The organism is Bradyrhizobium sp. SEMIA (assembly GCF_014844175.1).
Taxonomy (GTDB): domain Bacteria; phylum Pseudomonadota; class Alphaproteobacteria; order Rhizobiales; family Xanthobacteraceae; genus Bradyrhizobium; species Bradyrhizobium arachidis.
The window spans coordinates 7,152,976-7,209,485 of the sequence record NZ_CP046601.1 but is presented as its reverse complement, the minus strand read 5'-3'; the positions used below and the strand labels follow the sequence as shown (position 1 = coordinate 7,209,485).

At 64.8% G+C, this 56,510-nt stretch carries 50 protein-coding genes and 4 pseudogenes (2 of these 54 only partly in view); 41 read left to right on the top strand and 13 right to left on the bottom strand.

Annotation, left to right across the window (positions count from 1 at the left end; translation table 11 throughout):
* From ggt to FOM02_RS34955, 5 genes and pseudogenes are all read left to right on the top strand, one after another.
* A protein-coding gene (ggt, locus tag FOM02_RS34980; protein ID WP_027564275.1) for a gamma-glutamyltransferase crosses the window boundary here: on the top strand, nucleotides 1-666 show its end. It extends 921 nt beyond the left edge of the window; the window shows 666 of its 1,587 coding nt (coding positions 922-1,587); its start codon lies off the left edge, out of view; the stop codon is at nucleotides 664-666.
* Between the two features lie 165 nt (nucleotides 667-831).
* A complete protein-coding gene (locus FOM02_RS34975; protein WP_265440661.1) occupies nucleotides 832-1,446 on the top strand; it encodes a (2Fe-2S)-binding protein in 615 nt (204 codons plus the stop codon).
* A gap of 4 nt (nucleotides 1,447-1,450) precedes the next feature.
* Nucleotides 1,451-2,466, top strand: a pseudogene (locus FOM02_RS34965) (FAD binding domain-containing protein).
* A gap of 2 nt (nucleotides 2,467-2,468) precedes the next feature.
* Nucleotides 2,469-4,760 (top strand): xanthine dehydrogenase family protein molybdopterin-binding subunit, encoded by a 2,292-nt coding sequence (locus tag FOM02_RS34960; protein ID WP_027564278.1) that lies wholly within the window; start codon nucleotides 2,469-2,471, stop codon nucleotides 4,758-4,760.
* 61 nt (nucleotides 4,761-4,821) lie between these two features.
* Nucleotides 4,822-5,286: an FKBP-type peptidyl-prolyl cis-trans isomerase gene (locus FOM02_RS34955; RefSeq protein ID WP_027564279.1), complete on the top strand. Its 465-nt coding sequence runs from the start codon at nucleotides 4,822-4,824 to the stop codon at nucleotides 5,284-5,286.
* Nucleotides 5,287-5,434: 148 nt separating this feature from the next.
* Here FOM02_RS34955 and FOM02_RS34950 read toward each other — a convergent pair whose 3' ends face one another.
* Nucleotides 5,435-5,653 (bottom strand): CsbD family protein, encoded by a 219-nt coding sequence (locus FOM02_RS34950; protein WP_027564280.1) that lies wholly within the window; start codon nucleotides 5,651-5,653, stop codon nucleotides 5,435-5,437.
* Between the two features lie 127 nt (nucleotides 5,654-5,780).
* Here FOM02_RS34950 and FOM02_RS34945 point away from each other — a divergent pair, with 127 nt between their 5' ends.
* The 3 genes from FOM02_RS34945 to FOM02_RS34935 all read left to right on the top strand — a co-directional run bounded on the left by FOM02_RS34945 (nucleotide 5,781) and on the right by FOM02_RS34935 (nucleotide 7,376).
* Entirely contained in the window at nucleotides 5,781-6,293 is a 513-nt protein-coding gene (locus FOM02_RS34945) for a cupin domain-containing protein (RefSeq protein ID WP_008568982.1), read from the top strand.
* A gap of 127 nt (nucleotides 6,294-6,420) precedes the next feature.
* Nucleotides 6,421-6,849 (top strand): VOC family protein, encoded by a 429-nt coding sequence (locus FOM02_RS34940; RefSeq protein WP_027564281.1) that lies wholly within the window; start codon nucleotides 6,421-6,423, stop codon nucleotides 6,847-6,849.
* Nucleotides 6,850-6,887: 38 nt separating this feature from the next.
* Nucleotides 6,888-7,376 carry a VOC family protein gene (locus tag FOM02_RS34935; RefSeq protein WP_027564282.1) on the top strand — a complete coding sequence of 163 codons (489 nt, stop codon included), beginning with the start codon at nucleotides 6,888-6,890 and terminating at the stop codon, nucleotides 7,374-7,376.
* A 124-nt stretch (nucleotides 7,377-7,500) separates the two neighbouring features.
* Here FOM02_RS34935 and FOM02_RS34930 read toward each other — a convergent pair whose 3' ends face one another.
* Both FOM02_RS34930 and FOM02_RS34925 read right to left on the bottom strand, forming a co-directional pair.
* Nucleotides 7,501-8,646, bottom strand: a complete 1,146-nt coding sequence (locus FOM02_RS34930; RefSeq protein ID WP_027564283.1) for a hypothetical protein — start codon at nucleotides 8,644-8,646, stop codon at nucleotides 7,501-7,503.
* Nucleotides 8,647-8,648: 2 nt separating this feature from the next.
* Complete coding sequence (locus tag FOM02_RS34925) at nucleotides 8,649-9,350, bottom strand: FecR family protein (protein WP_027564284.1); 702 nt, start codon at nucleotides 9,348-9,350, stop codon at nucleotides 8,649-8,651.
* 200 nt (nucleotides 9,351-9,550) lie between these two features.
* On the opposite strand from FOM02_RS34925, the gene FOM02_RS34920 reads away from it, so the two are divergent.
* On the top strand, nucleotides 9,551-10,831 hold the full coding sequence (locus FOM02_RS34920; RefSeq protein WP_027564285.1) for a phospholipid carrier-dependent glycosyltransferase: 1,281 nt from the start codon (nucleotides 9,551-9,553) through the stop codon (nucleotides 10,829-10,831).
* A gap of 54 nt (nucleotides 10,832-10,885) precedes the next feature.
* Here FOM02_RS34920 and FOM02_RS34915 read toward each other — a convergent pair whose 3' ends face one another.
* Nucleotides 10,886-11,527 (bottom strand): OmpA family protein, encoded by a 642-nt coding sequence (locus FOM02_RS34915; protein ID WP_027564286.1) that lies wholly within the window; start codon nucleotides 11,525-11,527, stop codon nucleotides 10,886-10,888.
* A 492-nt stretch (nucleotides 11,528-12,019) separates the two neighbouring features.
* Between FOM02_RS34915 and FOM02_RS34910 the strand changes: the two are divergent.
* The 5 genes and pseudogenes from FOM02_RS34910 to FOM02_RS34890 all read left to right on the top strand — a co-directional run.
* Nucleotides 12,020-12,179, top strand: a pseudogene (locus FOM02_RS34910) (peptidase); the annotation flags it as partial.
* Between the two features lie 162 nt (nucleotides 12,180-12,341).
* Nucleotides 12,342-13,541 (top strand): caspase family protein, encoded by a 1,200-nt coding sequence (locus tag FOM02_RS34905; RefSeq protein WP_416207794.1) that lies wholly within the window; start codon nucleotides 12,342-12,344, stop codon nucleotides 13,539-13,541.
* 260 nt (nucleotides 13,542-13,801) lie between these two features.
* Nucleotides 13,802-14,047 (top strand): hypothetical protein, encoded by a 246-nt coding sequence (locus FOM02_RS34900; RefSeq protein ID WP_027564288.1) that lies wholly within the window; start codon nucleotides 13,802-13,804, stop codon nucleotides 14,045-14,047.
* A 121-nt stretch (nucleotides 14,048-14,168) separates the two neighbouring features.
* Nucleotides 14,169-14,423 carry a hypothetical protein gene (locus tag FOM02_RS34895; RefSeq protein WP_027564289.1) on the top strand — a complete coding sequence of 85 codons (255 nt, stop codon included), beginning with the start codon at nucleotides 14,169-14,171 and terminating at the stop codon, nucleotides 14,421-14,423.
* 128 nt (nucleotides 14,424-14,551) lie between these two features.
* A pseudogene (locus tag FOM02_RS34890) lies at nucleotides 14,552-15,714 on the top strand (winged helix-turn-helix domain-containing protein).
* Between the two features lie 18 nt (nucleotides 15,715-15,732).
* Here FOM02_RS34890 and FOM02_RS34885 read toward each other — a convergent pair.
* Nucleotides 15,733-16,752, bottom strand: coding sequence for an NAD(P)-dependent oxidoreductase (locus tag FOM02_RS34885; RefSeq protein ID WP_265440657.1), 1,020 nt, complete (start codon nucleotides 16,750-16,752; stop codon nucleotides 15,733-15,735).
* Nucleotides 16,753-16,888: 136 nt separating this feature from the next.
* Between FOM02_RS34885 and FOM02_RS34880 the strand changes: the two genes are divergently transcribed.
* A complete protein-coding gene (locus FOM02_RS34880) occupies nucleotides 16,889-17,893 on the top strand; it encodes a LacI family DNA-binding transcriptional regulator (protein ID WP_028146375.1) in 1,005 nt (334 codons plus the stop codon).
* On the opposite strand, the gene FOM02_RS34875 is transcribed toward FOM02_RS34880, so the two are convergent.
* Entirely contained in the window at nucleotides 17,859-18,317 is a 459-nt protein-coding gene (locus FOM02_RS34875; RefSeq protein ID WP_027564293.1) for a DUF2809 domain-containing protein, read from the bottom strand. The two genes, FOM02_RS34880 and FOM02_RS34875, sit on opposite strands and share 35 nt — an antisense overlap.
* Nucleotides 18,318-18,486: 169 nt before the next feature.
* Here FOM02_RS34875 and FOM02_RS34870 point away from each other — a divergent pair, with 169 nt between their 5' ends.
* The 10 genes and pseudogenes from FOM02_RS34870 to FOM02_RS34825 all read left to right on the top strand — a co-directional run bounded on the left by FOM02_RS34870 (nucleotide 18,487) and on the right by FOM02_RS34825 (nucleotide 32,613).
* Nucleotides 18,487-19,818, top strand: coding sequence for an MFS transporter (locus FOM02_RS34870; RefSeq protein WP_027564294.1), 1,332 nt, complete (start codon nucleotides 18,487-18,489; stop codon nucleotides 19,816-19,818).
* 253 nt (nucleotides 19,819-20,071) lie between these two features.
* Nucleotides 20,072-21,178 carry an efflux RND transporter periplasmic adaptor subunit gene (locus FOM02_RS34865; RefSeq protein WP_027564295.1) on the top strand — a complete coding sequence of 369 codons (1,107 nt, stop codon included), beginning with the start codon at nucleotides 20,072-20,074 and terminating at the stop codon, nucleotides 21,176-21,178.
* Nucleotides 21,179-21,348: 170 nt separating this feature from the next.
* Nucleotides 21,349-24,485: pseudogene (locus FOM02_RS34860) on the top strand (efflux RND transporter permease subunit).
* Nucleotides 24,486-24,520: 35 nt separating this feature from the next.
* A complete protein-coding gene (locus FOM02_RS34855) occupies nucleotides 24,521-25,120 on the top strand; it encodes a TetR/AcrR family transcriptional regulator (RefSeq protein WP_027564297.1) in 600 nt (199 codons plus the stop codon).
* A 120-nt stretch (nucleotides 25,121-25,240) separates the two neighbouring features.
* On the top strand, nucleotides 25,241-25,864 hold the full coding sequence (locus FOM02_RS34850; protein ID WP_027564298.1) for a flavin reductase family protein: 624 nt from the start codon (nucleotides 25,241-25,243) through the stop codon (nucleotides 25,862-25,864).
* Between the two features lie 298 nt (nucleotides 25,865-26,162).
* Entirely contained in the window at nucleotides 26,163-28,430 is a 2,268-nt protein-coding gene (locus FOM02_RS34845; protein WP_027564299.1) for an acyl-CoA dehydrogenase, read from the top strand.
* Complete coding sequence (locus tag FOM02_RS34840; RefSeq protein ID WP_027564300.1) at nucleotides 28,430-29,713, top strand: acetyl-CoA C-acetyltransferase; 1,284 nt, start codon at nucleotides 28,430-28,432, stop codon at nucleotides 29,711-29,713. Before FOM02_RS34845 ends, FOM02_RS34840 begins: the two co-directional genes overlap by 1 nt.
* A gap of 2 nt (nucleotides 29,714-29,715) precedes the next feature.
* On the top strand, nucleotides 29,716-31,812 hold the full coding sequence (locus FOM02_RS34835; protein WP_027564301.1) for a 3-hydroxyacyl-CoA dehydrogenase NAD-binding domain-containing protein: 2,097 nt from the start codon (nucleotides 29,716-29,718) through the stop codon (nucleotides 31,810-31,812).
* A 7-nt stretch (nucleotides 31,813-31,819) separates the two neighbouring features.
* A complete protein-coding gene (locus tag FOM02_RS34830; RefSeq protein WP_027564302.1) occupies nucleotides 31,820-32,230 on the top strand; it encodes an acyl-CoA thioesterase in 411 nt (136 codons plus the stop codon).
* Between the two features lie 191 nt (nucleotides 32,231-32,421).
* Nucleotides 32,422-32,613 (top strand): hypothetical protein, encoded by a 192-nt coding sequence (locus tag FOM02_RS34825; protein WP_024341426.1) that lies wholly within the window; start codon nucleotides 32,422-32,424, stop codon nucleotides 32,611-32,613.
* Nucleotides 32,614-32,757: 144 nt separating this feature from the next.
* Here FOM02_RS34825 and FOM02_RS34820 read toward each other — a convergent pair whose 3' ends face one another.
* Nucleotides 32,758-33,150: a nuclear transport factor 2 family protein gene (locus FOM02_RS34820; protein ID WP_027564303.1), complete on the bottom strand. Its 393-nt coding sequence runs from the start codon at nucleotides 33,148-33,150 to the stop codon at nucleotides 32,758-32,760.
* A gap of 371 nt (nucleotides 33,151-33,521) precedes the next feature.
* A complete protein-coding gene (locus FOM02_RS34815) occupies nucleotides 33,522-33,974 on the bottom strand; it encodes a nuclear transport factor 2 family protein (RefSeq protein ID WP_027564304.1) in 453 nt (150 codons plus the stop codon).
* 154 nt (nucleotides 33,975-34,128) lie between these two features.
* On the opposite strand from FOM02_RS34815, the gene FOM02_RS34810 reads away from it, so the two are divergent.
* Both FOM02_RS34810 and FOM02_RS34805 read left to right on the top strand, forming a co-directional pair.
* Nucleotides 34,129-34,815: an HAD family hydrolase gene (locus FOM02_RS34810; RefSeq protein WP_027564305.1), complete on the top strand. Its 687-nt coding sequence runs from the start codon at nucleotides 34,129-34,131 to the stop codon at nucleotides 34,813-34,815.
* A gap of 103 nt (nucleotides 34,816-34,918) precedes the next feature.
* Nucleotides 34,919-35,764 carry a DeoR/GlpR family DNA-binding transcription regulator gene (locus FOM02_RS34805; protein WP_027564306.1) on the top strand — a complete coding sequence of 282 codons (846 nt, stop codon included), beginning with the start codon at nucleotides 34,919-34,921 and terminating at the stop codon, nucleotides 35,762-35,764.
* Nucleotides 35,765-35,768: 4 nt separating this feature from the next.
* Here the strand turns inward: FOM02_RS34805 and FOM02_RS34800 are convergent, their stop codons facing one another.
* Together FOM02_RS34800 and FOM02_RS34795 are read right to left on the bottom strand one after the other, a co-directional pair.
* Nucleotides 35,769-36,191, bottom strand: coding sequence for a type II toxin-antitoxin system VapC family toxin (locus tag FOM02_RS34800; RefSeq protein ID WP_027564307.1), 423 nt, complete (start codon nucleotides 36,189-36,191; stop codon nucleotides 35,769-35,771).
* The gene (locus FOM02_RS34795; RefSeq protein ID WP_027564308.1) at nucleotides 36,188-36,472 is read right to left on the bottom strand and encodes a type II toxin-antitoxin system Phd/YefM family antitoxin; all 285 of its coding nucleotides are present in this window, start codon (nucleotides 36,470-36,472) and stop codon (nucleotides 36,188-36,190) included. The genes FOM02_RS34800 and FOM02_RS34795 overlap by 4 nt, the downstream gene beginning before the upstream one ends.
* 231 nt (nucleotides 36,473-36,703) lie before the next feature.
* Between FOM02_RS34795 and glpD the strand changes: the two genes are divergently transcribed.
* The 13 genes from glpD (at nucleotide 36,704) to FOM02_RS34730 (ending at nucleotide 52,132) form a co-directional block, all read left to right on the top strand.
* Nucleotides 36,704-38,254, top strand: a complete 1,551-nt coding sequence (gene glpD, locus FOM02_RS34790; RefSeq protein ID WP_027564309.1) for a glycerol-3-phosphate dehydrogenase — start codon at nucleotides 36,704-36,706, stop codon at nucleotides 38,252-38,254.
* A complete protein-coding gene (locus FOM02_RS34785) occupies nucleotides 38,251-39,330 on the top strand; it encodes an ABC transporter ATP-binding protein (RefSeq protein WP_027564310.1) in 1,080 nt (359 codons plus the stop codon). Before glpD ends, FOM02_RS34785 begins: the two co-directional genes overlap by 4 nt.
* 11 nt (nucleotides 39,331-39,341) lie before the next feature.
* Entirely contained in the window at nucleotides 39,342-40,427 is a 1,086-nt protein-coding gene (locus FOM02_RS34780) for an ABC transporter ATP-binding protein (RefSeq protein WP_027564311.1), read from the top strand.
* A complete protein-coding gene (locus tag FOM02_RS34775) occupies nucleotides 40,427-41,401 on the top strand; it encodes a carbohydrate ABC transporter permease (RefSeq protein ID WP_027564312.1) in 975 nt (324 codons plus the stop codon). The genes FOM02_RS34780 and FOM02_RS34775 overlap by 1 nt, the downstream gene beginning before the upstream one ends.
* Nucleotides 41,401-42,207, top strand: a complete 807-nt coding sequence (locus tag FOM02_RS34770) for a carbohydrate ABC transporter permease (protein WP_027564313.1) — start codon at nucleotides 41,401-41,403, stop codon at nucleotides 42,205-42,207. The genes FOM02_RS34775 and FOM02_RS34770 overlap by 1 nt, the downstream gene beginning before the upstream one ends.
* A gap of 10 nt (nucleotides 42,208-42,217) precedes the next feature.
* Nucleotides 42,218-42,547, top strand: a complete 330-nt coding sequence (locus FOM02_RS34765) for a DUF2160 domain-containing protein (protein ID WP_027564314.1) — start codon at nucleotides 42,218-42,220, stop codon at nucleotides 42,545-42,547.
* A 129-nt stretch (nucleotides 42,548-42,676) separates the two neighbouring features.
* Entirely contained in the window at nucleotides 42,677-44,419 is a 1,743-nt protein-coding gene (locus FOM02_RS34760; protein WP_027564315.1) for an ABC transporter substrate-binding protein, read from the top strand.
* A gap of 422 nt (nucleotides 44,420-44,841) precedes the next feature.
* Complete coding sequence (locus FOM02_RS34755) at nucleotides 44,842-46,308, top strand: FAD-binding oxidoreductase (RefSeq protein WP_035730092.1); 1,467 nt, start codon at nucleotides 44,842-44,844, stop codon at nucleotides 46,306-46,308.
* Nucleotides 46,309-46,321: 13 nt separating this feature from the next.
* Nucleotides 46,322-47,407 (top strand): ABC transporter substrate-binding protein, encoded by a 1,086-nt coding sequence (locus tag FOM02_RS34750; RefSeq protein WP_027564316.1) that lies wholly within the window; start codon nucleotides 46,322-46,324, stop codon nucleotides 47,405-47,407.
* Between the two features lie 35 nt (nucleotides 47,408-47,442).
* The gene (locus FOM02_RS34745; RefSeq protein WP_027564317.1) at nucleotides 47,443-48,534 is read left to right on the top strand and encodes an ABC transporter ATP-binding protein; all 1,092 of its coding nucleotides are present in this window, start codon (nucleotides 47,443-47,445) and stop codon (nucleotides 48,532-48,534) included.
* A 2-nt stretch (nucleotides 48,535-48,536) separates the two neighbouring features.
* Complete coding sequence (locus FOM02_RS34740) at nucleotides 48,537-50,303, top strand: ABC transporter permease subunit (RefSeq protein ID WP_035730090.1); 1,767 nt, start codon at nucleotides 48,537-48,539, stop codon at nucleotides 50,301-50,303.
* 32 nt (nucleotides 50,304-50,335) lie between these two features.
* A complete protein-coding gene (dapA, locus tag FOM02_RS34735) occupies nucleotides 50,336-51,241 on the top strand; it encodes a 4-hydroxy-tetrahydrodipicolinate synthase (RefSeq protein ID WP_027564319.1) in 906 nt (301 codons plus the stop codon).
* A 12-nt stretch (nucleotides 51,242-51,253) separates the two neighbouring features.
* On the top strand, nucleotides 51,254-52,132 hold the full coding sequence (locus FOM02_RS34730) for an IclR family transcriptional regulator (RefSeq protein WP_027564320.1): 879 nt from the start codon (nucleotides 51,254-51,256) through the stop codon (nucleotides 52,130-52,132).
* A 214-nt stretch (nucleotides 52,133-52,346) separates the two neighbouring features.
* On the opposite strand, the gene FOM02_RS34725 is transcribed toward FOM02_RS34730, so the two are convergent.
* From FOM02_RS34725 to FOM02_RS34715, 3 genes are all read right to left on the bottom strand, one after another.
* Nucleotides 52,347-53,447 (bottom strand): alkene reductase, encoded by a 1,101-nt coding sequence (locus tag FOM02_RS34725; RefSeq protein WP_027564321.1) that lies wholly within the window; start codon nucleotides 53,445-53,447, stop codon nucleotides 52,347-52,349.
* Nucleotides 53,448-53,626: 179 nt separating this feature from the next.
* Nucleotides 53,627-54,130, bottom strand: a complete 504-nt coding sequence (locus FOM02_RS34720; protein ID WP_027564322.1) for a DUF1993 domain-containing protein — start codon at nucleotides 54,128-54,130, stop codon at nucleotides 53,627-53,629.
* 268 nt (nucleotides 54,131-54,398) lie between these two features.
* Nucleotides 54,399-55,700 (bottom strand): lytic murein transglycosylase, encoded by a 1,302-nt coding sequence (locus FOM02_RS34715; RefSeq protein ID WP_027564323.1) that lies wholly within the window; start codon nucleotides 55,698-55,700, stop codon nucleotides 54,399-54,401.
* Nucleotides 55,701-55,888: 188 nt separating this feature from the next.
* On the opposite strand from FOM02_RS34715, the gene htpX reads away from it, so the two are divergent.
* Nucleotides 55,889-56,510: the 5' portion of a zinc metalloprotease HtpX gene (htpX, locus tag FOM02_RS34710; protein WP_027564324.1), read on the top strand. Its footprint extends 338 nt past the window's final position; the window shows 622 of its 960 coding nt (coding positions 1-622); its start codon is at nucleotides 55,889-55,891; its stop codon lies off the right edge, out of view.

The window sequence follows — 56,510 nt, the reverse complement described above, 5'->3', positions numbered from 1 at the left end:
CCCGAGCACATGAAGATCAACGTCGCCGAGATGCTCGAGAAGGGCTTTGCCGACGAGTATATCAGCAAGATCCGTATGGACGGCATGCTCGACCTGCCGAATGTCGCGCCGCCGATGAACCCCTCGACCATCTACATCACCGTGGTGGACAAGGACCGCAACGTCTGCTCGTTCATCAACTCGGTCGCGCATTCGTTCGGCTCGGCGATCGTCTCCAACAAGACCGGCGTGCTGTTCCAGAACCGCGCCGGCGGCTTCCGCATCCAGCCCGGCCATCCCAACTGCATCGAAGGCGGCAAGCGCCCGCTGCACACGATCATGCCGGGGCTGCTCACCAAGGGCGGCCGTTCCACGATGTCGTTCGCGGTGATGGGCGGCCAGTACCAGCCGACCGGTCAGACTCATCTGCTGACTAACATCCTCGACTACGGCTGCGACGTACAGGAGGCGATCGACATGCCGCGCGGCCTGCATTACGAGGGCCACTATCAGCTCGAGGACAGCGTGCCGGCCGATATTGTCGAGGGCCTGAAGAAGCTCGGCCATAAGACCACCAGTGTCGTCGGCCCGCTCGGCGGCGCCCAGGCGATCTGGATCGACTGGGACAAGGGCACCCTCACCGGCGGTTCCGATCCGCGCAAGGACGGCTGCGCGCTGGGCTATTGATCGCGCGCGGTTCCTCGCGAAGACATCAGGAAAAATTGACGAAGGGCGGCACGGCATTGGCTGTGCCGCCCTTTCCCGTTCGGAACGGAGCTCATGGCCCCAAGTTGGTTGGCGGTGAGCGGTGCAGGCGTGCGCTGCTTTGTTTTGAAGCGGCGGAGGCCGTCAATGTCCGACAATTCAAGTTCCCGATCATCCGGATTCGATCGCCGCGCCTTCATGGCGGGCGCAGCCGGCAGTGCCCTCGTTCCGATCACCGCGCGCGCGGCCGCGCAGAGGCGGACGCGCCGTCCGCGCTGGACTCCGGCGCTTCCCGTCGATGTCACGCTGCACGTCAACGGCAAGGACAAGCGCCTGCACATCGACGCCCGCACCACGGTGCTCGATGCGTTGCGCGAACATCTCAAGCTCACAGGCAGCAAGAAGGGCTGCGATCACGGCCAGTGCGGCGCCTGCACCGTGCTGATCAACGACCGCCGCGTGGTGTCGTGCCTGACGCTCGCGCTCGCCGCCGAGGGGCAGGAGATCACCACGATCGAGGGCCTTGCCACCGACGATCACCTGCATCCGATGCAGCAGGCCTTCGTCGACAATGACGCGTTCCAGTGCGGCTATTGCACACCGGGGCAGATCATGTCGGCGATCGCCTGCGTGAAGGAGGGGCATGCCAACAACGAGGCCGACATCCGCGAATATATGAGCGGCAACATCTGCCGCTGCGCCGCCTATCCCAACATCGTCGCCGCCGTGAAGCAGGCCGCGCCCGAAATCATGAAAGGCTAGGCACATGCGACCTTTCTCGTATCAGAGGGCGAGCGACCCCGACATGGCCGTGCAGGCGCTCAGCGCCGCCGCGGCCGCCAACGATCCGCTGACGCAGGCCGCTGCGCAGCCGCTCGCCGGCGCACCACGTTGATCGATCTGATGAAGCTCGACGTGATGCGGCCCGCCGCGATCGTCGACATCAATCCGCTCGCGCGCGGCTGGTCGGCGATCGAGCCGGGCGGCGACAAGCTGCGGCTCGGCGCGCTCGCAAAGATGTCTGATGTCGCCGCGCATGACGGGATCCAGCGGGACTATCCGGTGATCGCGAACTCGCTGAAGCTTGCCGCCAGCGCCCAGCTGCGCAACATGGCAACGCTCGGCGGCAACGTGATGCAGCGGACGCGGTGCAGCTATTTCCGCGATGTCTCCTACGAGAATTGCAACAAGCGCAATCCCGGTTCCGGCTGTGCCGCAATGGACGGCGTCAACCGCATGCATGCCGTGCTCGGCACGTCCGACCACTGTATCGCCACCTATCCTGGCGATTTCGCCCAGGCGCTGATCGCGCTGGACGCCACGGTCGAGATCACCGGCAGGTCCGGCACGCGCAACATGCCGTTCGCGGAGTTGCACAAGGCGCCCGGCAGCACGCCCGATATCGAGACCACGCTTCAGCCCGGCGAGCTGATCTCGGCCTTTGTCATCACCGGCCGCTGGCCGCGTTCGGTGTACCTCAAGGCGCGCGACCGGCAATCCTATGAATTCGCGCTGTCCTCGGCGGCCGTCGCGCTCGACGTGCAGGACGGCACGATCAAGGATGCGCGCGTCGCGCTCGGCGGCGTCGCGACCGTGCCCTGGAGGGCACGCGAGGCGGAGGCGCTGCTCAAGGGCCAGAAGTTCGACGATGGGCTGGCGCAGCGTGTTGCGGATGCCGCTTTCGCCCATGCCAGAGGACGTCAGCACAACAATTTCAAGATCGCGCTCGGAAAGCGCGTGGTGGCGCGTGCGCTCCAGCAGGCCGTAACGATGGAGATCTGACCATGACCGCTGCTGCTCCCGAGCCGAAGGCCAATATGGGCCAGCCCGTGCCGCGCTACGATGCGACCGCAAAAGTCACGGGGCGCGCGACCTATGCGTCCGACATGCCGCTGGACAATCCGGCCCATGCCTACCTGGTCACCAGCGCCATCGCCAAGGGCCGCATCGACAGCTTCGACCTCGATAATGCCAGGCGCGTCCGCGGTGTGATCGACATCGTCACGCACGAGAACGCCCCGAAGCTGAAGGAGTCGAAACTTTTCAGCAATGGCGGCTATGCCGGCACGACGATCCAGCCGCTGAAATCGGCCGAGATCGCGCATGACGGCCAGATCATCGCTGTCGTGATCGCGGACACCTATGAGGCCGCGCGCGAGGCGGCCAACCGCATCAAGGTCAGCTATACGGCCGCTGCGCCCACCGCGACCTTCGATTCCCCGGGCACGACGACAGCCGCCGCGAAGGGGCAGAACTCGCAGTTCAAGGAAGACCCGAAGGTCGGCGATTTTGCCAAGGCGTTCGACGAGGCCGAGGTCAAGCTCACCGCCTCCTACGACACGCCGACCCAGCACCACAATCCGATGGAGCTGTTCACGACGAGCTGCGCCTGGATGGGCGAGGACCTCGTCATCTATGAGGGCAGCCAGTATGTATACGGCCTGAAGAACGGCGTCGCCGAGCAGCTCGGCATCGACGCCGACAAGGTGCGCGTGGTCAATCCCTATGTCGGCGGCGGCTTCGGCTCGCGCGGCTCGATGACGCCGCGCACCGCCATCATCGCCGGCATTGCGAAGCGCCTGAACCGGCCCATCAAGCTCGTCGCCACCCGCGACCAGGGCTTTACCATCGCGACCTACCGCGCCGAGACGCGGCACGAGATCAAGCTTGGCGCCAGCCGTGACGGCAAGCTGACCGCGCTCAGGCACGAGGGCGCCGAGGTGTCCTCGCGTCCGGATCCCTATTGCGTCGGCGGCACCAAGACCACGACGCGGCTCTATGCCTGTCCGAACGTCGACAGCCTGGTGTCGATCGTGCGCGCCGACCGCAACACGCCGGGCTTCATGCGCTCGCCGCCGGAGGTGCCGTATCTGTTCGCGCTGGAGAGCGCGATGGACGAGCTCGCGGTCAAGCTCAACATGGATCCGGTCGAGCTCCGCCGCATCAACGACACGACCAACGAGCCGATCGACGGCAAGCCCTACACGTCGCGCTCGCTGATGGCGTGCTTCGACGAAGCCGCCAAGGCGTTCGGCTGGTCGCAGCGATCGCCGGAGCCGAAATCGATGGCGGAGGGCGACTGGCTGATCGGCTATGGCTGCGCCGCCACCTGCTATCCGACGCAGATGGCGCCCTCGGCCGCGCGCGTGCGCCTCCAGCGCGACGGCCGTACCCGCGTGGAGATCGCGGGCCACGAGATCGGCACCGGCGCCTACACGATCATCGCCCAGACCGCGTCCGAGCGGCTCGGCGTGCCGCTGGAGAAGGTCGCCGTCTTCATCGGCGATAGCGATCTGCCGCCAGCGCCGGTGGCCGGCGGCTCGAACTCGACCGCCAGCACCTGCTCGGCGGTGATGATGGTGTGCGACCAGATCCGCCAGCGGCTGTTCAAGGCGGTGATGCCGAATGCGAGCCTGACCGACAAGGCCAAGGAAACCATCGGCATGGGACAGACGCCGACGACGCAAGCCGCAAAGAGCGATCGTCCGCTCGATCTGGACAAGGCATTCGACGCGCTCGGTGTCGGCGTCGTCGAGGAATATGGCGAGTGGAAGCCGGAAGGCGCGCCGCTGGATTCCTTCAAGGCCATGCATAGCGGGCACGCGCGGCTCGTCGGCGGCCACCAGATGAAGGACAAGATTGCCTACGCCTTCGGTGCGGAGTTCGTCGAGGTCCGCGTCAACCGCTTCACGCACGAGATCCGCAGCCCCCGCCTGGTCGGCGCCTTCGCGGCCGGCCGCATCATGAATCCGCGCACGGCGCGCAGCCAGCTGATGGGCGGCCTGATCTGGGGCATGTCCTCGGCCCTGCTGGAGGCCACGGAGATCGACAAGCGCTATGCGCGCTACGTCAACGACAATCTCGCCGATTATCTTGTGCCCGTGAATGCGGACACACCAAGCGTCGAGGTGATCCTGCTCTCCGAGCAGGACGATCACATCAATCCCGCGGGCGCCAAGGGGCTCGGCGAGCTCGCCAATGTCGGTACCAACGCCGCGATCTGCAACGCGATCTATCACGCCACCGGCCAGCGCATCCGCAAGCTGCCGGTGCGGCTGGAAAATATCGAGGTCTAAAGGGGTGGAATCCCCACGCGCCTTGCGCTAGACACCTTCCGCCTCAAACCGAAGGTGCCTTATGCAGCGTTTTCAACGCGCACTCCTCGCCATCATGTCGGCACTCGCGATCACCGTGATCGCCGGCGTGTCGACATTCGTTTCCACCACGGCCTCGGCCCAGACCGCAGGAAAGACCATGACCACAGCTTCAGGCTTGCAAGTCACCGACAGCGTCGTCGGCACCGGCGCTTCGCCAAAACCCGGCCAGATCTGCGTGATGCATTACACCGGCTGGCTCTACGAGAACGGCCAGAAGGGCAAGAAATTCGACTCGTCCGTCGACCGCAACGAGCCGTTCGAATTCCCGATCGGCAAGGGCCGCGTCATCGCCGGCTGGGACGAGGGCGTTGCCACGATGAAGGTCGGCGGTAAGCGCACGCTGATCATTCCGCCGCAGCTCGGCTACGGCGCCCGCGGCGCCGGCGGCGTGATCCCGCCGAACGCGACGCTGATGTTCGACGTGGAATTGCTCGCGGTGAAGTGACGCGAAGCGTCATTCCGGGGCGGCTCGAAGAGCCGAACCCGGAATCTCGAGATTCCGGGTTCGCTTCGCGCCCCGGAATGACGGCGTGAATGGACCAACAAAAAGACCGGCCTTGCGGCCGGTCTTTTCGCTTTCAACGCTAGTCGCGCTACTCTGCCGCGCGACGAGCCGCCGCAGCGGCGCGATCCGCCGCGTCCTTTGCTGCGTCCTTGGCATCGCCCATGGCCTTCTGGCCCTTGCCCTTCACTTCCTGGACCGCGCCTTCGCCCTGCAGGCGCTCGGAACCGGTGGCTTCGCCGATGCCCTGCTTGGCCTTGCCGATCGTCTCGTTGGCGGTGCCCTTGATCTTGTCGGTGGTGCTACCCATGAAACTCTCCATCCAATTTGCTCATGAGGGCAACGTCCCGCAGCTACGAGAGTTCCGATTTTGGTATGGCTTGCGGATGCGGCTTTGGGGTAGTTTGCCGCGCACGGAACCAACAGAAAGAAGTCCCATGACCGGCCATGACCATTCGCATTCCCACCATGACCACGATCACGATGATCGCTGGAAACATGACGGCGTGCGCGTCATTCCCGGCAACCAGCTCGACACCAACGTGCCCTCGACGGCCGGCATGGACCGCGCGGCCGCGATCAATTTCGCGCGCGTCGGCGCGCAGAAATTGTGGGCGGGCACGGTCAGCATCAAGCCGGATGCCAAGACCGGCGCGCATCACCACGGCCATCTCGAAAGCGTCATCTACGTGGTCAAGGGCAAGGCGCGGATGCGCTGGGGCGAGAAGCTGCAATTCACCGCCGAGGCTGGCCCCGGCGATTTCATTTTCGTGCCGCCCTACGTGCCGCACCAGGAGATCAACGCCAGCCCGGACGAGGTGCTGGAATGCGTGCTGGTGCGCAGCGACGGCGAGGCGGTCGCGATCAACCTCGACATCGAGCCGGTCGAGAAGCCCGAGACCGTGCTGTGGATCGACCCGGTGCACCGGGATCCCAACGAGAAGAAGTAAGACCTCCCGAGACCGCCGCGGGGCAGTGCGGTCGCCTCCAGGGAGGCGGCAAAAAATATCCGGAAGCGATGTCGGATGGCCGTCGGGCCATCCGTCCTTGGGCAGAACCCCGCCCAAGGAGCTTCCGATGCCCAGGATGATCTTCATCAATCTGCCGGTGACCGACCTGAAGCGCGCCACGGCCTTTTACGAGGCGGTCGGCGCGACCAGGAACCCGCAATTCTGCGATGACACCGCGAGCTGCATGGTCTTCTCCGAGACCATCTACGCGATGCTGACGACCCACGACAAATTCCGCCAGTTCACGCCGAAGCCGATCGCGGATGCGAAGACCTCGAACCAGGCGCTGTTCTGCCTGTCCGCCGAGAGCCGGAGCGAGGTCGACGAGATCGTTGCCAGGGCCGAGGCTGCAGGCGGGGTCGCCGATCCCAGCCCGAAGGACGAATACAGCTTCATGTACGGCCGCAGCTTCGAGGATCCGGATGGCCATATGTGGGGTGTGAACTGGATGGACATGGCAGCGTTCGCCGCGCAGTCCGAGATGGCGAACGCCTGATCGAAGCCCGATCGAACAACCAAAGAGGAGTGCGCTTCATGTCCAAGCTCGTGCCCTGCATGTGGTTCAACGGCGATGCCGAGGAAGCCGCGAAGTTCTACACCTCGCTCGTTCCGAATTCGGAGATCACGCACGTTCAGCAGAACGTTTCGGACGGCCCGTCCGGCAAGACGGGCTCGGTGCTGGTCGTCGAGTTCACTGTCGCCGGGCAGCCCCTGGTCGCGCTCAACGGCGGCATGACGATGGAATACACCCACGCCATCTCGCTGATGATCCATTGCGACGACCAGGCCCAGGTCGATAGCGTCTGGAACGCGTTCCTGGCGCATGGCGGCAGGGAAGAGCAGTGCGGCTGGCTCAGGGACCGCTGGGGCGTGGCCTGGCAGGTGGTGCCGAAGGTGATGTTCGAATTCCTGTCGAGCCCCGACAGGGCCGCGGCCGCGCGCGCGATGCAGGCCATGATGAAGATGGTCAAGCTGGACGTGGAGGCGCTGCGGCGCGCGTTCGAGGGCAAGTCCGCGGCGTGACGTCGACACAGGTGCCGTAGGGTGGGCAAAGGCGCGAAGCGCCGTGCCACCATCCGTCCCTGATTGCGAGAAGTGGTGGGCACGCTTTCGCTTTGCCCACCCTACGGGACCGTCCCTGGGCGCTCTAATAATTGATCCGCAGCCCCACGCCGCCATGGATGGTGTTGCCCACCGGCTGCGGGCCCAGCGTGCCGTTCGCGAACAGGTCCACGATCCAGCCCTTCTGCACCCGGAAGCCTAGTCGGCCGCCATATTCGAACCAGCCCTGGTTGCCCATGGTCGGCACCACCGTGCCGTTGCCGGTGACCGTCGCAACGATGCCGCTATGGCCGGCGAACGACTGCACCCAGCCACCGTTGATGTTGGTCTCGATGTTGCCGCCGTAGAGATGCGTCCACTGGCCGCCGATCTTGACCAGGTTGGTGCGGTCGGTGCCGGTCGCGATGCTGGCGTCGAACGGGTTGAAAGCGACTGCGCTGTCGCTATAGCCGGACACGCGCTGCCAGAGCTGCCAGACCTCGATCGAGGCCGCGACCTCGTCGCGCGGCGAGACGCGGCTCATCCAGCCGGCGCGGCCGTAGACGGCATAGTTCGCCGCATTGGTCGAGCTCGTCACGCTCACCGGGCCGAGGTTGGTGTCGTAGCTGCGGGTGTAGCGGGCCTTCTCCCACGGCGTCAGGATGGTGCCGACGTCGAAGAACGGGCGCGACGAGCCCCAGTCGGTGAAGTCGTAGCGCAGCGCAAAGGCGCCGATCGGCGCGCTGGTGATCTTGTACCCGCCCTCGTTGTATTGCGTGTAGGCGATGCCGGCGAGGAGCGACAAATTGTTGGTGAGCTCCTTGCGGCCGTGAATGCCGGCCGAGAATGAGCCGGCCGACCCGAACGCGCTGATGCAATCACTGCAATTGACCTGCTCGTTGACGCCGAGCAGCACCGTGCCGAGCACCCGGTTGGTGATCATCTGGTTGAAGCGCTGGCCCGCGAGACCGCCGATCGAATTGCCGCTGGAATCCGCGCCGGTCGGGCTGGGACTCGGGCTCGGATAAGGTGACGGATAGGGGGACGGCCCGCTGGATGTCGGGGTCGTCGTGGGCGTACTCGTGGGCGTGGACGTCGGCGCGTAGCTGGGCGTTGGCGTGGGCCCGTAGCAATTCGACTCGCAGGAGGCCTGCGCCATGGCCGGACGCGCATGGAGCGCCGCCAGCGCGAACGTGGCGGCTGCGGCCAGCACCGCGGCAGGCAGGAAACGCCTCAAGCGGTGTTTCGCCATCATCAGCGCCCGCACAGCATGCCGTCGTCATGGACGGCGGGCGTGATGGTTGGCGTGGCGTCGGCATATTGGTTGACTGAGCACAGCCCCGCGCTTGCGGCGCAATTGGCGGCAAACGTCCAGGGCGGTGTATTGGTCTTGGTGATGCTGACCTTGCCGCCAGTGGAGGTGATCACTGCTGTGTCGCCCGGCTGGGCGAGCTGCACGCATTGGAAGCTCAGCGTGCAGACGCTGGCCGCGCCGTCCTGAAGCACGACGACCGAGCGGCCGCGCTGCGACAGGATGTCGAGCGTGGTGCCGCGTACGCCGATGGTCGCGAGCGGCGTCGTGATCTTGTAGGCGGTCTTCTCGGAATGGCCGGTGACGAAGCGGAACGCGCCCGTGGTCATGCGGATCGCGACATCGCGATAGCTGTGCTCGTCGTTGAAGACGGTACGATCGAGCTTGAGCGTGGCGCTCGGGCCGAGCGAGAGATTGGTGCTGTCGGCCATGACGAAGCGCGCGGCGCTGTCGGCGCCGGTGCGCACGGTCTCGTCGCGCAGCATGCTGTCGCCGACATTGATCGGAGTCGCGGTCGCGGCGACGCGCACCACTTCGTTCTGGATCACGACGGCTTCGCCGACGCGCGTCTGCGCTTGCGCGCCAGACGCCGCGCACAGCACGGCCGTCAGCAGTGTGGAGAAAAACGAGAAACGCAAATTCATTTCGCAACCGATCGATGTGTCCCTGATCGTACCGGATCGCGCGCGCTTCTGATGTGGCGAAATTATCACAAGCGGCGCGGGACCTGCGCTATGCTTAGTGACAGTTGCGGCGGAATGCGTTCAATGAAAACCGCCGTCCAGATTATTCTCCCGGTGAAGCAGATTTGCCACGCAAGATATCTCCACAACAGCCGATCGAAGTGTCAGCGGTTCCGAAGCTGTCGCAGAGCGCAGTGATCGCTGTCGCGATCTTCCTGGTTGCGCATCTGGCGCTGCTGATTGGCCTGACGACCCCGGAGAAATTCGTCTTCGACGAGGTGCACTACGTGCCGGCGGCGCGGCAGATGCTGGCGCCTGCAATGTCGCAGCCGATGCTCAATCCGATGCACCCGCCGCTGGCCAAGGAGCTGATCGCGGCCTCGATTGCCACGTTCGGCGACAACGCATTCGGCTGGCGCTATCTCGCGACATTGTTCGGCGCGCTCGCGATCGTCGCGATCTATCTGAGCGCCCTTGCGCTGTTTTCCGCGCAAGGGCCTGCGATCGCCGCCGCGCTGATCGCGGCGTTCAACCAGATGCTGTACGTGCAGGCGCGCATCGCGATGCTCGACATCTTCGCGTTAGGCTTCGGCCTGCTCGCGATCGCCGCCTTCATGCATGGGTTTCGAAGAGAGCGCCCGCATGCGCTGTTCGCGCTCGCAGGCGCTCTGCTCGGCTTTGCTGCGGCCTGCAAATGGAGCGGCCTGTTTCCGCTCGGGGTCTGCATCGTCATCGTTGCGGTGATCCGCCTGATGCAGGGCTGGCGCACGCTGTTTGCCGACGCCAAGCCGGGCGACTGGTATCGGCCCGACCTCTGGCCCGACTTTCGCGTGCATCACGTTGCACTCTGCTTCGCGGTCTTGCCGGCGATCACGTATCTGGCCGCATTCGTTCCGCTCTATGGCTTCTCGCTATCGGATCTGATCGAGGCGCAGCGCCGGATCTTTGCGGACAACACCACGGCCGCGATCGCGGGGCATACCTATATGAGCGCGTGGCCGTCCTGGCCGCTGCTGGCGCGACCGGTGTGGTTTCTGTTCGACAAGTCTTCGGAGAATAGCGTCTCCGCGGTCGTCTTTCTCGGCAATCCCCTGGTGATGTGGCCGGCGCTGCTCGCGCTCGCAATCGTGCTGCGCGACTTCGTCGTCGCGCGCCGCTGGGATGCGTTCCTGATCGCAACGTTCTATTTCGGCTGCTGGCTCGCCTGGGCGCTGCTGCCACGCACGCTCGGCTTCATCTACTACTATCTGCCGGCAGCAACGATTGCATCGCTCGCGCTGGTCTATGTGCTGCGAAGACAGGGGCTGCCGCGCTGGCTGCTATGGGCCTATGTCGGCATCGCCGCCATCGGCTTTGCCATGATGCTGCCGATCTCGGCGGCGTTCATCGGTACGACGATGCAGAATTTCAACCGCCTGATGTTGTTCCAGAGCTGGATCTGACATCAGAAAACCGCCTGCCGCTGATTGTGGCAGGCGGCTCATTGATCGTCGCGATTATTTCGACGCGGTCTTGGTGTCCATGTTCACGACCTGGACGCGGCGGTTGATCGGGTCGGCGCCGTTGGCGGTGTCCTTCAGCTTGGTCTTGCCGTAGCCGACGGTGACGAGATCGGTGCCGTTGAGGCCGTAGTTCTGCACCAGGTACTTCTTGATGGTGTCGGCGCGACGTTCGGAGAGCCCCTGATTGTACTCTTCGCCGCCGATCGCATCGGTGTGGCCGGCGACCACGAAGGTCGAGCCCTTCAGCGCCGGGTCGGATAGGGCCTTGCCGAGCGCCTGCACCGACGACACCGAGGTCTTGGCGATGTCGGCCGAGTTGTAGTCGAACTGGATCTCCAGATCGATCTTCGGCTTGGTCGCAGCTAACTCGGCGATCTGCTCGCGTTCGCCCATCGAGAGCGATCGGGTCGAGCGGTTGCGCACGGTGTTCAGGAAGGTCGCTTCCTTGGCCTGCGCGGTCGGATCGGCTTGCGGTCCGACGGACAGGCCGCGGGTCGCCGGCTTCGGCTTCAACGCATTCACGATCTGGTCGGCGGAGAAGTTGTTGTCGCCGGCGAGAGCAAGGCTCGCCGTCATCGACAGCGCGGCCGTCAGAGTGATCGCCTTCAGTGCAAAAAACTTATCGAAACGGGTCATTGTCGTATCCTCGGTGTGACGCCTGATAGCGATTTGATGCTGGGAGCCTAGGACAGGTTCAAAGGCCCCGATGTGATGCGGGTCACATTCCAAATGGCCAAAATGTCCTGCGCGCCGGAGCCAATTGGCATCCATTGCGTGTCGGGTGAGTGGCAGCGCCCTGCCACCGGGAAGAAGCGCTGTCTCATTCGGCCGCAGAAGCAGAATGCTGACCCCTCTCGCTTTCTCGGAAGAGTGTTCGATACCTGCTGGACTCGCGGCCCCGGCAGGTACAATCTTTTCGTCATTGCTCGTCACCAGCCTGTATTGCCCGCTGCGTCAGCAGCCCGAAAAGCTACCGTCGCAGCGACTCCCAGTTCGGTTCGGGCAGCGGAAATCCCCGAGTGATCCAGATCACAGTGCGTCCTTGTGAGCTGGACCAGATTGCTCTCATCGGATCGGCTAAGGCCGACCCGAGAGCAGCGAAGAAGTTTGGATCAGGGGAGAATGATCATGCGCTTCTTGATCGCAGCAATTTCGATCGCAGCATTCATTGTCAGCGGCAACGCAGCTTTCGCGGACAAGCGCGTCGCCTTCGTCGTCGGCAACGCCACCTACAAGAATGTCCCGCAGCTTCCCAACCCCGCAATCGATTCCAAGGCGATGGCCAGGGTGCTGCGCAATGTCGGCTTCGATGTCGTCGAGGGCGCCAACCTCACGCTCCGACATGCGGGCCGCATTGATATCACGCGGACTGCGCTGGAAGGGTTTGGCCAGGGTGCTGCGCAATGTCGGCTTCGATGTCGTCGAGGGCGCCAACCTCACCCGCGACGCCATGACTGCAAAGCTTCTGGAGTTCGGCAAGAAGAGCGAAGGTGCCGATGTCGCGGTATTCTTCTATGCCGGCCACGGGATCGCCGTGAACGGCGTCAACTACCTGTTGCCGATCGACGCAGACCTGAAATCCGAGATGGACGTCAAGCTGGGCGCGGCGATCAATGTCGACCTCACGCTCGATCAGACGATGTCGGACGCGAAGGTGAAGCTCGTGTTCCTGGATGCCTGCCGTGACAATCCGTTCGCGGCGAAGATCCGCGCGGCCAGGGCCACCCGTTCCGTCAATGTGCAGACTGGTCTTGCCGAGATGAAGTCGGGAGAGGGCACGCTGATAGCCTTTGCCACCGGCCCCGGCCAGACCGCGCTCGACGGCGAGGCCGGCACCAACAGCCCGTTCACCCGCGCGCTCGTCGCCAACATCGCCCAGCCCGGGATCGAGATCCAGCAGGCGATGACGAAGGTCCGCGCCCAGGTCAGCGACGAGACCAGCAAGGGGCAATTGCCCTGGGGTCACACCAACCTCACGGGCAATGTGTATCTCAATCCGGTTGGCGTGCCGGCCGCGGCCACGACCGATGCGTCGAACGCGCCGGCGCTGGCCGCCGGCAAGCAAGGCTCCGACGTCGAGCTCGAGTTCTGGCGCTCGATCAAGGACTCGAACAAGGTCGAGGAGCTCAACGCCTATCTCACCAGCTATCCCAATGGCACGTTCAAATCGATCGCACTCGCCCGGATCGCGGCGTTGCAGGATGGTCCCTCCAACACCACCCGCAACCTGTCGGCCGGGATCGATCCCGCGACCTTTACGGAAGAGGCCAACCAGGTGTCCGAAGACCAGATTGGTCTCGACAAGAGCCAGCGCCGCGACGTGCAGCGTCGCCTCACCGGGCTCGGCTTCGATGTCAAGGCGACGGGCAAGTTCGACGAGGAGACCCGTTCCGTGATGAGGCGGTGGCAGGCGGCACGCGGCTATCCCGCGACCGGTTATCTCAACAAGCTCCAGCACAAGGCCCTGCTGTCGGAGATCGTCTCGACCCGAGCGGCCTCCTCCGAGCAGGCCGACGATGAGCCGGCGCGTCGCCGTTCCTCCGGCGGTGGCGGCCGGCGCCATTATTATAGCGGCGGTGGTGGCGGTCCGACCGGCGGCCCAGGCGGCCTGTTCGGCGGTATGATGGGCGGGTTGTTCGGCCGCCGCTGAGGCCAAGGCGGAGCCAGAGGCGGCCCGGTTCGGGCCGCCTCTGTGTTTCGGAAACCCTTGCTCATCGATCGTCGCAAAGCCGTCGCGGGATGGCCTGCGTGCGAACAAGAATTCGGCCAGTTGCGCGCCTAGCACGATCCGACAACCACTCATCTGCGAAGGGAGCCGAGTTCCATCCTGTGCCGAGGCCAAGTGACTATCAGCGTGACTCCCAATTCTACCGCAGTGGCCCGCCGGATCGGACCGTCTCCCTGAATTCCATGCCCGTCTATATCGGCGCGGCGATGATCGCGGTGGCGATCCTGCTGTCGACGCTGATCACGGGGCTGACCTCCCGCTATGTCGGCCTGGAGGCACCGACCGACGAGAACATGTGGCTGGTCGACCGTCTCACCGGCAGCGTCTACCGCTGCCAGTCGGAAGGGCGCGGTAGGGCGTCCTGCGAGCCCGATGTCGCCACAGGCAGCATCGGCGGCCGGTCCAGGGCTCCGAAAGAGGGCCACTGAGCCTTCTGCCATCGCACGGCAGCAAGAAAATTGTCTTCTCCACGAAACGTCTGCACGAGAGAATACGTAATTGCGAAGGCCGGCATGACGCCGGTTTCGTTTTGCTCGAGGAGATTTTTCGATGAAGACCTTGCTCACGGCCATAGCCTTTGTCGCGTTTGCTCTTTCGCTGTCCCCCGCCTCCGCCGCGATGATGGCGTGCACCACGGACAACATGATGAAGACCGCCGCCATGATGGGCGGCACCCCCGACACGCCGGCGAAGATGGCGGCGAACAAGGAAATGGCCATGGCCAACGCGGACATGAGCAATGGCAAGATGAAGAGCGCCTGCATGCACTACATGAAGTCGCAAAAGGCGATGTCGATGAAGTAAGGCGCAAGGCGCGCCTTGTTTGGCCGCGCTGTCAGCAGATGGCAGCGTGGCTTTTACTTTAACTGCCGCTTTTCCTTGTCCGCTGCCTTCTTTCTCTTGGCGCGAATCTCGCTACATTGCTTCCCGCAATGTCTCGCGCGCCCAAACCGCTCCCGCTCACCACCACACAGGCCCGGCAGATCTGGCTGCATGCCCAGCGGCTGGACGAGCGCGCGCCGTTCGGCGAGGGGGCGCAGGCGGTGGCGGATGCGGTCACTCATCTCGGCTATGTGCAGATCGACACCATCAACGTCATCGAGCGCAGCCACCATCACATCCTGTTCAGCCGCATTCCCTCCTATCGCCGCGCCGATCTGCGCCAGGCCCAGAGCGTCGACCGAAGCGTGTTCGAATACTGGACGCATGCGCTCTCCTACGTGCCGTCCGCCGACTTTCGCTTCTTCCTGCCGGCGATGCGCGAGCACAAGCGCGAGGGACACAAATGGTACGCCTCGGTGAAGCCGGCCGACACGCGCAAGGTGATGCGGCTGCTGCGCGCGGGCCCGCTGACGATCCGCGACATCGAGGACGACGTGCTCACCGAGAAGGAGCACCTTTGGCAGAGCCGAAAGCCCTCGAAGCGGGCGCTCCAGCTCGCTTTCTATACCGGCGTTGCGACCATCAGCGCGCGCTCGGCATGCTCAAGACCTATGACCTGATGACGCGCCATTTCGGCTGGGACAAGCTGCCGAAGCCGGCCTCCGCGAAGGAGATCACGGCCTATCTGCTCGACCGCGCGCTACGCTCGCAGGGCGTGGTGAGCCTGGATTCGATCTGCCATCTCGACGCGCCGCGCAAGAAGGCGGTCGCCGGGCTGATCGCCTCGCGCGTCCGCCGCGGCGAGCTCGTGCCCGTTGCGATCGATGGCGCCGGCAAGCAGGAGCATTGGGCGACGCCGGCGTCGTTGGAGCCGGGCGAGGGCGTATCGCCCGATCTCGTCCACATCCTCTCGCCGTTCGACCCGCTGATCATCCAGCGCAAGCGCACCAATCTCATCTTCGGCTACAACCATCTGTTCGAAGCCTATGTGCCGAAGGCCAAGCGCAAGCTCGGCTATTTCGCGCTTCCCGTGCTGGTCGGCGACGAGATCGTCGCTGCGCTCGATCTCAAGGCCGACCGGCAGGCCAAGAAGCTGCTGATGCAGAAATGGACCTGGGTCGGGCAGGGCAAGAAGACGGCGGGACGCAAGGAGCTGAAGCGGGGCATCGAGGACGAGCTTGATCGGTTCGAGCGGTTTCAACTGGAGGAGTGAGCGTTATCGTTTCCCCGTCTACGGTCGCTCTTTGAGTTCGTGCGGGTCTCGTGGTTCGCTTCCGGGCACCGACAGCTCGTGCGCATACCGGTCCAGCACTTCATCGGCGGAATAGACCGAGCGCCGCACGAACTCGTCCCGTAGCCCGAGTCGCGCGGAGACTTTCAATCGCGCCGTCGTGGCGGCCGTCATCAGGGGATCGAAGCCCAATTCCCGCAGGCCCGCCGCCACGCCGTCCATCTCCACCGCGCGGCGCTCGGCATGCAGCACGTCGGAGCGGACGCACATATCCAGGAACTTGCTGAACGTGGTGGCATCCATCGACGTGCAGAGCCCGCGCATGGTTTCATCGCGCACGCCGGCAAGCGTTGCGGCGGTCAGAGCTTCGACCAGCAGTGCCTCCATGCCTTTCGTCACCACGCTCCGCAGCATCTTGACGGCCGCTGCCGTTCCGGCTTCCGGGCCGGCCACATCGATGCGGAAGCCGAGTGGTCCGAAGATCTCCGCGAAGCGCTCGGCACCGCTGCCGGAGGTGTAGAGCGTGACCGCGGCGCCATAGAGGTCGACCGACCCCATCAGGTTCGCGTCCGCGAACACGCCGCCGCGCGCCTCCACGGCTTCGGCAACTCTCTTTTTCGTTCGCGGAGTGGCGGCGTTGATGTCCACCACGAGGCAGCCGGGACGGATGATCCTGGAAATGGCTTCACCGGTCTCAGCCGCGACAGCAACGACCACGGCGGAAAAGATCACGTCCGCGTCCGACAGGTCCTCGAGCCGGTCGGTGAGCGTGACGCCGCAACGGCCGGCCAGCGCACGGAAGGCCCCAGAGTAGGGCGGCGCATTGGTCTTGCCCTGGCAGAACGCAACCATTGGCGCACCCGTCTGCGCCGCCAGATGCGATGCAAAGCATCGCGCGGCCTCGCCAAATCCGACAAAGGCGATCTTGGGCTGCGGCATGGGTGAGGTCTCCTCACGCGGCGTTTCGCCGGCGACGGCCATTGTGCCGCGTCCTGCAACGGAGTCAATGAACCGGTTCATCACGACTTCGGTTGCCGGCGGCAATTACTAAGCAGAATGGTCATTTCGAAGGCAGAATCGTCGGCGCCGTCTTGCTCTGACCTGGTGAACCGGTTCATATTGCGGCATGCCATCGCACGCCCACCGACCGCAAACAGTGAAGGTCAAGGATGTCGCCCGGGAAGCCGGTGTTGCGGTCGGCACGGTATCCCGCGTGCTCAACGATCATCCTGCGGTGACCAGGGAGCTGCGCGAGCGTGTCGAAAGGGCGATGGCGCAGCTCGGCTATGAGGTCGATGTCACCGCGCAGAGCATGCGTGCGGGACGGTCGCGGCTCGTCGGCTGCGCGATTCGTGATTTCGACATTCCGCGCTTCGCGCTGTTCATCAAGGAGGCGGAGGCGGTCTTGCGGGAGGCCGGATACACCTTGCTGCTGGCGAGCACGACCAATCGCCCCGAAATCGAGATCGCCTTGCTGCGCGCCTTCCGCCGGCGCCGCGTGGACGGCGTGATGATGACGCTGAGCGACGAGCAGCACCAGGACGTGCGCGAGGCGCTGTCGGAGGCGCAGATGCCGGTCCTGCTCATCGACCGCGATCGCATCGAGGCGCTGGATCGCGTCACGGCCGATCATCGCGAGGGTGCGCGCCTTGCGACGAGCCATCTGCTCGGCCTCGGGCACCGGCGGATCGCGATGCTCGTCGGCGATACCAAGGCCTTTCCGTCGCGAAGCCGTCTGGAGGGATTTGGTGCAGCCTATGCGGCGGCGGGCTTTGCGCCGGATCCGAGACTTGTGCGCGACAACGTGCTCTCGAGCGAAGACGCCTATCGGGCGACGGCGTCGCTCATGGGTCTTGCGCAGCCGCCGACCGCGCTCTTCGTCGCGGCGATGGACATGCTCGGCGGCTGCCTGCGCGCGCTGCGGACGATGGGTCTTGCCGTCGGCGATGGGGTTTCAGTGGTCGCCGGCAGCGATTCCGACCTCGCCGAGCTGCACACGCCGCCGATCACGGCGATCGCGTGGGATCTGGCGGCCATGGGTCGCCACGCCGCGACCATGCTGCTGGAGCGGATGCGCGGCGACGAGATCGAGCGCGGCCGCGGTCTCGCCGTGCCGACAGAGCTGATCATTCGCGGCTCGAGCCGGCCGGTCGCGAGTTGAGCTTGCTCGACCGGACGACGTAGCTGTCTAGCCAGATGCCGACGACGATCCCGACCGCGTAAGCCACCAGATTCCACAGCGAGAAGATGCGGCCGAGCAGCAGCGCGCCCGCGGTGGTGAGCCGGAATCCGTCGAGCCACGGCGTATGCACCAGCCGGGAGAATTCGACGACGACGGCGATCGCCACTGCGATGGCCGCGATCTGCGCCCGTGACAGCTGCGGCAGCAAGACCCCGACCAGCAAGAACACCATGATCGCCCATAGCAGCGAGCCGCCATACTTCACCACGAAGGCGGGCAGGCCAAGCGGGAAGCCGTACCAGCGCAGGGACAGGCCGCAGGCGATCACGACCAGCGCGAGGGCGGCCCGGGTCAGCGATGTCCGTAGCAGCGCAGCAGAATGATTTGGCTGCGCCCCGTGCATTGCTTGCTCCATTGACTCTTTCGCGGCGATGCTCAAAACCGCGAACAGAGCGTTTTCGAGCGAGGTGGATACCGGTTCGCGTCAAGAAAACGCGTCAAAACATGAATCTAAAGCCGTTTCGATTCGAAACGGCTTTAGCCCATAAAAGCAACAACCCCGGGGGGAAGCGATGAGCCAGACCACGACCTATGCCGGTTCCACCGGCACTGCCAAGAGCGAAGTCGAGACCTCGACGATCCGCGCCATCTCCTGGCGCCTGATTCCGTTCCTGGTGCTGGCCTACTTCTTCTCCTATCTCGACCGCGTCAATCTCGGCTTCGCCGCGCTGACCATGAACGCCGAGCTGAAGTTCACGCCGCTGATCTTCTCCTGGGGCGCCGGCATCTTCTTCATCGGCTATTTCATCTTCGAGGTGCCGAGCAATCTGGCGCTGGAGAAGTTCGGCGCCAGCCGCTGGATCGCCCGGATCATGGTGACCTGGGGCATCATCTCGGCGCTGATGGCGATGGTCAGCGGCGTCACCAGCTTCTACGTCCTGCGCTTCCTGCTCGGTGTCGCCGAAGCCGGCTTCTTCCCCGGCATCATCCTCTATCTCACTTATTGGTACCCGGCCGAATACCGCGCCCGCTTCCTCGCGGCCTTCGCGATCGCTGTCCCGATCTCGACCGTGATCGGCGCGCCCATCTCCGGCCTGCTGCTTGGTCTCGACGGCATCATGGGCCTGAAGGGCTGGCAGTGGCTGTTCATTCTCGAAGGCATTCCCTCCGTGCTGCTGGGCATCGTCACCTGGTTCTATCTCACCGACAGGCCGGAGAAGGCGGATTGGCTCTCGGCCGAGCAGAAGGCCTGGCTCAAGGCGAAGCTCGATGCCGAGATCGCGGCCAAGCAGGCCGTGAAGCATCTGACGCTCGGCGAAGCGCTGTCCTCGCCCAAGGTGATCACGCTGAGCCTGATCTATTTCGGCTTCGTCGGCGCGCTCTACGGCATGCAGTTCTGGCTGCCGCAGATCGTCAAGGCGTTCGGTCTCACCAATGCGCAGACCGGCTTCGTGACCGCGATTCCCTATGTGTTCGGCACGATCGCGATGATCCTGTGGGCGCGGCACTCGGATGCCACGCGCGAGCGCGTGATGCATGTCGGCGCACCCATGATCCTGATCGCCATTGCGCTCGGCGTCTCCTCCTATCTCACCGATCCCACCATGACGATGGTGGCGCTGACCTTCGCCGCCATCGGCGTGTTCTGCGTCTTCGGCGTGTTCTGGACCCTGCCGACCGCCTGGCTCTCCGGTACGGCGGCGGCTGGTGCCATCGCGCTGATCAACTCGATCGGCAACCTCGCCGGCTTTGGCGGACCGTATCTGATCGGCTGGGTCAAGGAAGCCACGGGGCAGACCTCGACCGGTCTCCTGGTGCTTGCCGTGCTCCCGCTGATCGCCGGCATTCTGGTCTTCGTCGGCGGCCACGAGAGCAAGCACGAGTTCGCCGGGCAGGGGCGGTAACGCCGAGTGAACGGTCCCGCAGCTTCGTAGGGTGGGCAAAGACGCAGAGCGCCGTGCCCACGATCTTTCCCTGATACGCCGATCTGGTGGGCACGCTTCGCTTTGCCCACCCTACGATCGCACCTTCCTGGCAACCATCCCGCCAATCCTTACCAGCCCTTAACGATCACGCTTTCCTGATGACTGACGATTATTGACTTTTATCAGTGATTAGTCGACATTCCTCTCATTCAAGATTGAGGAGTGTCCTCCGATGTTCGTCCGGTCGGTTTTGTCGAGCTATTCCAGGCTTTTGGCGGGTGTGTCGCTGGCCCTGATGGCCGCTGCACTGGCCGGCTGCAATGACACCGTCGCCGAGAAGGCCGAGCCGTCGCGCCCGGTTCTGGTCGCGACCGCCCATTATGACGCCGAGACCCCAGAGCGGAGCTTTGTCGGCACCGTCCGTCCCCGGATCGAGAGCGACCTGGGTTTCCGCGTCGCTGGTAAAGTTGCAAAACGCCTGGTCGAGGTCGGCCAGACCGTCGAGATCGGCCAGCCGCTCGCCACCCTCGACGAGGTCGATCTGAAGCTCCAGGCCGAGCAGGCTGTCGCCGAGCAGACCGCTGCGACCGGCGTGCTGGCCCAGGCCGCCGCCGCCGAGCAGCGCGCCAAGGATCTGAAGGCCAAGGGCTGGACCACGGACGCACAGCTCGATTCGAGCCGTGCATCCGCCGACGAGGCCCGCGCGCGCCTCGACCGCGCCGTCCGCTCGGTCGAGCTGACCAAGAATTCCCTTTCCTACGCGACGCTCAACGCCGACGCCCGTGGCGTCGTCACCGCAACGCTGATCGAGCCCGGCCAGGTGGTTGCCGCAGGCCAGGCCTCGATCCGTGTCGCCCGCTTTGCCGAGAAGGAAGCGGTCGTCGCGATCCCTGAGACGCTGGTCGGACGTGCCAAATCGGGCGCCGCCAGCGTCACTCTTTGGTCCGAGCCGAACAAGAAATACACGGCGAAGCTGCGCGAGATCGCGCCGGCGGCTGATCCCGCCACGCGCACCTATCTCGCAAAGTTCTCGCTGCCCGAGGCCGACGACAGGGTCGCGCTCGGAATGACCGCGACGCTGACGCTGTCGGACGCCGCCACCGAGCGCGTCGCGCGGCTGCCGCTGTCGGCGCTGTTCAACGAAGGCGGCAAGCCCTCGTTCTACGTCGTCGACGACAACGGCGCGGTCACGCTGCAGCCGGTCGTGGTGAAGTCCTATGAGAGCAACGACGTCGTCATCACCGGCGGCGTGCCGGAAGGCGCCAAGATCGTCGCGCTCGGTGTGCAGAAGCTCGATCCGAGCCAGAAGGTGCGGGTCGTCTCGTCACTTTCTTTCTAAGCGAGTTACGTCGTGTGAGGTGAGTTTCGGCCTGTGTCCCTAAGCAAAGGCTGAAGCGGCGAAGCGATCCAGAACCTGCCCAGCCCCCTGGATTGCTTCGCTGCCTCGCGACGACGGTTTGAACAGAGCGGCTGTCGTTTTTGCAACTGGATCGTCTTTCGGAGAGAGCGATGAAGCGCTTCAACCTTTCGGCCTGGGCCGTCAGCCATCCGACGCTGGTTCTCTTCCTGATGCTCGTGCTCGGCGTCGCCGGCTATTTCTCCTATCAGAAGCTCGGCCGCGCTGAGGACCCGTTCTTCACGGTGAAGGTGGTCAACGTCTCCGTGATCTGGCCGGGCGCGACCGCGCAGGAGATGCAGACCCAGGTCGCGGACCCCATCGAGAAGAAGATCCAGGAGCTGCCCTACTTCGAGAAGGTGCAAACCTACTCCAAGCCCGCCTTCACCGCACTCCAGGTCACCTTCCGCGACAACACGCCGCCGAAGGACGTGCCCTATCTCTTCTATCTCCTGCGCAAGAAGCTGGTCGACGTGCAGGGCCAGCTGCCGTCCGGTATTCTCGGACCCGTCGTCAACGACGAGTTCTCCGACGTCGATTCCATCCTCTACATGATGACCGGCGACGGCGCCGACTATGCCCAGCTCAAGAAGGTCTCCGAAGGTTTCCGCCAGCGCCTGCTGAAGGTGCCTGGCGTCACCAAGGTCGACGTCTACGGCAACCAGGACGAGCGCATCTTCGTCGAGTTCAGCCATGCCAAGCTCGCCACCCTCGGCATCACGCCGCAGGCGCTGTTCGATTCGCTCGCCAAGCAGAACAACGTGACGCCGGCCGGCACGGTCGAGACCTCCTCGCAGCGCGTGCCGCTGCGCGTCACCGGCGCGCTCGACGGCGCGAAGGCTGTCGCGGAGACCCCGGTCGAGAGCAACGGCCGCGTGTTCCGCCTCGGCGACATTGCCACCGTCACCCATGGCTATGTCGATCCGCCGAGCTTCGTGGTGCGCCAGGAAGGCAAGGCCGCGATCGGCATCGGTGTCGTCACCGCCAAGGGCGCCAACATCCTCGAGCTCGGCAAGGAAGTTGAGAAGGCGACCGCCGAGTTCATGAAGGCCGTGCCGCAGGGCGTCGACGTCAAGCTGATCGCCGACCAGCCCAAGGTGGTCGAGCACGCCGTCGGCGAGTTCGTGCACTCCTTCATGGAAGCGCTCGTCATCGTGCTGTTCGTCTCGTTCCTGGCGCTCGGCTGGCGCACCGGCATCGTGGTCGCGCTGTCGGTGCCGCTGGTGCTTGGCATTGTCTTCATTGTCATGAACACGATGTCGCTCGATCTGCATCGCATCACGCTCGGCGCGCTGATCATCGCGCTCGGCCTGCTCGTCGATGACGCCATCATCGCGGTCGAGATGATGGTGGTGAAGATGGAGCAGGGCTGGGACCGCATGCGCGCGGCGTCCTTTGCCTGGGAATCCACTGCGTTTCCGATGCTCACGGGAACGCTGGTCACGGCCGCTGGCTTCCTCCCCATCGGCTTTGCCAATTCGGCGGTCGGCGAATATGCCGGCAGCATCTTCTGGATCGTGGCGATCGCGCTGGTCGCCTCCTGGTTCGTGGCGGTGATCTTCACGCCCTATATCGGCGTCAAGCTGCTGCCGGAGATGAAGGCCCATCACAACCACGATCCGCACGCGGTCTACGAGACCCGCATGTATCGCGGCTTGCGCGCCATCGTGCAGTGGTGCGTCAATCACCGCATCACCGTGGTCGTCGCGACCGTCGGCGTCTTCGTCGCCTCGATCGTCGGTTTCGGTCATGTCCAGCAGCAGTTCTTCCCGCTGTCGGAGCGGCCCGAGCTGTTCCTGCAGCTGCGGCTGCCTGAGGGTACCGCCTTCAACGTCACCGAGAAGGCCGTGAAGCAGGCCGAGACGCTGCTGAAGGACGACAAGGACATCGAGACCTACACGGCCTATGTCGGCCAGGGCTCGCCGCGCTTCTGGCTCGGCCTCAACCCGCAGCTGCCGAACGAGGCCTTCGCCGAGATCGTGATCGTCGCCAAGGGCGTCGAGGCGCGCGAGCGCGTCAAGGCCAAGATCGAGGGCGCGGTCGCCGACGGCATGCTGACCGAGGCACGCGTGCGCGTCGACCGCTTCAATTTCGGTCCGCCGGTCGGCTTCCCCGTGCAGTTCCGCGTGATCGGCCCCGACGCCAACAAGGTGCGCGAGATCGCCTACCAGGTCCGCGACGTCATGCGGCAGAACAAGAGCGTCAAGGACGTCCAGCTCGACTGGAACGAGCAGTCGCCTTACCTCAAGCTCGTCGTCGACCAGGATCGCGCCCGCGCCATGGGCCTGACCCCGCAGGAGGTCTCGCAGCGCTCGCGATGCTGATCTCGGGCTCGCAGGTCACGACCGTGCGCGACGGCATCGAGAAGGTCGGCGTGGTCGCCCGTGCGATCCCGTCCGAGCGGCTCGACCTCGGCGGTGTCGGCGATCTCACCATTACCTCGCGCAACGGCGTTGCCGTGCCGCTGCAGCAGATCGCCAAGATCGAGTACTCCCATGAGGAGCCGATCATGTGGCGGCGTAACCGCGACATGGCGATCACCGTGCGCTCCGACGTCGTCGACGGCGTGCAGGCGCCCGACATCACCAACCAGATCACGCCGAAGCTGAAGGCGATCAAGGATCACCTCGAGCCGGCCTACCGCATCGAAGCGGGCGGCGCGTTCGAGGAATCCGCCAAGGGCAATGCCTCGATCTTCATCCTCTTCCCGGTGATGGTCATGGTGATGCTGACGCTGCTGATGATCCAGCTGCAGAGCTTCTCGCGCCTGATCCTGGTGTTCCTGACCGCGCCGCTCGGCATCGTCGGCGCCTCCCTCGGCCTCAACGTCGCCAACGCTCCGTTCGGCTTCGTGGCGCTGCTCGGCCTGATCGCGCTCGCCGGCATGATCATGCGCAACGCCGTCATCCTGGTGGACCAGATCGAGACCGACGTCAGCCACGGCCTGACCCGGCGCGAGGCGATCGTGGAGGCGACCGTCCGTCGTGCCCGTCCGGTGGTGCTGACGGCGCTGGCCGCCATCCTCGCCATGATCCCGCTGTCGCGCTCGGCGTTCTGGGGCCCGATGGCGATCACGATCATGGGAGGCCTGTTCGTCGCGACCTTCCTGACGCTTCTGTACCTGCCGGGCCTCTACGCCCTGTGGTTCAGGAAGAGCCTGGACGAGGCCGGTTCGGCCGAACCGCCTACCGCGTCGCAGCATGGGAGCGATGACCATCCCGCTATTCCGCTTGCTGAAGCGGCTGAATAAGTGAGATGAAGTACTGACGAACGAGTCCTGACAAAATGACACTGGTTGCGGAACATATCGAAGGCGACACCCGGGATCGTATCCTCGAGGTGGCCGAGCGGCTGTTCCGCCAGATCGGCTATCAGAAGACCACGGTCGGCGACATCGCCAAGGAGCTCAGGATGAGCCCCGCCAACGTCTATCGCTTCTTCGAATCGAAGAAGGCGATCCACCAGGCGGTGGCGCGGGGCCTGATGGGCGAGGTCGAGCTGGAGGCGCAGCGGATCGTGACCCGTCCCGGTCCGGTGCTGCCGCGCTTCCGCGAGCTGCTCACCACCATCCACCGCATGAACACCGAGCGCTATGTCGGCGATAGCAAGCTGCACGAGATGGTCGCGATCGCGATGGAGGAGGACTGGGACGTCTGCGTCGCCCATATGGAGTGCATTGCCGGCGTCATCGGCCAGATGATCGCCCAAGGCGCCGCCACCGGCGAGTTCGAGGCGCCGGACCTGCCACTGGCGTCGCTGTGCGCCTGCACCGCGATGATGCGCTTCTTCCACCCCCAGATGATCGCCCAGTGCGCCACCAAACCGGGCCCGACCATCGACCAGATGATCGATTTCGTCATCGCGGGTCTGTCCCCGCGCCACTGACCAATGTTTTGAGTTGACCGTCATTCCGGGGCGATGCGAAGCATCGAACCCGGAATCTCGAGATTCCGGGTTCGGTCCTGCGGACCGCCCCGGAATGACGGAAAACGGAGAAACAGCGGCGTGACCGATAAAGACCTTTACTTCTACGAGCCCTCCAAGGGCCACGGCCTCAAGCACGATCCCTTCAATGCCATCATCGCGCCGCGGCCGATCGGCTGGATCTCCTCGCGCGACACCAAGGGCCACGTCAACCTCGCGCCCTACAGCTTCTTCAACGCCTTCTGTTACGTGCCGCCGATCATCGGCTTCTCCTCCACCAACTGGAAGGACTCGGTCGAGAACATCCAGCAGACCGGCGAGTTCGTCTGGAATCTCGCCACGATGGATCTCGCCAAGCACATGAATGCAACCGCCGCGCATGTCGCCCCCGAGGTCGACGAGTTCGAGATCGCGGGGCTGACCGCCGTGCCCGGCAAGCTCGTCAACGTGCCGCGCGTCGGCGAGAGCCCGGTCGCCTTCGAGTGCAAGGTGTCCGACATCGTCCGCCTCAAGGGCGCCGACGGCAAGGAGGCCGACGCCTGGCTGACGCTGGGTGAGGTCGTCGCCGTCCACATCGACAAGGCCATGATCAAGGACGGCGTCTACCAGACCGCCGCCGCCCGCCCCATCGTCCGCGCCGGCCGCCGTGGCGATTATTTCGAAATCAAGCCGGAAAACATGTTCGAGATGATCCGGCCGGATTAGGCCGGCCGGACTTTCTCCACCGTCATTCCGGGGCGCGCCGCGAGGCGCGAGCCCGGAATCCATACTCCCGATCGTGGTTATGGATTCAGGGCTCACGCTTCGCGTGCCCCGGAATGACGCGGGGAGACATCTAGCCCCATTCCCCCTCCCGGAACTGCCTCCACGCCCCGGCCGTTATGGTCCCCGGGGCGGCCGCCCGGCCGCGTCAATTCGCGTCTTTTTGCAGGCGAAGTGTTCACGCACCCCGGCCACTTTCCGCTAAAATGCCTGATAACCGCGCCGATCCATGAGGTCCGCCATGAGCTTCCGCCGCGACAACATCACAAAGCCGATCTTCTCCTGGGCGCGCGGCGTGCTGCCGGCGATGTCCGACACCGAGCGCGAGGCGCTGGAGGCCGGTGACGTCTGGTGGGACGCCGACCTCTTCACCGGCAATCCCGACTGGACCAAGCTCCTGAAGGTGCCGCCGGCGCGGCTCACCGACGAGGAGCAGGCCTTTCTCAACGGGCCTGTAGACGAGCTCTGCGCCATGCTCGACGAGTGGAAGATCTTCTGGGAATGGCGCGACCTGCCGCCGGATGTCTGGCACTTCGTCAAGCGCGAGAAATTCTTCGGCATGATCATTCCGAAGGAGTTTGGCGGCCTCGGCTTTTCGCCCTACGCGCATTCGGAAGTGGTGCGCAAGATCTCGACCCGTTCGATCGCAGCGGCGGTCACCGTGATGGTGCCGAACTCGCTCGGCCCCGGCGAACTCCTGATGCGCTTCGGCACCAAGGAGCAGCAGGAGCGCTGGCTGCCGCGGCTTGCCGACGGTCGCGACATTCCCTGCTTCGGCCTCACCAGCCCTGAGGCCGGCTCAGATGCCGCCTCGATGATCGACACCGGCATCATCTGCAAGGGCAACTTTGAAGGCCGCGAGGTCACAGGCCTCCGCCTCAACTGGCACAAGCGCTACATCACGCTCGGCCCCGTGGCGACACTCCTTGGCCTCGCCTTCAAGGCCTACGATCCCGACCATCTAGTGGGCCAGCAGGAAGAGCTCGGCATCACCGTCGCGCTCATCCCGACCAACCTGCCCGGTGTCGAGATCGGCCATCGCCATCTGCCGTCGATGCAGGTGTTCCAGAACGGCCCGAACCGGGGCCGCGACGTCTTCATCCCGCTCGATTACGTCATCGGCGGCAAGGAGCGCCTCGGGCAGGGCTGGAAGATGCTGATGACGGCGCTCGCCGCCGGCCGCGGCATCTCGCTGCCGTCGCTCTCCGCTGCGGGCGCCGCCTATGCCGCGCGCACCACCGGTGCCTATGCCCGCATCCGCGAGCAGTTCGGCATCTCCATCTCCAAATTCGAGGGCGTCGAGGAGCCGCTCGCGCGCATCGTTGCGACCGCCTACCAGCTCGATGCAGCACGGCGGCTGACCTGCGCAGCGCTCAACGCCGGCGTTCATCCCGCCGTGATCTCCGGCATCATGAAACTGCATGCGACCGAGCGGATGCGGACCGCGGTCGACGATGCCATGGATATCCATGGCGGCAAGGCGGTGATCGACGGCCCGCAAAACTATATCGGCAATCTGCATCGCGCCGTGCCGGTCGGCATCACCGTCGAGGGCGCCAATATCCTCACCCGCAATCTCATCGTGTTCGGGCAGGGCGCGATCCGCGCGCATCCCTATCTGCTCGACGAGATGAACGCGCTGGCCGACACCGATCGCGAGCGCGGGCTCACCGCCTTCGACACTGCGTTCTGGAAACACGTCGGCCATAGCTTCCGGACACTGTTCCGTGCCTTCGGCCAGAGCTGGACCTTCGGCGCCTTCGCGATGGCACCGGATGCGGGCGATGCCACGCCGTTCTATCGCCAGCTCTCGCGCTACTCCGCGGCGTTCGCGCTCTGCGCCGACATGGCGTTACTGACGCTCGGCGGCGCGCTCAAGCGCAAGGAGATGCTGTCGGCGCGCTTCGGCGACATTCTCTCCGAGCTGTACCTGCTCTCGGCCGCGCTCAAGCGATGGCAGGACGAGGGCCGGCAGAAGGAGGATTTTGCCGCGCTGGAATGGTGCATGGCGACCGGCTTCAAGACGATCGAGAACCGGCTGGCCGAAATCCTCGCCAACCTGCCCAACCGCTTCGTTGCCGGCTTCCTCAAGCTCGTGGTCCAGCCATTCGGCGCCCGCGTGCTCGGTCCGTCCGACCGTGTCGTGCATCAATGCGCTGGCATCGTGCTGGAGCCGTCGGCCGCGCGCGAGCGCCTCACGCCGGATCTCGCCCATGTCGACGACGACAGCGGCTTTGCCCGGCTGGAGCGCGCGTTCAAATTGGTCGCGAGCACCGATGCGATCGCCAAGCGCATGCGCGCTGCGCATATCCGCGACTGGAAAGACGCCATCGCCAAAGGCGTGATCACGCAGGCCGAAGGCGAGCAGCTCGCGGCCGCTCACGAAGCCGTCACAAAAGTCATCGAGGTCGACGATTTTGCGCCGGAGGCGCTATCGCCGATTTACAAGAAATCCGGCGACGTGCATCAGTTCTTCCAGGAACTCGGTGAACAGAGGGCGGCGAGCTGATGGCACGACCGGTTTTCATCGTCGACGGCAGCCGGACGCCGTTTCTGAAAGCACGTTCCGGGCCGGGGCCGTTCACGCCGGTCGATCTTGCCGTGCAATGCGGCCGGCCGCTGCTGGCGCGCCAGCCGTTTTCGCCTGACGATTTCGACCAGGTCATCCTCGGCTGCGTCAACGTGATCGCCGACGAGATGAACCCAGCCCGTGTCGCCGCGCTCCGGCTCGGCATGGGCGAGGACATGGTCGCCTTCACGGTGCAGATCAATTGCGGCTCTGGCATGCAGTCGATCGACACCGCCTATCGCTACATCCGCGAGGGCCATGCCGACATGATTTTGGCGGGAGGCACCGAGGCGCTGAGCCACGCGCCGCTGGTCTGGCCCAATTCCGGTGTGCGCTGGTTCGCCGGCCTTGCCACCGCCAAGGGCATGGCCGCCAAGCTCGCTGCCGCGTTCAGGCTGCGGCCGCGCTATCTCAAGCCGATCATCGGCCTCGAGCGCGGGCTGACTGATCCAGTCACCGACCTCAACATGGGCCAGACCGCCGAAGTCGTCGGCCATCTCTTCGGCATCACCCGCGCCCAGTCGGACGCCTATGCGGCCGAGAGCCACCGCCGGCTCGCCCACGCGCAGGCCAAAGGATATCTGAAGGGCGAGGTCGAGACCGCGTTCTCCCGCGACGGCAAATTCTTCGATCATGACGACGGCGTGCGCCCGGACTCGACGGCCGAGACGCTCTCAAAGCTGAGGCCGGTGTTCGAGCGTCCGTGGGGCCAGGTCACGGCCGGCAATTCCTCGCAGATCACCGACGGCGCGTCCTGGGTGATCCTTGCTTCCGATGCGGCGGTGGCAAAACACGGACTGACGCCGAAGGCTGCGATCGTCGACAGCCACTGGGCCGCGCTCGATCCCAGCATCATGGGGCTCGGACCCGTGATGTCGGCAACGCCGCTGCTTCAGCGCAACGACCTCACCATCAAGGACGTCGAGACCTGGGAGTTGAACGAGGCCTTTGCCACGCAGGTGCTCGGCTGCCTCGCCGCCTGGAACGACGACAAGTTCTGCCGCGAGATCCTCGGCCTCGACGGCGCGGCCGGCGAGATCGACCGCGAAAGGCTCAATGTCGACGGCGGCGCGATCTCGCTCGGTCATCCCGTCGGCACCTCCGGCAATCGCATCGTGCTGCATCTCGTCAATGCAATGAAGCGGCTCGGCACGCGGCGTGGGGTCGCCACCGAATGCATCGGCGGCGGGCTCGGCGGCGCCATGCTGATCGAGGCGGTGTGACCATGGATTCAAAGATCATGACCGCGCTCGGCGACCGCGTGCTGGAGCTCGGACCGCAGCCCGCTTCGGACGGCCGGTACAAGCACTTCAAGCTGACCCGCGATGCCGACGGCGTTGCCTGGCTGCTGTTCGACCGCGCTGACGCAAGCGCTAACACGCTCTCGTCCGACGTGATGGAGGAGTTCGACGCCGTGCTCGCGGCAATCGAGACCGAGCGTCCGGCCGGTCTCGTGATCCGCTCGGCAAAATCGTCCGGCTTCATTGCCGGCGCCGACGTCAACGAATTCCGCGGCGCCAGCGATGCCGAGATGGTGGAGACACGCATCCGCGCCGCGCATGCGGTGGTGGATCATCTGGATGCGCTCAAGCTGCCGACGGTCGCGGTCATCCACGGCTTCTGCCTCGGCGGCGGGCTCGAGGTTGCGCTCGCCTGTCAGTCGCGCATCGCCATCGACGGCGCGCGCTTCGGCTTCCCGGAGGTGATGCTGGGCCTGCATCCCGGCCTCGGCGGCACCGCGCGTTTCACGGCGCTGGTCAACCCGACGCAGTCGATGGCCTTGATGCTTACGGGGCGCACCATCGATGCGCGCCGCGCCAAGTCGCTCGGCCTCGTCGACACCGTGACGCAGGAGCGCCACGTCCGGGGCGCCGTGAAGGACGCGCTGTTCGGCCGCCTGAAGCGGGCGCGTCCGGGTCTCCTCACACGCGCGGCCAATTTCGGGCCCGTGCGTGGGTTGCTGGCCAAGCGCATGCGCTCGGAGGCAGCGAAGGCTGCATCGCGCGAGCACTATCCGGCGCCTTACGCGCTGATCGATCTGTGGGAGACGCATGGCGGCAGCAAGGCCGCGATGCTGAAGGCCGAGCAGGCCTCCTTCGCCAAATTGATGGTGACGCCGACCGCGCAAAATTTGATCCGCGTCTTCTTCCTGCGCGAGCAAATGAAGAAGGCCGCCGGCACCGGCAACACCATCAAGCACGTCCACGTCATCGGCGCCGGCGCCATGGGCGGCGACATCGCGGCCTGGTGTGCGGGACAGGGACTGCGCGTCTCGCTCGCCGACATGAAGGCCGAGCCGATCGCCGGCGCGGTGAAGCGCGCCGCCGAGCTCTACGGCAAGATCATCCGCAGACCGACCGAGGTGCGCGACGCACTCGATCGACTGATCCCCGACATGGACGGCGAGGGCGTGCGTAACGCCGATCTCATCATCGAGGCGGTGCCGGAAAAGCTCGAGCTGAAGCAGAAGGTCTATGCCGGCCTCGAGCCGCGGATGAAACCGGGCGCGATCCTTGCGACCAACACCTCCAGCATTCCGCTTCAGGATCTGCGCACCACGCTGGCGCGGCCGGAGCGCCTCGTTGGCCTGCATTTCTTCAACCCGGTGTCGCGGCTGCAGCTTGTCGAGGTCGTCAGCCACGACGGCAATGAGTCGCAGGTGCTAAAGGAAGCGCTCGCCTTCGTCGGTGCCATCGATCGGCTGCCGCTGCCCGTGAAGAGCTCGCCCGGCTTCCTCGTCAACCGCGCGCTGACGCCCTACATGCTGGAAGCGATGGTGATGCTGGACGAGAAGATCGACCAGCGCCTGATCGATGCTGCGGCCGAGCAGTTCGGCATGCCGATGGGACCGATCGAGCTCGCCGATCAGGTCGGCCTCGATATCTGCCTCGATGTCGGCGACATGCTGCGCGCCAAGTTCGGCGACCTCTTGCCGCCGACGCCGGCCTGGCTGCGCGAGAAGGTCACCAAGGGTGAGCTCGGCCGCAAGTCCGGCAAGGGTTTTTACACCTGGAAGGACGGCAAGGCCGAGAGGGCGCCGCTGCCTGAGACCGGTCCGCGCGTCACCGACCAGATGATCGACCGTCTGGTGCTGCCGATGTCCAATGTCTGCATTGCGGCCCTTCGCGAAGGCATCGTCGATGACCCTGATGCGGTCGACGGCGCGATGATCTTCGGGACCGGCTATGCGCCGTTCCGCGGCGGTCCGCTGAACTATGCGCGCACGCGCGGCGCGGAAAATATTGTATCCACGCTGCGCGCGCTGGCCGAACGGTTCGGCGGACGCTTCGCGCCCGATCCGGGCTGGGATCATTTCAAGTGAGAGCCACATGACCGAGAAGTCCGATACCGCCCCGCGCGGCGATCTCTGCATCCGCACGCTGGCGATGCCCGCCGACACCAATGCGAACGGCGACATCTTCGGTGGCTGGCTGCTCAGCCAGATGGACGTCGGCGGCGGCGTGTTCGCATCAAAGGTCGCGAAGTCGCGTACGGTGACGGTCGCGATCGAGGCGATGAATTTTCGCAAGGCCGTCTACGTTGGCGATCTCGTCTCGGTCTATGCCAATCTCGTGCGGGTCGGCCGCACGTCGATGACCGTGCATCTCGAAGCCTGGGCGCTGCGCCGCGGCGAGGAGCATCCGTTCCTCGTCACCGACGGCAACTTCACTTATGTCTCGATCGACGAGCACGGCCGTCCGCAGGAGGTGCGCTCCACGGACACGTCGATCGCGACGTAAGCGCGCGCGGCGGATGATCGCGCGGCGTCGCGTCCGCATCCGTCGCGGCTTCGCCAAGAACAAGTCACAAAACGGATGAGGTCTCGGCGTACTCAATTGCGTGTCGATTCGGGGTGGAAAACGGCCTCAGATGCCCAGGAACCTTTGGGCCTGGATGCCGTTATCTGCGCGCACTGAGGACCTCACGGACCATGCCGGACAGCTACATCATCGAAGTTAATTCGCAGACCGCAGGTATCGTCGTTCGTTCCCAAGGAGGCTATTGCTTCTTCGCCTCGTCGCACCGCTTCAACCGTCTCGAAGGCCAGCTCTTTCGCAACGCCCGCGAAGCCGAGCGCGCTGCGCGCAAGCTGGTTAACGGCGATGTGAAGGAGGCGGCGTAAGCGTCGCACCTGTTATTCCGGGGCGCGCTTAGCGCGAACCCGGAATCTATCGTGCTGCAGAAATTGCCGACCAATGGATTCTCAGATGCGCAATTGCGCATTATCGCCCGCGGCTGTCGGCGCGTCCCGGAATGACGGCGTCGATCACAACTTCGTCGCGGAGCGTGACAACAGCTTCCAATCGTCGCCCTGCTTCTGCCAGTTCATCAGGATATGAAGGCTGTTTGCCACTTTCTGTCCGCCGGTCATCATCTCGGCCAGCCAGTGGAAGCGCACAATCGCGGCGGAGCCGACGATCTTGATGGTCGGATCCTTGTACGTAATCGACAGGAACTCCGTCTTGCCGTCAGTGGCGTTGGCGACGAAGGCCGCCCTGTCCTCGAGGAAGCCGTTGGAATGGCTGTAGCTCAGATCATCCGCGCATAGTGCGCTGAGCGCTTTCGGGTCGGCCGCGATCTGGGCGAGACGGAATGCCTCGACGTTTCTTGCCACCGCCTCGTGGTCCGTCGTGGCGGCATGATCGCGATTCAGTGTCATCGTGTCCTCCGTTCTTGATCTTGCGCCCACTGTTGCAGCCGCACTTGATTTTGTCGAGCGTCAGGTCGCAATACGGCGCATTGCGCTAGGTGGCGCGAATTCTGACGCGCAAAGTGTGGTCGGAATTTTATGCAGCCCTCAGTGCTGCTGTCTTCTTCCTTCTCCGCTTGTGGGAGAAGGTGGCGTAGGCCGCCTTCGGCGGCCGTTGCTAAGAGAACGCCGAAGCAAAGCTTCGGCTATGGCGCCGGATGAGGTGTTGGCTCGGCAAACTCACAAGTGAGACATTCGCTCGCGGAGAGAGACCTCTCACCCGTCTCGCCGCCTTGCGGCGAGCCACCCTCTCCCGCAGGGGGAGAGGGTAAGAGCGGGCATCACAACTTCGTTGCGGCCCGCGACAGCAGCTTCCACTCGTCGCCCTGCTTCTGCCAGTTCATCAGGATGTGAAGGTTGGTCGGCACTTTCTTCCCATCGGCCGCCATCTCCTGTTCCGCGACCCAGTGGAAGCGCACGATCGCGGCGGGGCCGATCACCTTGATGGTCGGGTCCTTGTATTCGATCGAAAGGAATTTCGACTTGCCGTCGGTGGCGTTGGCGATGAAGGTCGCCTTGTCCTCGACCTTGCCGCTGGAATGGCTGTAGCTGAGATCGTCCCAGCACAGCGCGCCGAGCGCCTTCGGGTCGGCCGCGATCTGGGCGAGGCGGAAGGCCTCGACCTTCTTCGCCACGGCTTCCTCGTCCGCCGATGCGGCAAGCGCAGGTGATGTGAGCGCGAGCGCCGAGACGGCAAGAGTCGAGAGAGCCAGATCGCGTCGGTTGATCGTCATCGTTTCCTCCTTTTTGATCTTGCACGGAGTGTTGCAGCCGCGCGCGACTTTGTCGAGTGCCGCATTGTCGTCATGTGGATGCGTCATTGCGCGATCGAGGCCGTATTGATACGTCTCGCGCATCGATGCGTCGCGCATTTTGGAAAGTACGGAAATGATCGAGGCCAGACAGGGTACGACGGGCAGGGCATTGCTGTTCGACATCGACGGCACGCTCGCCGACACCGACCCGTTGCATTTGAAGGCCTTCAACCAGGTGCTTGGTCCGCACGGCCATGTCTTTGACCACGCGCGCTTCTCCAGGGAGCTGCAAGGTTTCGCCAATGTCGCGATCCGCGAGCGCTTTCTGCCCCACGAAGCGCCGGAGCGGCGCGCCTTGATCCTCGACGAGAAGGAGGAGGTCTTCCGCACGCTGGTGGCCGGGCAGATCGCGCCGCTGCCGGGCCTGATGGCGCTGCTTGACCGGGCTGATGGCGCCGGCATTCCCATGGTCGCCGTGACCAACGCGCCGCGTCTCAACGCCGAGCTGCTGCTGTCAGGCCTCGGCATCGCGCACCGCTTCAAGGCGCTCGTGATCGGCGCCGAGCTGCCGCACGGCAAGCCGCATCCGCTGCCCTATCAGGAAGGTCTGCGTTTCGTCGGGGCGAGGCCGGAGACCTCGGTCGCATTCGAGGACTCCCGCACCGGCGTGCAATCCGCCACAGCGGCCGGCATTCCGACCATCGGCATCCGCACCAGCCTCAGCCATGCTGACCTGGTTGCATCAGGCGCGGTCGCGTCCGCCAGTGCCTTCGACGATCCGCAGCTGCTCGCGCATCTGGCCAGCGCCATGACTTGGTAAGAAATGGCGTGGTGACGGCCATCCGTTAACCGTGATCGGCGCGCACATTGACCGAAGCCGCGAACCGCCGCACCATGCATCCTCCTGATTTGAGGCCGTTGCCGTGACCGGACTGACCCACCGCCAAGCCGAAATCCTCAACATCGCGCGCGCTTCCGGCCGTGTCATGGTCGAGGAGCTCGCGCGCAGGTTCGAGGTTTCGGCACAGACCATCCGCAAGGATCTCAACGATCTCTGCGAGCGGAGATCGCTGACCCGCATCCATGGCGGCGCCATCATCGCCTCCGGCGTGGAAAACCTCGCCTACGAGGCGCGCCGCTTCGTGGCCGCCGATGAGAAGAAGGCCATTGGCGCCGCGGCCGCGTCGCTGATCCCGAACGGCTGCTCGCTGTTCATCAACATCGGCACCACGACGGAGGAGGTCGCGAGCGCCCTGACCTCGCACGAGGATCTTCTCGTCATCACCAACAACCTCAACGTCGCCATGCTGCTCTACCGCCATCCCCGCATCGAGGTGGTGGTGGCCGGCGGCACGGTGCGCCGCGCCGACGGCGCGGTGGTCGGCTCGACCGCGACGCAGCTGATCGGCCAGTTCAAGGTCGACTATGCCATCATCGGGGCCTCCGCGATCGACGAGGAGGGCGCGCTGCTCGACTTCGACTATCGCGAGGTGCAGGTCGCGCAGGCCATCATCGCCAACGCCCGCAGTGTCATGCTGGTTGCCGATTCCACAAAGCTCCGCCGCAGCGCGCCGGTGCGCATCGCCCATATGACCCAGATACAGACCTTTGTGACGGATCAGGAGCTCCCCGAGCGCCTCGCCACCATCTGCCACAGCAAGGGCATCGAAGTGGTGGAGGCGATGCCGAAGGGGGCGGATATCGACGACACCCAGGCCGATGCGCAGGACGCGGCGCCTGAAGCGGCACCGGTGGTGCGGCTGAGATAGGGTGTTAGGCGTCCCACGGGTTGAGCAGCGACAGGCCGAACGGTGCAAAATCCTTCACATTGCGCGTGACGAGCGTGAGGCTGTTCGCGAGCGCGGTTGCGGCAAAGAAGCCGTCCATGACAGACAATACGACGCCACTTCTGCGGCTCTGCGCCATCAGGTCGCCCCAGCGTTCCGCCACCGCGTGGTCGATCGGCAGGACGCGTTCGGCAAACCGCGCCGGTAGATCATGAGTCAGCCAGGCGGCTAACGCTGTGCGCCGACGGCCGTCCTCCAGCGACGCCACGCCGCGGCGAAGCTCGGCGATCGAGGCAACACTGATGAAAGTGCGATCCTCATCGATCGTATCAAGCCACGCCAGAACTTTCGGCGAAGGCGCAGGCCGCCGAACCTCGGACAGTACGTTGGTGTCGAGCAGCAGGTTCACGGCATTTCGTCGCGTGGCGTGTCGTGCACGCGATCGAGCTCAAGGTCTGCGCCACGCAGCGGCGACGCCAGCAGGAATTCGGCGAGCGTACCTTTGCGAGCGACCTTGCGCGCCCATTCCTCGGCGGAAACGACGACCGCATTGGGTTTGCCGTGGCGGGTGATGACCTGCGGGCCGGTTTGGGCGCGATCGATTACCTCGGACAGCCGTGCCTTGGCATTGGCGAGCGTCCAAGTGTCATCAGTCGGAAGCGTGGCAGGTGCAGGGTTGCTATCGACCATGGAGTGGAAACCAATATGACTATTATGACTATAATTCTGCGTTGATGACCTTTCAAGGGCGCGCTTGCTTCAAATTGCCCCCTCCGAGCTGCTTCATTTCTCGGCTTCTTGCCCATCAAAAAAGTTCCTCTTTCACTTCCTTTCGTCTCTCTTTCATCTTGCTTTCGTTTTTCGGTGTGATCTAATCAAAAACGAAAGTAGCCGCTCGAAGGAACGGGCGGTCGCCGGGGGATGCGTCTGTTGGAGCGTATTTTCGACCTCGCCATCATTGGAGGCGGTGTTAACGGCTGCGGCATCGCGCGCGACGCGGTGGGCCGCGGCAACACGGTTTTCCTGTGTGAAATGAACGATCTGGCGAGCGGGACCTCGTCCTGGTCGACCAAGCTGGTGCATGGCGGCCTGCGCTATCTCGAATATTACGAGTTTCGGCTCGTCCGCGAAGCGCTGATCGAGCGCGAGATCCTCTGGGGCATCGCGCCCCACATCATCCGTCCCTTACGTTTCGTTTTGCCGCATCACGCCGGCCTGCGCCCGGCCTGGCTGCTGCGCCTCGGCCTCTTCCTTTATGATCACATCGGCGGCCGCCATCTGCTGCCGGCGACCCGCTCGGTCGATCTCAAGCGTGACGAGGTCGGCAAACCGCTGATCCCGAACCGCTACAGCCGCGCCTTCGAATATTCCGACTGCTTCGTCGATGACGCCCGCCTCGTCGTGCTCAACGCGCGCGATGCCGCCGACAAGGGCGCCGAGATCCGCACCCGCACCCGCGCCACCGAGATCCGCCAGTCCGATGGCATCTGGACCGTCAGCATGGTCAACACGCTGACCGGTGCACGTTCGTCGATTCGGGCGAAGGCCCTGATCAATGCCGGCGGTCCCTGGGTCGAGGACGTGCTCGGCCGCGGCGCCGGCGTCAATGCGAAAGCCAAGGTGCGCCTGGTGCAGGGCTCGCATATCGTGGTCAAGAAGCTCTACGACCACGACCGTGCCTACATGTTCCAGAACGCCGACGGCCGCATCATCTTCGTGATCCCCTATCAGGACGATTTTACGCTGATAGGCACCACCGATCGCGACTATGACGGCGATCCTGCCAAGGTGAAGGCGACGCCCGAGGAGATTCAGTATCTCTGCACGGCGGCGAGCGAGTATCTGGCGAAACCCGTCACGCCCGATGACGTGGTCTGGACCTATTCCGGTGTGCGACCGCTCTATGACGACGGCGCCAACGAGGCCAAGGCCGCGACGCGCGACTACGTGTTCGAGCTCGACACCCCCGGCGGCGTGCCGCTGCTGTCGATCTATGGCGGCAAGATCACCACCTATCGGCGCCTCGCCGAAGAGGCGCTGGAGCGGCTCGCGCCCTATCTTCGCAGTGCGAAAGCGCGCGAGGGCTGGACCGGCAAATGGCCGCTGCCCGGCGGGGATATGGGTGTGTCCGATGTCGACGGCCTGATCGCCGAGCTTCAGCGTGGCTATCCCTTCCTCAGCCATGAGCATGCACGTCGCCTTGCGCGCGCCTACGGCACCAGGGCGATCAAGCTGCTCGGCGATGCCAAATCGGCCGCGGATCTCGGCCAGGCCTTCGGTGCGACACTGACCGAGCGCGAGGTGCGCTACCTCATGGCCAATGAATGGGCGGTCACCGCCGAGGATATCGTCTGGCGCCGCTCCAAGCTCGGCCTGCGACTAAGTGCCGACGAGATCGCGACACTTGAAGACTGGATCAGGACCCACGCTGTGCAGCAAAGTCCACTGCTGGAAGCAGGAGGACGTTCATGAGCGTGACACTCGATCACGTGACCAGGACCGTCGACGGCATCGCGCACATCCGCGACGTCTCGCTGACGCTCGAAAGCGGCACGCTGAATGTGCTGCTCGGACCGACGCTGTCGGGCAAGACCTCGATCATGCGGCTGCTCGCCGGCCTCGACAAGCCGAGCACGGGCAGGGTGCTGGTTGGTGGCAAGGACGTCACCGGCGCCGACGTGCGCCAGCGTTCCGTCGCGATGGTCTATCAGCAATTCATCAACTACCCCTCGCTGACGGTCTACGAGAACATCGCATCGCCCTTGCGCGTGCAGGGCAAGCCGCGCGGGGAGATCGAAAAGCGGGTGGCGGAGGCGGCAAAGCTGCTGCGGCTCGAGCCGTTCCTGAAGCGCACGCCGCTCCAGCTCTCAGGCGGCCAGCAGCAGCGCACCGCGATCGCGCGGGCGCTGGTGAAGGGCGCCGATCTCGTGCTGCTCGACGAGCCGCTCGCCAATCTCGACTACAAGCTCCGCGAAGAGCTGCGTGCCGAGCTGCCGCGCATTTTCGAGGCCTCGGGCGCGATCTTCGTCTATGCCACCACCGAGCCGACCGAGGCGCTGCTGCTCGGCGGCAACACGGTGTGCATGTGGGAGGGCCAGGCGCTGCAGATGGGCGAGACCGCCAATGTCTACCGCCGGCCGCAGACCCTGCGCGTCGCACAGGTGTTTTCGGATCCGCCGCTCAATCTGGTCGGCATCGAGAAGAGGAACGGTTCTGTGCAATATGCCGGCGGCGGCACGGCCTCGCCGGCCTCGGGCCTCTATTCCTCGCTCTCCGACGGCACCTATCGCGTCGGCTTCCGCGCCCATCAGCTCGGGCTTGCCAACGGCGAGGCCGATCGCCATGCCTTCCATGCCACTGTCACGGTGACCGAGATCACCGGTTCGGAGAGTTTCGTGCATCTGACCCGCGACGGATCGAACTGGGTGGCGGTGCTGCACGGCGTGCATGAGTTCGAGCCCGGCCAGACCATCGATGCTGTGCTTGATCCGAATGATGTCTTTGTCTTCGATGCTGCCGACCGATTGGTCGCAGCGCCGAGCTCGTAGGGGGATGCGCGATGGCTCGCATTGACCTCGTCGATCTCGCCCATTCCTACGGCGGCAATGATGCGCCACAGGAAAGCTTTGCGCTGAAGCCGGTGACCATGACCTGGCGGCAGGGCGGCGCCTATGCGCTGCTTGGGCCGTCCGGCTGCGGCAAGACCACGCTGCTCAACGTGATCTCCGGCATCATCACGCCCTCGCGCGGCAAGATCCTGTTCGACGGCAAGGACATCACGCCGCTGTCGACGCAGAAGCGCAACATCGCCCAGGTGTTCCAGTTTCCGGTGATCTACGACACCATGACGGTGGGGCAGAACCTCGCGTTTCCGCTCAAGAACCGCGGCGTTCCGAAGGCCGAGATCGACAAGCGCGTCGCCGAGATCGGCCGCCTGCTCGACCTCGAGCCCTATCTGAACCGCAAAGCCACGCGGCTCACGGCCGACGCCAAGCAGAAGATCTCACTCGGCCGCGGCCTCGTCCGCTCCGACGTTGCCGCCGTGCTGTTCGACGAGCCGCTGACGGTGATCGATCCCGAGCTGAAATGGCAGCTGCGCTCCAAGCTGAAGGCGCTGCATCGCGAGCTCGACCTCACGATGATCTACGTTACCCATGACCAGACCGAGGCGCTCACCTTCGCCGACACCGTCGTCGTCATGCATGACGGCCGGGTGGTGCAGAGCGGCACGCCGGCCGAGCTGTTCGACAAGCCGGCGCACACCTTCGTCGGCTACTTCATCGGCTCGCCCGGCATGAACATCCTGCCGGCGGAGGTGAGGGGACGCGAGGCCAGGGTCGACGGCCATGTCATCGCGCTCAACCGCGCTTACGACAATCTATCGGCAGGCGCCAAGATCGAGATCGGCGTGCGCCCCGAATTCGTCGAGGCCGTCACGCCCGCGCCCGGCCTGCTCAGCGCGAAGGTCGAACGCATCGACGATCTCGGTCGCATCCGCTTTGCGCGTGTGCGTGTTGGCGACGCCAAGCTCGCGGCGCGCGCGCCGGCGGGCTTCACGCCATCCGACGGCACGGCCGGGCTGAAATTCGATCCGTCGCATGTCCACGTCTATGCCGACAGCCTTCTGGTTGAGGGAACCGCCTGATGGACAAGACCGTCAACCAAAAAGCCTGGTTCCTGGTGCTGCCGGTGTTCCTGGTGGTCGCCTTCTCGGCGGTGCTGCCGCTGATGACGGTGGTGAACTATTCGATGCAGGATACCTTCGGCAACAACCAGTTCTTCTGGAACGGTGTCGGCTGGTTCAAGGAGCTGCTCGACCCCTCGACTGATCTCGGCGGCCGCTTTCTCGCTTCCCTCGGGCGAAACCTGTTCTTCTCGATGGTGATCCTCGCGATCGAGGTGCCGCTCGGAATCGTCGTCGCGCTGTCGATGCCGCGCCAGGGCTGGACCGTCGCGGCCTGCCTCATCATCCTGGCGCTGCCGCTCTTGATTCCGTGGAACGTGGTCGGCACGATCTGGCAGATCTTCGGCCGGCCCGACATCGGCCTGCTCGGCTACGTGCTGAATGCCATGGGCATCGACTACAACTACGTCTCCAACGAGGTCGACGCCTGGGTCACCGTCATCGTGATGGACGTCTGGCACTGGACCAGCCTTGTCGCGCTGCTCTGCTATGCCGGCCTGAAATCGATCCCGGATGCCTATTACCAGGCGGCCCAGATCGACGGCGCCTCGCGCTGGGCGGTGTTCAAGGCGATCCAGCTGCCGAAGATGAACCGCGTGCTGCTGATCGCGGTGCTGCTGCGCTTCATGGACAGCTTCATGATCTACACCGAGCCGTTCGTCGTCACCGGCGGCGGACCCGGCAATTCCACCACCTTCGTGTCGATCGAGCTGGTCAAGATCGCGCTCGGCCAGTTCGACCTCGGCAAGGCCGCCGCGCTGTCGCTGGTCTACAATCTGATCATCCTGATCGTGTGCTGGATCTTCTACACCGTCATGACCAATGCCGGCGTCGAACGAAAGGTCCAGGCGGAGAGCGAACCGGCGCTGGAGCCCAAGCCTGCGGCCGCGCTCAAGCCCGTGCCCGCGCTCAAGCCAAAGGAAGGAGTGGCCTGATGCATTCGATTCCCGGCCGCCGCCTCATCATGGGGCTGTTCCTGGTCTTCCTGCTGCTGCCGATCTACTGGCTCATCAACATGAGCTTCAAGACCAACAGCGAGATCGTCTCTACGATGACGCTGTGGCCGCACACGCCGACCTTGCAGCACTACAAGCGCATCTTCACCGACGAGAGCTGGTATTCCGGCTATATCAACTCGCTGGAATACGTCGTCCTCAACACCATCATCTCGATCTCGGTGGCGCTGCCGGCGGCTTACGCCTTCTCGCGCTATCGCTTCCTCGGCGACAAGCATTTGTTCTTCTGGCTGCTGTCGAACCGCATGGCGCCGGCGGCGGTCTATGCGCTGCCGTTCTTCAATCTCTATTCGGCGATCGGCCTGTTCGATACGCCCTGGGCGGTTGCGCTCGCGCACTGCATCTTCAACGTTCCGCTCGCGGTGTGGATCCTCGAGGGCTTCGTCTCGGGCGTGCCGCGCGAGATCGACGAGACCGCCTTCCTCGACGGCTATTCCTTCCCGCGCTTCTTCATCAAGATCCTGGTGCCGCTGATTGCTAGCGGCATCGGCGTCGCCGCCTTCTTCTGCTTCATGTTCTCCTGGGTCGAGCTGCTGCTCGCGCGCACGCTGACCTCGGTGCACGCAAAGCCGATCGCCGCGATCATGACGCGCACGGTGTCGGCCGCCGGCATGGACTGGGGCTTGCTTGCGGCGGCCGGCGTGCTCACCATCATTCCGGGCGCGCTCGTGATCTGGTTTGTCCGCAATTACATCGCGAGCGGTTTCGCGCTCGGCCGCGTCTGAGGAGGCATCAATGGAATCCATCGCATGGATGGCCTGGACGCTGCCGACGGCGATCTTCTTCGCCGCACTCGCATGCACGCTCGCGGTCATGACTTACCTTGCCGCGGTCTATCCCGAAGCCGAGCGCGTCGGCGTGCTGCGCATCCCGACCACGCGCGGCGATCGCCTGTTCATCTCGCTGATATCGGCGGCCGTCATCCACCTCTTGTGGATCGGCCTCGTCGGTACCGACGCGATCGCGACGCTGCCGATCGGCGAGGATGGCTTTGAGATTTCGAGCCTCTGGCTCGCAAGTGGAATTTCGCTGGCCACGGCCGTGCTCATTTTCCGCACGGTCTGACGCTCGCGAAGGGACGGCCAGATCCGGGGGCAACCGGGTCTGTATAAAAGTTTGTCGCTGCAACGGAGGAACAACATGCGACAGTTTAGGAGAAGGAAAGGTCCATTGACCAAGAGCAGCTTTCTGACCATGTCCAGCGCCGCCGCCATCGTCGCGGTGTCGTTCGCCGTCTCGGCGCCGGTGCGCGCCGCCGACGATGCCGCGATCCAGAAGTGGATCGCGGAATTCCAGCCCTCGACGCTGTCGAAGGAAGACCAGAAGAAGGAGCTGGAGTGGTTCGCGAAGGCGGCCGAACCGTTCAAGGGCATGGAGATCAACGTCGTCTCCGAGACCATTACCACCCACGAATACGAATCGCAGACGCTCGCCAAGGCGTTCTCCGAGCTCACCGGCATCAAGCTCAAGCACGACATCATTCAAGAAGGTGACGTCGTCGAGAAGCTGCAGACCCAGATGCAGTCGGGCAAGAACGTCTATGACGGCTGGATCAACGACTCCGACCTGATCGGCACGCACTTCCGTTACGGCCAGACCATCGCGCTGTCGGACTACATGACCGGCGAGGGCAAGGACGTCACCGACCCGATGCTCGACGTCAACGACTTCATCGGCAAGTCGTTCGGCACCGCGCCGGACGGCAAGCTCTATCAGCTGCCCGACCAGCAGTTCGCCAACCTCTACTGGTTCCGCTACGACTGGTTCACCAACCCCGACTACAAGGCCAAGTTCAAGGCCAAGTATGGCTACGAGCTCGGCGTGCCCGTGAACTGGTCGGCCTATGAGGACATCGCCGAGTTCTTCACCAACGACATCAAGGAGATCAACGGCGTCAAGGTCTACGGCCATATGGACTATGGCAAGAAGGATCCCTCGCTCGGCTGGCGTTTCACCGACGCCTGGCTGTCGATGGCCGGTAACGGCGACAAGGGCATCCCGAACGGCCTGCCGGTCGACGAATGGGGCATCCGCATGGAAGGCTGCCGTCCGGTCGGCTCGTCGGTCGAGCGCGGCGGCGACACCAACGGTCCGGCTGCGGTCTACTCGATCACCAAGTACCTCGAATGGATGAAGAAGTATGCCCCGCCGCAGGCGCAGGGCATGACCTTCTCCGAGTCGGGTCCGGTGCCGGCGCAGGGCAACATCGCCCAGCAGATGTTCTGGTACACCGCCTTCACCGCCGACATGGTGAAGCCCGGCATCGCCGTGATGAACGCGGACGGTACGCCGAAATGGCGTATGGCCCCGTCGCCGCACGGCTCGTACTGGAAGGAAGGCATGAAGCTCGGCTACCAGGACGCCGGCTCGCTCACGCTGTTGAAGTCGACTCCGGCTGACCGCCGCAAGGCGGCCTGGCTCTATCTCCAGTTCATCGTCTCGAAGACGGTGTCGCTGAAGAAGAGCCATGTCGGTCTCACCTTCATCCGTGAATCCGACATCTGGGACAAGTCGTTCACCGAGCGTGCGCCGAAGCTCGGCGGCCTGATCGAGTTCTACCGCTCGCCCGCGCGCGTGCAGTGGACCCCGACCGGCAACAACGTGCCTGACTATCCGAAGCTCGCGCAGCTCTGGTGGCAGAATATCGGCGATGCGTCGTCCGGTACGAAGACGCCGCAGCAGGCCATGGACGCTCTCGCGGCGGCCCAGGACTCCGTGATGGAGCGCCTGGAGAAGTCCGGCGTGCAGGGCGCCTGCGGTCCGAAGCTGCACAAGAAGGAGACGGCCGAGTACTGGTTCGCCAAGGCCCAGAAGGACGGCACGATCGCGCCGCAGCGCAAGCTCGCCAACGAGAAGCCGAAGGGCGAGACGGTCGACTACGACACGCTGATCAAGTCGTGGCCGGCGCAGCCCCCGAAGCGGGCGGAAGCGAAGTGACGTCGTAGACGTCGTCATGGCCGGGCTTGACCCGGCCATCCATCAAACACGAAAGGCCGGGAGCAATCTCGGCCTTTTTTCTTTTTGCGTTGTGTCGGACGCCGCCTCCCCGCGTCATTTGCAATGACGAGTCTGTGGCAGGTGTTTCCACATTCTCGGTGTCATCGTCCGACTTGATCGGGCGATCCAGTATTCCAGAGACGGGAGCGGGCCACGGAGAGGCCGCGGCGTACTGGATTCCACGCCTTCGCGGGGAATGCCAGCGGAGGTGTGGCGCGTCGCCGCGACGCAGCCGGACGCCCCCGCTTGACTCCCTGTCACATCGAATTCATGATCAGCATAATGCGATTGAAGTAATTGCATTGCGATTACTTATGCAGAACCCGTTTGGGCCAGCGTCGGCCCGTTCCGGAGGCCGGTAGATGGCATTGATCGAGGCGTTCAGGCAGTTGCTGGGCGACACGGCCGTGCTGACGCGCGAGGAGGATCTCGCTGCTGTCACCGAGGATTGGCGCGGCCGGTTTCGCGCGCCGGCGCTCTGCGCGGTGCTGCCCTCGACGACGGAGCAGGTCGCGGCGATCGTCCGTCTCTGCGTCGCGCATGAAACGCCGGTGCTGCCGCAGGGCGGCAACACCAGCCTGTGCGGCGGTGCGACGCCGTCGGGGCAGGGCAAGCCACCGGTCATCGTCGCGTTGACGCGCATGCGCCGAATCCGTTCGCTCGATCCCGTTAACAACACCATGGTGGTCGATGCCGGCTGCGTGCTGGCGACCATCCAGGAGAGCGCCGCTGCCGCCGGCCGGCTCTATCCGGTCAGCCTCGGCGCCGAAGGCTCGTGCCAGATCGGCGGCAACATCGGCACCAATGCCGGCGGCACCGGCGTGCTCCGCTACGGCAACACGCGCGACAACGTGCTCGGGCTCGAGGTCGTGCTGCCGGACGGCTCGATCTGGGATGGGCTCTACGCGCTGCGCAAGAACAACACCGGCTACGACCTCAAGCATCTTTTCATCGGTTCAGAGGGGACGCTCGGCATCATCACCGGCGCGGTGCTGAAACTGCATCCGCTGCCGACGGCGGAGGCTGTTGCCTGGCTCGCGGTCGACAGTCCGCAAGCAGCGCTCAAGGTGCTCGGCCTGTTCCAGGCCGCCTGCAATTCACGGCTCTCCGCGTTCGAGCTGATGAATGCGAAGCAGATTGAGCTGGTGCTGGAGCAGGTCCCGGGCCGACGCTGTCCGGTCGCAGAGATCAACACCTGGCACGTCCTCGTCGAACTCTCCGATACCGGCGATGCCGCAGTGCTCGCCGCGACGATGCAGACGGTGCTCGAACAGGCGTTAGAGGCCGGGCTCGTCAGCGACGGCGTCGTCGCATCGAGCGAGGCGCAGCGCAAGGCGATGTGGCTGGTGCGTCACAGCGTGTCGGAAGCCAACAAGAAGGCCGGCGTCGGCCTGACGTCGGACACCGCGGTGCCGGTCTCGACCGTGCCTGATTTCATCGACCAGGCCATGGCGGCCGTGCGTGCGATCGTGCCGGGTCTGCCGTTCATCATCGTCGGCCATATGGGCGACGGCAACATCCACCTCATCCCCTTCTTCAGCTTCGCCGAATGGGACGCGCTGCCGGATCGCGACGCCGTTGCACAGCGGATCCGCCGCGCCATGAACGACGTCGCAAGCTCGCTGCGCGGTACGTTCAGCGCCGAGCACGGCGTCGGCCGCACCCTGACCGGCGAGATGACCCGCTACAAGCCGCCGGTCGAGCTCGCCTTGATGCGGGCGGTGAAACAGGCGTTCGACCCATCGGGTCTGTTCAATCCCGGCCGCGTTCTGCCGCCGTCATCGGCGACTGAGGCGGCCGCCGCTTCGCCGACCAATGCAACATCGTAGAGAGGGGACTGACATGACCAACGCACCGAAGATCATCACTTCCCGCCGTCGCCTGCTGCTGGGCGCAGGGGCTGGCGCCGTCGCGCTCGCCGCGCCCTCCGTCTGGTCGCCGTCCCGCGCCGCCGGCAAGCGCATCGTCGTGCGCGACGACGGCGGCATCTACACCAAGGCCTATGGCGCCGTGTACTACCGGCCCTTCACCGAGGCGACCGGGATCGAGGTCGTCGGCGTGCAGGCCAATGCCGAGCCTGTCGCGCAGATCAAGACCATGGTCGACACCAAGAACTACACCTGGGACATGGCCAAGATTTCCTGGCCCGCGATCCAGATCCTGACCACCGGCGCCAAGCAATATCTGGAGAAGCACGGCCTCGAAGCCGAGCCCGTCATCAAGTCGATCCCGGCCGAATACGCATCGCCCTACGGCGTTGCCACCAACGTCTACACCACCGTGCTGGCCTATCGCACGGACGCCTTCAAGGGCCGCAAGGCGCCGCAGTCCTGGGCCGATTTCTGGAACGTGGCGGATTTCCCCGGACGCCGTTCGGTGCGCAAGCATCCGTTCGACACGATCGAGGAAGCGCTGATGGGCGCGGGCGCGCCGACCGCGCAGGTCTATCCCTGCGATCTCGACAAGGCCTTTGCCTCGCTCGACAAGATCAAGTCGCAGGTCGCGGTGTGGTGGACCAGCGGCGCGCAGGTCGAGCAGATGCTGACCTCCGGCGAGATCGACATGCTTCCGACCTGGGTGTCGCGCGCGCAGTCCGCGCAGGCGGCCGGTGCGCCCGTCGAGATTGTCTGGAACCAGGGCATCTGGGGTGCCGACAATTGGTCGATCCTCGCCGGCACGCCGAACGCCGATGCCTGCCGCGAGTTCATCAAGTTCGCCTCCGATCCGAAGCGGCAGGCGGCGCTCGTCGAATATTTCCCGGCCGGCCTGACGCAGCCGGAGGCCTTCAACTACGTCAAGCCCGAGGTCGCAAAGAACTGTCCGACCTATCCTGACAACATCAAGGCCGGGCTGAAGATCGACGCGAAGTTCTGGTACGACAACCAGGCCGCCGTCATCGAGCGCTTCAACAGCTGGATCCTGGCTTGACCGGCAAGGGAGGCGCCAAGGGATCGGAGCGGCCCATGGTCTCATCGAGCCTGCGCATTCACGAGTTGTGCAAGCGCTATGGCGACTTCGTCGCGCTGGCGCCGACCAGCCTCGATGTCGCGAAGGGCGAATTCCTCACGCTGCTCGGTCCGTCCGGCTCGGGCAAGACGACGATGCTCAGCCTGATCGCGGGCCTCGCCCATCCCGACGAGGGACGGATCCTGATCGACGACGCCGACGTCACGCATAGCCCGGCCTATGACCGCGACATCGGCGTCGTGTTCCAGAACTATGCGCTGTTTCCTCACATGACGATCGAGGACAACATCGCCTTTCCCCTGAAGATGCGGAAAGTGTCCGACGCCGAGGCGCGCCGGCGCACCGCCGAGGCGCTGGAGACGGTGCGGCTGCCGCACGTTGCAAAGCGCTATCCGCGCGAGCTGTCCGGTGGTCAGCAGCAGCGCATCGCACTGGCACGCTGCATCGTCTATCGCCCCGCGATCATTCTGATGGACGAGCCGCTCGGTGCGCTCGACAAGAAGCTGCGCGACCAGATGCAGCTCGAGATCAAGCGCATCCATCGCGAGCTCGGCACCACGATCGTCTACGTCACCCACGACCAGGAAGAGGCGATGACCATGTCGGATCGCATTTGCCTGATGAATGCGGGTGCGATCGAGCAGCTCGGCACGCCCCAGGATCTTTACTTCCGGCCGCGCTCGCTGTTCGTTGCCGACTTCCTCGGCGAGTCCAATCTGCTCAGCGCCACCGTGCGCAGCGTCGACGGCGACGGGCTCGACATCGTCCTCGCCGAGCAGGCGGGGGCGTCGCGCGCGGTCGGCAATGGCAGCAGTTTCGCCGCGGGCGAGCCGATCAAGGTCATGGTTCGTCCGCAGAACCTCGTGGTCGGCGGGGAAGGCGGCCAGCTCAGCGGCCGGCTCGTGGACGTGATGATCAGCGGCAGCCTGACGCGGCTCTACATCGCTCCGGAGATGGCGGGCCTGCCGCAGCTCGTCGCAGCGCACCCGACCCGCAGCGGGTCGGCGCCCTACGAGATAGGACAGCGTCTGTCGCTCGGATGGAATGCGGTCGACGCCGTCGCCATCCGCGACGGGAAGGGGATCTGAGCTTGGCCGCCCTGCGCACGATATCGCGGAGGCTGGCCTGGACGCGGGCTGCGATGGGCGCGCCGCTCATCCTGCTGCTCGTGCTGTTCCTGGTCTATCCCGTCGGCCAGTTGCTGCTGCTCAGCGTCTACGGCGACAATGGCTTCACGCTTGCCCAATATCGCCAGCTCTTTGCCTCGTCGGTTTATCTCGACGTCCTGCTGATAACCCTGAAGATCTCGCTGGTCACCACGCTCGTCTGCATCGCGACGGGTTACCCGATCGCCTATCTGATCTCGATCGCCGGCAAGGACCGAAAGACGAAGCTTCTGTTCTGGGTGCTGCTGTCGTTCTGGACCAGCTTCCTGGTCCGCGCGTTCGCCTGGATCGTGCTGCTCGGGCGCAACGGCGTCATCAACAAGATGCTGATCTCGCTCGGCATCATCTCCAGTCCTGCGAGCCTGCTCTACAATTTCGGCAGCGTCCTCGTCGGCATGGTGAATGCGCTGCTGCCGCTTGCCGTTCTGACCATGCTCTCCGTGATGGAGAACATCGATCGCACCTTGCCGCGCGCGGCCGCAACCCTCGGGGCGCGGCCGGGCATGGCGTTCTGGAAGATCTATTTCCCGCTGTCGCTGCCCGGCGTCGCCGCCGCCGGAATCATGGTGTTCGTCACCGCGATCGGCTTCTTCATCGTGCCGGCGCTGCTTGGCGGGCGCCGCGAGACCATGATCACGCAGCTCATCATCGACCAGGTCCAGCAGACCATGAATTGGGGCTTTGCCGGCGCGATTTCGGTGCTGCTGCTGCTCGTGGTCCTCATCGTCTTTGCGGCCTATGACCGACTGCTCGGCCTGTCGACCATGACCGGCGCATCCGCGCCTCGCAAGGCGGCGCCGTCGCGCTTGTTTGCCCCGGCGCAGAGGGTGGGAGATGCGCTCCTCACGCTGCTCGGCGCGATCTCGGACGGACTCCTCCGCCTGCTGCCGTCACGCCGTCGCGACCGCAATCCAGATCAGGCCGGCCTCGGCTTGCGGGCCTTCGTCTGGACCATGCTGCTCGTCATCAGCGCGCCGACCATTCTGATGATCCCGCTGTCGTTCGGCACCGGCGGCCTCAACTGGCCACCGCAGGGTTTCACCCTGCATTGGTACGAGACGGTGCTGAATTCGCCGGTCTGGACCCAGGCGCTGCTGCGCTCGCTGCTGGTCGGAATCGGCACTGGATTGCTGGCGATGCTGATCGGCACGCCGGCCGCGTTCCTGCTGGTGCGCAGCGACATTCCCGGCAAGGCGGCGTGGCTCGCCTTCATCCTGTCGCCGATCGTCGTGCCGCGCATGATCATCGCGGTCGGCCTGTTCTACGTCTTCGCGCGCATGGGCCTTGTCGGCAGCGCCTTCGGCCTCATTCTCGGCCATACCGTCGTCGCGGTGCCCTACGTGGTCATGACCATGATGGCCGTGCTGCGCAATTACGACACGCGGCTCGACCATGCCGCGCAGAGTCTCGGCGCGCGCCCGCTTGCCACGTTGCGCTACGTCACCTTCCCGATCCTCGGGGCCGGCATGATGTCGTCGTTCCTGTTCGCCTTCGCGACCTCGTTCGACGAGCTCACCATCGCGCTGTTTGCCACCGGCGGCTTGAACGCGACGTTGCCGAAGCAGTTCTGGGACGAGGTGACGCTTCAGGTCTCGCCCGCGATCGCCGCCGTCTCGACCTGCCTGTTCGTCTTCATGGGGCTTCTCATCTTCGTCGCCGAACGCCTGCGCCGGCGTGCTGCCGCGAGATAGCCGTCCCGCATCCCAACCAGAGGTTCTCAATCATGCTCACTGCCAATCGCCTCCGCGGCCTGTTCCCGGCCATTCCGACCCCGGTTAAGGCCGACGACACCATCGATGCCGGCGCGGTCTCGGCCATGTTCGCCTGGCTCAACAAGCAGGGCATCGATGGCGTGGTGCCGCTTGGCGGCACCGGCGAATATGGCGCGCTCGCGCGTGCCGAGCGGATCAAGATGGCTGGCCTGTCAGTGAAGGCGATGGCGGGCAAGGGCCCGGTCATCGCTGGCGTGCTCGACACCGGCTTCCACGATGCCTTGCAGGCCGGCCGTGAATTCGCAGCCGAAGGCGTGGACGGGCTCCTCGTTCTTACGCCATATTATACCAACCCGACTCAGGCGGGCATTCGCGACTATTTCCTGCGCTATGCCGATGCCTCGCCGGTGCCCGTCCTGATCTACGAGATTCCTTATCGCACCCGGATCGCGATCGAGCCCAAAATCCTGCATGAGCTGTCCAGGCATCCCAACATCATCGGCATGAAGGCCTGCAATCTCGACATGTACCATTTCCTCCAGGTCGTGGCCGGCGTCGACGAGAGCTTTGCGGTGCTGAGCGGCGAGGACAGCCTGTTCCCGCTGCATCTGGCGGCGGGCGCCAAGGGCGGCATCATCGTCACCGCGTGCCTGTTGCCGCGCGCCTGGCGCCAGATCTTCGAAACGGCGACGGCGGGCAAGACGGCGGAGGCGTTGAGCCTGCATCGCGGCCTGATTCCGCTGATGAACATGGCATTCGCCGAGACCAATCCGGGTCCGATGAAGGCGGTGATGGACATGGTCGGCGTCGAGGCGCCGCGCATGCTGGCGCCCCTGGTGCAGCCGGCGCCGGCGCTGGTCGCATCTCTCCGCGCCGAGCTCGGCCGGCAGCTGGCGATCTCGGAAGGCATCGCATGAAGGGATGGCAGCATGGCGCGTAGCAGCGGCGCGGGCGGCGGCCGGCCGGCGAAGGCAAAGGCCACCAAAGCCAGCACGAAGTCGGTGACGAAGACGACGGACAAGGCAGACGAGCCGCGCTCGTCGCTGTTCGTCGGCTCGACCGAGAAGGCGTTCCAGGTCCTGCATGCCTTCGACGGGCCGCAGCGCTACATGACGCTGGCCGACATTGCGCGCGCCGCCGATCTCGACCGCAGCGCCACCCAGCGCCTGGTATATACGCTGGAGACGCTCGGCTATCTCAAGCGCATCGAGGGTACGCGCAACTACGGCCTCACCTCGAAAGTGCTCCAGTTCTCGCACAGCTATCTCAAGGCCAACGATCTGATCGACCGCGCCTCGCCCTATCTGCTGGAGATCAGCCGCAATCTCGGCGAGACGACCAACCTGCACGAACTCGACGGCCACGAGGTCGTCTTCGTGGCGCGCTTTCCGGGCGCGCATCTCATCAACATCGACATCGTGATCGGCAGCCGGTTGCCGACCTTCTTCACGGCCTCGGGTACCGCAATCCTGTCGGCGCTGCCCGAAGAGGAGCGCCTTGCGCTGCTCGAACGGACGCCGCTCGAACCGCTGACGCCTTTCACCGTGACCGACCCAAAGGCGCTGCTGGAGCGCGTGCGTGTCGCCGCCCAACGCGGCTACGCCGTCATCATGAACGAGACCGTGATGGGCGACATTTCGGTCGCCGCTCCCATCATCGACGAGCACGGCCGCGCCGTTGCCGCGATCAACATCTCGGTGCCGACGACGCGCTGGACCAAGGAGCGTGCCGAGGCCGAGCTGGCGCAGCACGTCCACGTCGCCGCGACCTCGATTTCCAAATCGAAATTCAACCGCTACGCGGCCTGAGGCGGTTCTGGGCAGGAAAAAAGGCCGGGAGCGATCCCGGCCTTTTTCTTGTTGCGCTCACAATGACGAGCTCGTGGCACACGCGTCCCACATTCACGGTGTCATCGCCCGCGAAGGCGGGCGATCCAGGACGCCGCAGCTTCTCGGTTGAATCTCACTGCTGGTGGAGTACTGGATGCCCCGCCTTCGCGGGGCATGACAGTGTGCCCGCCGCTTACTCCGCCGGCTCGGCCGCCAGCGACGGATAGTCCGTATACCCCTTGGCGCCGCCGCCGTAGAACGTGTTCTTGTCCCAATCGTTCAGCGCCGCGCCCTGCTTCAGCCGCTCGACGAGGTCGGGGTTGGAGATGAACGGCTTGCCGAAGGCGATGAGGTCGGCCGCGTTCGCGTCCAGCACCTTGCTGGCGAGATCGAAGTCGTAGCCATTGTTGGCGACGTAGGCGCCACTGAAGCGCTTGCGCAGGGACGCATAGTCGAACGGGGCGACGTCGCGCGGCCCGCCGGTAGCGCCCTCGACGACGTGGAGATAAACCAGCTTCAGCGCGCTGAGGCCGTCGACGATGTGGTCGTACAGAGCCTGCGGGTTGGAATCCGAGATGTCGTTGGCGGGCGTCACCGGCGAGATGCGGATACCGGTGCGATCGGCGCCGGCTTCTGCCACGACGGCCTTGGAGACTTCCAGCATCAGCCGCGCGCGGTTCTCGATCGAGCCACCGTAAGCATCGGTGCGCTTGTTGGTACCGTCCTTGGCGAACTGCTCGAGCAGATAGCCGTTGGCGCCGTGGATCTCGACGCCGTCAAAGCCGGCCTCCAGCGCATTCTTCGTGGCGCGCTTGAAGTCGTCGATGATGCCGGGAATCTCGGAGAGCTCGAGCGCGCGCGGCTCGGAGACGTCGGCAAAGCCGCCGTTCACGAAGGTCTTGCCCTTGGCGCGGATCGCGCTCGGCGCCACGGGAGCAGCGCCATTCGCCTGCAGATCGACATGCGAGATGCGGCCGACATGCCAGAGCTGGATGAAGATCTTGCCGCCGCGCTCATGCACCTTGTCGGTGACCTTGCGCCATCCCGCGACCTGCTCCTTGGAGTAGATGCCGGGGGTGTCCTGGTAGCCCTGGCCCTGTTGCGAGACCTGGCTCGCCTCGGTGATCAGGAGGCCTGCGGAAGCGCGCTGGCTGTAATAATCGGCGGCGAGCGCACCGGGTACGAAGGTGCCGGGAACAGCGCGGTTGCGTGTCAGCGGCGCCATCACGAAACGGTTGGCCAGCGTGATCGGGCCGAGCTTGTAGGTCTCAAACAATTTGGTCGAACGGCTCATGGGAATGCTTCCAGGCGGTGAGAGGTCAGCAACACTTGTGCATCGCGATAACCCGCGCAAGGGAGGAGCCATACGGAAAGTGCAGGCGAGCTACGCGTGAGGCCTCGCGTAGCATAATTCATGTGCAATTTCGGCCACGACAGCAGAATCCCGCTGCCGCGGCCGTGCGATTGCGCAAATCAGGTCTGGCCCATGAAATCGCGCTTGCCGATCTCGACGCCGTTGTGACGCAGGATGCCGTGGGCGGTCGCGCAGTGGAAATAGAAGTTCGGCAGCGAGAACGCGCTCAGGAACTGCTGGCCCTTCAGGGTCGTGGTCTTATCGGGTCCGGTCGGGAAGGTGACGTCCTTGGCCTCGGCGCCCTCGAACTGCTCGGGCTTGAACGACTTCACGTAGTCGATGGTTTTCGCCAGCCGCTGCTTCAACTCTTCGAAGGTCTTTTCGGTGTCGGGATTGGAAGGCACTTCGCTGTGGGTCAGCCGCGCGCAGCCCTTGGTGGCGAAATCGCTGACGAGCTGGATCTGCTTCGACAGCGGCAGCATGTCCGGGAAAAGGCGGGAGCCGAGCAGCACGCTTGGGTCGATCTTTTTGGCCGCGCAATGCGCCTCGGCTTTCGTGAGCAGGCCGGTGAGGCTATTCAGCATTTGCAAGTAGGCGGGGACGACGGCGTCGTAGAAGGACATGTGATGCTCGCTTCAATGGTGGGAAATCTCAGGAGAAAACCTGAGCCACTCACATGGGAGCCTCATGGAAAAATACAATCGCGCAACGCCGCCTGTGCAGTGCGAAAATCCTATCGCTTCGCTACCCCGCTGTAATCGCCGCCCCACCCACAGTGTCATCGCCCGCGAAGGCGGGCGATCCAGTATTCCGAGACGGTTGTGATTGAATCGATAGGCCGCGGCGTACTGGATGCCCCGCCTTCGCGGGGCATGACCACGAGTTGAGTGCTTACCGCACCGTCGCCTGGGGCTGCGCCTGCGCCGTGCCGCCGCGCATCCGCGCCAGCAGCTCGGCGGTCGGCCAGGAATCCGCCGGCAGGCCGTATTTGATCTGCATCGCCTTCACCGCGGCGCGGCTCTGCTGGCCCAGCACGCCGTCGACCTTGCCGACATTGAAGCCGGCCTGGACCAGAAGCTGCTGCAATTGCTTGAGCTCGTTGAACGGCAGCTGCGCGACCGGCTGGGCGGGCTTTCGCATCGGCGCGGCACCGGCGATGCGCGAGGCGAGATAGCCCGCGGTGGTCGAATAGATCAGCGAGTTATTCCACTCGGTATAGGCCGCGAAATTCGCATAGGCCATGAAGGCCGGCCCATTGCGGCCCATCGGCAGCAGCACGGAGGCTGCGAGATTGTCGTTCGGCAGCGGCCGTCCGTCGGGATAGGTGACGCCTAACTGCGCCCATTTCGAGCGCGGCTGCTGCACAGTGAGATCGGTCTGCTCCCAGGGCAGATTCTGCGGCACCTTGATCTCCTCCAGCCACGGCTCGCCGCGCCGCCACTTCAATCCGTTGGCGATGTAGTTCGCGGTCGAGCCGATCACGTCGGGGCCCGAGCGCAACAGATCGCGCCGGCCGTCGCCGTCATAGTCGACGGCGTAGTTGACGTAATGCACCGGCAGGAACTGCGTCTGCCCGAGCTCGCCGGCCCAGGAGCCGATCATCTCGTCGGGCGTGAGATCGCCGCGGTCGATGATCTTCAGCGCGGCGATGGTCTCGCCCACGAACATCTCCGAGCGGCGGCAGTCATAGGCCAGCGACACCAGCGATTTCAGCGTCGGCAGATTGCCCATGTTGGCGCCGAAGTCGCTCTCCAGGCCCCAGAACGCAGCGATCACCGCCGGCGGCACGCCATATTCCTTCTCGGCACGCGCGAATGCGGCGGCGTATTGCTTGATGTGCTGCTGCCCGTTCTGCATGCGATACGGTGCGGCCATGCGTCCGGCAAATTCGGTGAAGAGCTGGCCGAACACGCGCTGGCCGCGGTCGCGGTTGACGATGCCCTGGTCGTAGACGAGATAGGGCGAGGCCTCCGCGATCGTCCGCTGCGACACGCCGGCGGCGACGGCCTGTTGCTTCACCTCGGCGAGGAAGCGATCGAAGCTCGCTCCGTTATGGCACGAGGCCGCACGCGGCGAGGGTGCCTTCGGCGCTGCGGGCTTGGGCGCTGCGGGCGGCGACATGAACTGGGCGGAGGCGGGAAGAGAGAGCGAGAGCAGAGCGGCTGCCGCGATCGCAAATCGGGTCTTGAGCATGAGGGTTCCGGAAGGGGAGGAGACGCCAGGATTCTTGTCGAAGTTTAATGGAATGATCCAGGTCAAACCAGTGCCGCGGCTCCGCGACGCACCTTGAAACCTTGCATCCGGGCCGGGGTCATCCCCACCTCATGTCTGCCGGCCTGCTGGCGCCTCCTGCCCGCCCGCGGCCGGTTTGGGAGACGGCCATGAACTATCTTCGTACCGCAATGCTGCTCGCAGGCCTCACCGCCCTGTTCATGGGCGTGGGCTATCTCATCGGCGGTGCCACGGGCGCCATGATCGCGCTCGTCATCGCGGCTGCGACCAATGTCTTCACCTACTGGAACTCCGACCGCATGGTGCTCTCGATGTACGGGGCTCATCAGGTCGACCGCGCCAGCGCGCCGGAACTGGTCGGCCTCGTCGCCGAGCTCGCCGGCCGCGCCGGATTGCCGATGCCGCGCGTGTTCGTGATGGACGAGCCGCAGCCCAATGCGTTCGCGACCGGCCGCAATCCGGAAAATGCCGCCGTCGCCGTCACCGTCGGACTGATGAACCAGCTCAGTCGCGAGGAGCTCGCCGGCGTGATCGCGCACGAGCTTGCGCATATCAAGAACCACGACACGCTGCTGATGACGATCACTGCCACCATCGCCGGCGCGATCTCCATGCTGGCGCAGTTCGGCATGTTCTTCGGCGGCCACCGCGACAACAACAGCGGCCCCGGCATCGTCGGCTCGATCCTGATGATGATCCTGGCGCCGCTCGGCGCGATGCTGGTGCAGATGGCGATCAGCCGCACCCGCGAATACGCCGCGGACGATCTCG

Excerpts from the sequence above, each read along its gene's own strand:
- FOM02_RS34795 (WP_027564308.1), bottom strand. The coding sequence starts at position 36,472 with ATGGTCGATAGCAACCCTGCACCTGCCACGCTTCCGACTGATGACACT.
- FOM02_RS34930 (WP_027564283.1), bottom strand. The coding sequence starts at position 8,646 with ATGGCGAAACACCGCTTGAGGCGTTTCCTGCCTGCCGCGGTGCTGGCC.
- FOM02_RS34730 (WP_027564320.1), top strand. The coding sequence starts at position 51,254 with ATGGCGCGTAGCAGCGGCGCGGGCGGCGGCCGGCCGGCGAAGGCAAAG.
- FOM02_RS34755 (WP_035730092.1), top strand. The coding sequence starts at position 44,842 with ATGGCATTGATCGAGGCGTTCAGGCAGTTGCTGGGCGACACGGCCGTG.
- FOM02_RS34810 (WP_027564305.1), top strand. The coding sequence starts at position 34,129 with ATGATCGAGGCCAGACAGGGTACGACGGGCAGGGCATTGCTGTTCGAC.
- FOM02_RS34840 (WP_027564300.1), top strand. The coding sequence starts at position 28,430 with ATGGCACGACCGGTTTTCATCGTCGACGGCAGCCGGACGCCGTTTCTG.
- FOM02_RS34935 (WP_027564282.1), top strand. The coding sequence starts at position 6,888 with ATGTCCAAGCTCGTGCCCTGCATGTGGTTCAACGGCGATGCCGAGGAA.
- FOM02_RS34715 (WP_027564323.1), bottom strand. The coding sequence starts at position 55,700 with ATGCTCAAGACCCGATTTGCGATCGCGGCAGCCGCTCTGCTCTCGCTC.
- FOM02_RS34765 (WP_027564314.1), top strand. The coding sequence starts at position 42,218 with ATGGAATCCATCGCATGGATGGCCTGGACGCTGCCGACGGCGATCTTC.
- FOM02_RS34950 (WP_027564280.1), bottom strand. The coding sequence starts at position 5,653 with ATGGGTAGCACCACCGACAAGATCAAGGGCACCGCCAACGAGACGATC.
- FOM02_RS34785 (WP_027564310.1), top strand. The coding sequence starts at position 38,251 with ATGAGCGTGACACTCGATCACGTGACCAGGACCGTCGACGGCATCGCG.
- FOM02_RS34720 (WP_027564322.1), bottom strand. The coding sequence starts at position 54,130 with ATGTCCTTCTACGACGCCGTCGTCCCCGCCTACTTGCAAATGCTGAAT.
- FOM02_RS34870 (WP_027564294.1), top strand. The coding sequence starts at position 18,487 with ATGAGCCAGACCACGACCTATGCCGGTTCCACCGGCACTGCCAAGAGC.
- FOM02_RS34725 (WP_027564321.1), bottom strand. The coding sequence starts at position 53,447 with ATGAGCCGTTCGACCAAATTGTTTGAGACCTACAAGCTCGGCCCGATC.
- FOM02_RS34770 (WP_027564313.1), top strand. The coding sequence starts at position 41,401 with ATGCATTCGATTCCCGGCCGCCGCCTCATCATGGGGCTGTTCCTGGTC.
- FOM02_RS34925 (WP_027564284.1), bottom strand. The coding sequence starts at position 9,350 with ATGAATTTGCGTTTCTCGTTTTTCTCCACACTGCTGACGGCCGTGCTG.
- FOM02_RS34885 (WP_265440657.1), bottom strand. The coding sequence starts at position 16,752 with ATGAACCGGTTCATTGACTCCGTTGCAGGACGCGGCACAATGGCCGTC.
- FOM02_RS34830 (WP_027564302.1), top strand. The coding sequence starts at position 31,820 with ATGACCGAGAAGTCCGATACCGCCCCGCGCGGCGATCTCTGCATCCGC.
- FOM02_RS34895 (WP_027564289.1), top strand. The coding sequence starts at position 14,169 with ATGAAGACCTTGCTCACGGCCATAGCCTTTGTCGCGTTTGCTCTTTCG.
- FOM02_RS34915 (WP_027564286.1), bottom strand. The coding sequence starts at position 11,527 with ATGACCCGTTTCGATAAGTTTTTTGCACTGAAGGCGATCACTCTGACG.
- FOM02_RS34905 (WP_416207794.1), top strand. The coding sequence starts at position 12,342 with ATGACTGCAAAGCTTCTGGAGTTCGGCAAGAAGAGCGAAGGTGCCGAT.
- FOM02_RS34975 (WP_265440661.1), top strand. The coding sequence starts at position 832 with ATGTCCGACAATTCAAGTTCCCGATCATCCGGATTCGATCGCCGCGCC.
- FOM02_RS34865 (WP_027564295.1), top strand. The coding sequence starts at position 20,072 with ATGTTCGTCCGGTCGGTTTTGTCGAGCTATTCCAGGCTTTTGGCGGGT.
- FOM02_RS34835 (WP_027564301.1), top strand. The coding sequence starts at position 29,716 with ATGGATTCAAAGATCATGACCGCGCTCGGCGACCGCGTGCTGGAGCTC.
- FOM02_RS34855 (WP_027564297.1), top strand. The coding sequence starts at position 24,521 with ATGACACTGGTTGCGGAACATATCGAAGGCGACACCCGGGATCGTATC.
- FOM02_RS34745 (WP_027564317.1), top strand. The coding sequence starts at position 47,443 with ATGGTCTCATCGAGCCTGCGCATTCACGAGTTGTGCAAGCGCTATGGC.
- FOM02_RS34955 (WP_027564279.1), top strand. The coding sequence starts at position 4,822 with ATGCAGCGTTTTCAACGCGCACTCCTCGCCATCATGTCGGCACTCGCG.
- glpD (WP_027564309.1), top strand. The coding sequence starts at position 36,704 with ATGCGTCTGTTGGAGCGTATTTTCGACCTCGCCATCATTGGAGGCGGT.
- FOM02_RS34960 (WP_027564278.1), top strand. The coding sequence starts at position 2,469 with ATGACCGCTGCTGCTCCCGAGCCGAAGGCCAATATGGGCCAGCCCGTG.
- FOM02_RS34780 (WP_027564311.1), top strand. The coding sequence starts at position 39,342 with ATGGCTCGCATTGACCTCGTCGATCTCGCCCATTCCTACGGCGGCAAT.
- FOM02_RS34875 (WP_027564293.1), bottom strand. The coding sequence starts at position 18,317 with ATGCACGGGGCGCAGCCAAATCATTCTGCTGCGCTGCTACGGACATCG.
- FOM02_RS34750 (WP_027564316.1), top strand. The coding sequence starts at position 46,322 with ATGACCAACGCACCGAAGATCATCACTTCCCGCCGTCGCCTGCTGCTG.
- FOM02_RS34760 (WP_027564315.1), top strand. The coding sequence starts at position 42,677 with ATGTCCAGCGCCGCCGCCATCGTCGCGGTGTCGTTCGCCGTCTCGGCG.
- FOM02_RS34825 (WP_024341426.1), top strand. The coding sequence starts at position 32,422 with ATGCCGGACAGCTACATCATCGAAGTTAATTCGCAGACCGCAGGTATC.
- FOM02_RS34820 (WP_027564303.1), bottom strand. The coding sequence starts at position 33,150 with ATGACACTGAATCGCGATCATGCCGCCACGACGGACCACGAGGCGGTG.
- FOM02_RS34900 (WP_027564288.1), top strand. The coding sequence starts at position 13,802 with ATGCCCGTCTATATCGGCGCGGCGATGATCGCGGTGGCGATCCTGCTG.
- FOM02_RS34940 (WP_027564281.1), top strand. The coding sequence starts at position 6,421 with ATGCCCAGGATGATCTTCATCAATCTGCCGGTGACCGACCTGAAGCGC.
- FOM02_RS34775 (WP_027564312.1), top strand. The coding sequence starts at position 40,427 with ATGGACAAGACCGTCAACCAAAAAGCCTGGTTCCTGGTGCTGCCGGTG.
- dapA (WP_027564319.1), top strand. The coding sequence starts at position 50,336 with ATGCTCACTGCCAATCGCCTCCGCGGCCTGTTCCCGGCCATTCCGACC.
- FOM02_RS34945 (WP_008568982.1), top strand. The coding sequence starts at position 5,781 with ATGACCGGCCATGACCATTCGCATTCCCACCATGACCACGATCACGAT.
- FOM02_RS34845 (WP_027564299.1), top strand. The coding sequence starts at position 26,163 with ATGAGCTTCCGCCGCGACAACATCACAAAGCCGATCTTCTCCTGGGCG.
- FOM02_RS34815 (WP_027564304.1), bottom strand. The coding sequence starts at position 33,974 with ATGACGATCAACCGACGCGATCTGGCTCTCTCGACTCTTGCCGTCTCG.